Raw genomic sequence first — 56,944 nt, forward strand, 5'->3', positions numbered from 1 at the left:
CCGGTCTTCCCCACCCCAACCCCCAACGCCACCGGCCGGGGGGCCCCCGCGCCAACCCGCCGCCCACCGGCCGTGTGCGTCCGGTGTTGTCAAGGGCGCCTCGACAGCACGGGTTCGGCGTCCGGAGGCACCGGCGCACGGTCCGCCGGCTCCTCGATCGGCGTGTCGGCGAGCAGGCCTCCACGGCCCCAGTGATCCTGCTCGACATCCCGTACGAGCACGGTCACGACGTCTCTCGGGCATCCCGCGATCCGGGCCACCGTCGTGGTCAACTCGTCCACGAGATCGGCTCGTTTCTGTCGGTCGTTGCCCTTCCACCAGTCCACGGTCACCACAGGCACGGTCTTCTCCTCGTTCGTCGGGTGTGTCGAAGGATTGATCGGGAGTTTTCTCAGGGGTGCTGGAGCCCCTCGGCCACCGGGAACTGGTCGAATCTGCGCGCCAGTTCCTCCAGCATCCCGGGGGTCGGTTCGGGCGAGGAGTTCAGCAGGTCGCCCAGTTCGCGGAAGTACCTCTCCCGGCCGCCGTCCGGGGTGAACATCACCAGCAGGGTGGCGGGATCGGCGCCGGGGTTGCCGAACGCGTGGCCGGTGCCGGGCGGCACCATCATGAACGTGCCGGGACCGGCCACGCGCCGCTCCGCGCCCAGGGTGAGCAGGACGTCGCCGCTCGCCACGTAGAACATCTCGGTGAGTTCGTTGTGGAAGTGCAGGGGGGCTCCGGGTGCGCGGGGCGGGAGCCGGTGTTCGGTGAGACCGAAGCGGCCGGCCGTGTCGTCCCCGGTGACGAGGAAGGAGACGGGGGTGCCGCCGACGACGGTGGTGGGACCGGCTCCGGGCTCGATCACTCGGGGGAGCGTCACCGCTCGCCCCCGGCATCCGCCCGGACGGCCGCCGTACGGGGCGACAGGGTCCGCAGTGCCACCGCGGCGGCCACCAGGGCGAGGACGGCGGTCAGCGCGTACGCCCGGCCGAACGCCTCGCCCGCGGGCGCGTCACCCAGTACGAGGACCAGTACGGCCAGTCCCATGGCGCCGCCCGTGTACTGCGTCGTCGTCAGGACGGCGGACGCCGTGCCCTGTTCGCTGTCGGGCACGTCCTTGGTGCCCGCGATGTACATCCCCGCGAAGGCCATGCCCTGGCCCAGCCCGCTGACCAGCAGTCCCGGCAGTACGGCGGTCCAGTAGTGCGAGCCGCCCGTCCCGAGGCCCAGCAGGGCGAGGCCCGCCGCGCCGACCGTGAATCCGGTGGCGAGGGTGCGTCGGATGCCCCAGGACCCGGCGAGCTGCCCGGTGACGAGGTTGCCCGCCACCACGCTCAGCGCCAGCGGCAGGAAGGCGATACCGGCACCGAGCGGACCGTAGCCCCACACGTCCTGGAGGAAGAGGGTGATCAGGAAGAACTCGGCGCCGACGCTCGCCATGTAGAGCGCCGACATCGTGCTCGCACCGGCCAGCGAGCGGACCCGCAGCAGGGCCGGCGGGATGAGCGGGGTGGCGGCCGGACGCCGGTCGTACGCCGACCAGGCCGTGCCCAGGGCGACGGCCGCGGCCAGGCAGCCCAGGCAGGACGCGGAGGCCCAGCCGTCGACCGCGGCCTGGGTGAGCGCCGCCACCAGGAAGAGCACGGCGCCGGTGAACAGGGCGGCGCCGGGGATGTTGAGGTGCCTGACCGAGGCCTTGGTCCGCGCCCCGGCCGGCAGGACCCGCAGCGCGAGGACGACGGTGAGCGCGATGAGCGGCACGTTCACGAAGAACACCCACCGCCAGGAGAGCGCGGCGGTCAGCACCCCGCCGATCAGCACACCGGCCGCGAGTCCCACCGCGCCGATCGCGCCCCAGATCGCGAGCGCCCGGGAACGGACGGGACCTGCCGGGAACGCGGCACCGATCAGGGCCAGCATGGCCGGGGTCAGGGCGGCGGCACCGATGCCCTGCGCGGCACGCGAGGTGACCAGCAGCCACTGATCGCCGGCCAGTCCGGCCGCGAGCGAGCCGAGACCGAACAGGGCCAGCGCGCCGAGGAAGAGCCGGCGCGGCCCGGTCAGGTCGGCGGCCCGGCCCCCGACCACGAGGAAACTGGCGAAGAAGACGGCGTACGCCGACACGACCCACTGGAGTCGTTCCGGGGCGAGGCCCAGGCCCGATCCGATGCTGGGCAGTGCCACGTAGATGATCGAGTAGTCGAGTGCCACCAGGAACTGGGCGATGGACAGGGCGAGCAGCGCGGCCACCATACGGCCGGTGAACCGGGTGGACGCGGGAGGGGGAGCGGGGGAGGCGGGGGAAGGAGAAGGGGCGGACGGTTGGGGGGAGGTCCGGGGGGTCTGGGCGGTGGTCATGACAGGGCTCCGGTCGGTTCCGGGCTGGTCCCGGTGAGGGCTCGGTCGGCGACGCGGGTCGTCGCCGGGGTCGTGACACGGGCGGTGAGCGGTGTTCCGTGCAGGAGCACGTCGATCACCGAGGGGAAGTCGGCGACGACGTGGTCGGCGCCGGCGGCCTGAAGCGCCTCGGCGGTGTCGACGCCGTGGGAGACGGCCACGGTCCGCAGGTCCGCGGCGCGGGCCATCGCCATGTCGGTGACGGTGTCGCCGACGTACCAGGACCGCGAGGCCCGTGCGCGGAGGTCGGCCAGGGCGCGCAGCGCCATGTCGGGGTGGGGCTTGCCGCGTTCGACCATGTTGTGGCAGATGACGGTGTCGAACCGGTTGAGGATGCCGGTGGCGTCCAGCAGCGCGTGGGCACTGGCGTAGATCTTGGAGGTGGCGATGCCGAGCGGAATCCGCGCCGACCGCAGCCGGTCCAGCCCTTCGACGACTCCCGGCAGCAGGAGTTCCGGCCCCCGGCTGAGGACGTCCGTGGTGAAGCGGCGGCGGTAGCGGGCGGCGGCCTCGGCGGTCACGGTGTCGTGGACGCACGTGCCCAACAGCCCCGCGAGAGAGGCCTCCAGGGGTTTTCCGACCGTGGCCAGCACGTCCGCGTGCGAGGGATCGGCGCCGAGACCGCGCACCACGTCGCCGATCAGTTCCGCGATGGCGGACGGGGTGTCGGCGAGAGTGCCGTCGATGTCGAAGACGAACGCGGTGGTCATGCCGCGGCCACCTGTCCGACGGGCTCGGCGGTGGCGGCGTACGCGACCGCGAGGTGCCCGGCGAGCCGGGCGGTACTGATCAGGACCTCGCGGTTGGCGGCGGCCGAACGGCCCTCCGTGGCCCGCGAGACGGCCTTCATCAGGTACGGGGTCGCGGCGGGACCGCGCACCCCGTCGTCCTCGGCGGCGCGCAGTGCCTCCTGGATGACCCCTTCCATGAGGTCGCTGTCCAGGGCGTGTTCCTCGTCGATGGGCGCGGTGATCAGGGCGCCGCCGGGCAGTCCGGCCGCCCAGTGCATCCGTACCGCGCGGGCGATGTCGCCCGGGTCGTCGATCCGCTGGGGGACGCGCAGTCCGCTGGAACGGCAGTAGAAGGCGGGGAAGTGGTCGAAGCGGTAGCCGATCACCGGCACCCCGAGCGTCTCCAGGTACTCCAGGGTCAGGCCCAGGTCCAGGATGCTCTTCGCGCCGGCACAGACCACGGCCACCTTGCTCCGCGTGAACTGCACGAGGTCGGCGGAGACGTCGAAGCTCTCGCCCGCACCGCGGTGGACTCCGCCGATGCCCGCCGTGGAGAAGAACGGGATGCCCGCGAGATCCGCGGCGACGATCGACGAGGCCACCGTGGTGGCACCCAGGCCGCCACCGGCCAGTACGACACCGACATCCCTGCTGGACACCTTGGGCACATCGGTACCGACCGCGAAGCGTTCCATGTCGTCGGGGGACATGCCCACGGTGAACCGGCCGCCGTCCAGCCCGACGGTCGCCGGGACGGCACCCGACTCCCGGACCGCCTTCTCGATGGCGAGCGCGGTCTCCACGTTGCCCGGATAGGGCAGTCCATGGGCGATCACCGTTGATTCCAGGGCGACAACGGGCCGGTTCTCGGCCAGCGCGTCACCTACTTCCTCACTTGTACGCAGCAATGGGTGCACGAGGGGTCTCCTGAACGATTCGTCGTACGAGGTCGGGGAGCGGAGGCGGTGCGTGCGACTCGGTCGGCGCGGGAGTGTGCTGCTCTCCGGGTCACCAGGACTGTCCCGAACCCCGTTCCCGTTCCGTTCCCACCCCGCGCTCGCCCGGCTCCCGCGTTGTCAGTGCCGGGCGCTTGAATGGCCCCATGAACCTCCACGACGTCGCGCTGCGGCTGCCGGACACCGCTGAAGTCCTCGACCGCTGCGCCTCGTTGGCGGTCCTGCACGCGATCCTCGAACCGGACCCCGTCCGCCGGGGCTGCATCCTCACCGCTGCCCAGGAGGGGTCGCAGACCGCACGACTGCGGCATCCGGACGGCAGATGGCTGAGCGTCGGCTTCTCCGGGGCCGGGGCCGGGGCCTGGGCCGAGGGCGGCGGGGCGCTGCTGCACTGGCACCAGGAGCCGGGGCAGGGGCGGCCGGGAGCGCTGGACGACGTCCCCAAGTCGCTGTGGCGGATCCTGGAGGACGTCTCGTGCGACTGCCTGGACGATCCGCGGCTGATGGCCGCCGCGATCTGGCGGGAGCCGGGCGACGACAACTGGCGCGCGACCGACGACTCGGCCCCGGGGGCCGCTCCGTCCCTGCTGCGCTGCCTGACGGGCCGTTCCCCCGAGCGTGCGCGCCGGTTCGCGTTCAAGCACTACGGCACGCGCGCGGGTCGCGAGGCGGTCCACCACCTGATGGCCCCGCGGACGGATCGCGGGCGAGACCGCGCCACGGATGTCGCACCGGGCCTCGGCGCGTCGGCCGATACGCCGAGCGCGGCGCCGACCGCAGCGCCTGCCGCAGGATTTGTGGGGCGGGCGCTGTCGTCGGTCGAGCGTCTGCCGTCGGCGGCCACGTACCGGCGGAGCAGCGAGCTGTTCCGCCGCCGTGACGCCTCCGGGCTGATCACCACCGCGGCCTTCCGGCACCGGGCCGGCCGCGACCAGCAGCACTTCACGGACCTCGCCGCCGAGGTCGACGGCGACATGGTGGCGATCGGCGGCGGCGCGACCGCCGTGGAATCACCGCAGGGCGCGCTGCTGACCGCCTCGTACCCGGCGGACGACGGATCGGCCTGGCTGGCGTCGTCCAAGGACCACAACGTCCCGCAGCCGCACCGGCTGACCGCCTTCGCGATCGGCATGCGGATCGACGGAGTCAGCCGTGAGCGGCTGGCCGGGGAACTGCTGACCGTCGTCAGGACCCGGAGCGAGCGCGCGGCGCACCCGTTCGCCTCCGCCCGGGTCCCGGCGGGCCACACGCTGATCGGCGGGGGTTTCCGCGTCAACTGGCGCGATCCCAGGGGCGGTCACACCGAGGGGAACCTCGCCACCGCTTCCTACCCGCGGGCGGGAGGCGCCTGGACCGCGCGCTCCAAGGACCACCGGGTCTCCAGCCCGTGCACCATCGACGCGTACGCGGTCTGCCTGAAGTCCTCTTTCGTGGTCGACGGCGTCCGGTACACCGTCGATGCCTGGACGGACTTCGCCGAGAACGACGGCGGTCCGGTGCCGCATCCGTCCGCCGCGCTGTCGCTCCGCGCGACCGGACACGTGCTGACCGGCATCGGCGCCGAAGCGCTCCCCACCGAACCGGGCTCGCTGCTGTGGCAGTTGGAACCCACGGCGGACGGTACGAGCCCGGGTGTCAGGTCAGGATCGAAGGATCACGTGGAATGGTCCCCGGACACGCTCTGCGCGTGGGTGCTGGCCGTCCGCCTGATACGAAGCTGATGTCGGAGTTGCTGTCGGAGCTGACGGGCAGGGAGTGCGCGGGCTGAGCCGTCACTTGCCGAACAGGCCGGACACGATGTCCGTGATGCCGTCGAGGAGACCGCCGGAGGACGTCTCGGTCGGCGAGGGCTCGGCCGGGGTGTCCGGGGGAGTGGAGTCGGCCGTACCGGGAGCCGTGGTCGGCTCCTGGGCCGAGTCGGGCGACGCCGTCCGGCTGGGCTGCACGGCGACCGCTTCCTCCTCGTCGGCGGGCACCGCCCCGGTGTTGCCCGCCTTCGAGGTCGCGCCGGCCGCGGACGGCTCGTCGGCAGAGGTGGTCGAGCCCTTCTCGGCCGACGGAGAACCGCCCATCGCCTCCGGGGCCGTGTCCTTCGACGGCTGCCGGATCGGTGACCCCGCGGCGGTGGAGGAGGGACTGTCGGCGGTCGGTGCGCCGGACTTCGGCGACTTCGACTGCTCGACCTCGTCCACGCTCTGGTTCTGGCTGCTGCCGCCGAGCACGCCGGGTATCTGGAGCCAGGGAGCGGTGGAGTTGCCGTCGGCGATCGCGACGCCCAGGGTGGCGGCGGAGCACACGCACCCGGCTGCCACGAGCCAGCCCATCCGGCGCATCCGGCTGGCCCGCCGGCCGCTGGGATCGACGAATATCGGCGCGGACTCCAAGGAGTCGGACCGGCTTTCCGCGCCGCGGTCCACGACGTCCGTACTCTGCTCCGGGCGTATGTGCCCTTCCCCGCCCGCCTTGCTTGTCATGCAACTGCCCTTTCACCGTGCTGTGGTTCGTGTGTGAGCCGAGTGTTGCCGGCCTGCGGGGGTGATCCGTTGCCACTGCGGTGCACGGATTGGTCCAAAGAGGAAAAGTTTTGTCCGACTCGATCGTCACGACGGGACGGCCACGCATCCGTCGACGACCGCCGCTTCGGCCGGTTGCCCGGCTCCGGCGGGATCGCCGCGCTGGTGACACGGACACGGACACGGACACGGGCACAGACGCAGACGCCCCCCGGTGCCTCGGCGGTAGCGCGCATCAGCCACTGAGCCACCGCGGGCCGCAGGGAACGCGGAACACCCAGACCGAAGAGCCCGAAGACCTCGCCGCCCGCCGCCGCGGAGCCACCCGCGTCCGCCGCGCTCCGGGCGAAACGCTCGGCTGCGCTGCGCTGCGCTGTCCGGTCCACCGCCCGGCCCGCGCACGCACGCACCAGCCCGCCGCAGACGCTTCAGGCAGGGTGCACCGACCCCACGACGGCCCCGATTCCACGGCGCCCCCCCCGCTCCTCGGCGACCGTACCCGCCGCCGCACCGCCACTCCTCCGCCCCCTCCCGCGATTCCTCGCCGAATCCCCCATTGACACGTTCGGCTAATCGCATTAGCTTTTGGCTAACAACCTTAGCCAAGCGGTCGGCGGCAACAGTCGGCCCATACGATCCGGGAGATGTCATGACCGAGTACCTCACCGTCGACGGCGGCACCATCGCTTACGAGGCGGCCGGATCCGGCCCGCTGATCGTCCTCGCGCACGGCATGGGCGACAGCCGCGCCGCCTACCGCGCGCTGATCCCGCCGCTGGTGGCGGCGGGCCACCGCGTCGCCGCCGTCGACCTGCGCGGCTGCGGCGAATCCAGTACCGACTGGCCCGCCTGGAGCCGTACCGCGATCGCCGGCGACCTGCTGGCCCTGATCCGCCACCTCGGCGGCCCGGCCGTGCTCGTCGGCCACTCGATCTCCGGCGGCGCCGCCACCATCGCCGCGGCGCAGGAGCCCTCGCTGGTCACCGCGGTCGTCGAGCTGGCGCCGTTCACCCGCAAGCAGTCGATCAGCCTCGGCGGCATACGCCTCAAGCGCTACCGGCAGGGCATGTTCCGGCTGCTCGGCACCGGCGTGTTCGGCAGCGTCGGCCAGTGGCGCGCCTACCTCGACGTGGCCTACCCCGGCACGAAGCCCGCCCATTGGGCCGAGCGGCTCGGCCGTATCGACTCCCTGATGCGTGAGCCGGGCCGGATGAAGGCCATGCAGGCCATGGGCCGCAGCGCCCCGACCGACGCGGGCGCGCAGCTCGGCAACGTCCGCTGCCCGGTCCTGGTCGTGATGGGCACCCTCGACCCCGACTGGGTCGACCCGCACGCCGAGGGTTCGGCGATCATCGGTGACCTGCCGGCCGGCCTCGGTCGCCTTGAGATGATCGAGGGCGCCGGACACTACCCCCACGACCAGTTCCCCGACGAGGTCCTCTCGCTCGTGCTCGGCTTCCTCCGGTCGGACGCCGCCCGTGCCTAGGGCGGGCCTGGACCCGGCGGCCGTGGTCGCGGCGGGGGCCGCCCTCGCCGACGAGGTGGGCTTCACCCGGCTGACGATGGGACTGCTGGCGGAGCGGCTCGGCGTGCGTACGCCGTCCCTGTACAAGCACGTGGGCGGCCAGGACGACCTCAACCGGCGCATCGCGGCCCTCGCGGTGAGCGAGGCCGCCGACGCCGTCGGCGGGGCGGTCCAGGGGTACGCGGGCCGCGACGCCCTGGGAGCCGCGGCCCGTGCCTTCCGCGCCTTCGTCCTGGAGCACCCCGGCCGGTACGCGGCGACGATCGGCGTGGAACCGACCGGCCGGGACGATCCGATGGCCGTCGCGGGCCGACGGCTGCTCGCCGCGTTCAAGGCGGTCCTGCGCGGCTACGAGATCGCGGAGCCCGACATGGACCACGCCCTGCGCATGCTCCGCAGCCTCTGCCACGGGTTCGCCACACTGCAGGCGGGGGGCGGTTTCCAGTGGAGCGCCGACATCGACGAGAGCTTCGAGTGGCTGATCGACTTCGCCGACCGGGGTCTGCGCGCGGTCTGAGAGCGCCCGGTCCGGACGCGCGCGGTCCGAACACGCGCCGTCAGTTCTTCCGGCCCGTCCCGCTGAGCGAGGCCCGCTGCCGTGCGGCGCGCACCGCCGAGGACAGCGCGGCGATGTCGTAGGCGCCGTGGTGACGGCGGCCGTTGACGAAGAACGTGGGGGTGCCCGACACCCCGCTGAGGTCGGCGGACTCCACGTCCGCGGCGACCCTGGCGGCCCCCGTACCGGCCCGGAGGTCGGCACGGAAGCGGTCCGTGTCGAGGCCGATCTCCCCGGCGTAGCGCAGCAGGTCCTTCGGCAGCAGATCCCCTTGATGCCGCATCAGCTGCTCGTGCATCTCCCAGTAGCTGCCCTGCCGGTGGGCGGCCTCGGCGGCCTCCGCCGCGAGCTGCGCACCCGGGTGCACGTCCGGCAGCGGCAGATGCCGCCACACGTACCGTACGTCGCCGAAGTCGGCGAGCAGCTCGCGCACCACGGGCTCGGCCAGCCCGCAGTAGGGGCACTCGAAGTCCCCGTACTCCAGGAGTGTCACGGGTGCGTCCCGGGGGCCTCGCACGTGGTCGCGGTCCATGTCGACGGGGTCGCTGAGGTCGACGATGGTCTGCCCGGTGCCCAGCAGGGCGCGGGCCCTGGACTGCGCGGACAGGGCGCCGGTCACCGCGGTGACCAGCCAGGCGAGGAGGAACGAGCAGAGCACGGCGCCCAGGATGCCGATCTTCGCCTGCTCCAGCCGGTCGCCGTCGAAGGCGAGGGTGGCGATCAGCAGGGACACCGTGAAGCCCACCCCGGCCAGCGTGCCGCCCGCGGAGATGGCGCCCCAGCCGACCGGCGGATGCAGGCGCCCCTTGCTGAGCCGCGTGGTGAGCCAGGTCGCGCCGATGATGCCGACCGGCTTGCCGAGCACATAACCGAGGAGGATGCCGAGGGTGACCGGTGAGGTGAACGCTCCGGTCAGCTGGTCGGCGTTAAGGGTGATCCCGGCGTTGGCGAGGGCGAACAGCGGCACGATCACATAGCTCGTCCAGGGGTGGAGCATGCGCTGGAGCCGGTCGTTGGGGGAGAGCGTCGAGGCGATCTGGCGCCGTACGGTGCGTTCGAGTTCGGGGGTCGGCTGCTCGCGGAAGCGCCGGAACTGCCTGCTGGCCTGTTCCAGGTCGCCGCGTTCCGCCGGGCGGGCGTACGTCAGCAGTCCCATCGCGAGGCCGGTCACCACCGGGTCCACCCCCGACTTCAGCAGCGCCACCCAGATGGCGACGCCCAGGACCGCGTACAGGGAGGGGACGCGCATGCCGAGGGTGCGGCGCACCACCAGCACGACGGCGAACAGGCCCAGCGCGGTCAGCAGCGCGGGCAGGGCGATGGCTCCGCTGTACGCGAAGGCGATGACGGCCAGGGCCAGGAAGTCGTCGACGACGGCGACGGTGAGGATGAAGACCCGCAGGCTGCCGGGCAGCCGGTTCCCGAAGACGGCGAGCATGCCGAGCGCGAAGGCCGTGTCCGTGGACATGGCCGCGCCCCAGCCGTGCACGGAGTCCTCGCCCGCGTTGACCGCCAGATAGATCGCGACGGGTACGAGCATGCCGCTGAGCCCCGCGAGCAGCGGCAGGGTGATCCGCCGCCGCTCCCGCAGCTCGCCCATGTCGAACTCGCGGCGCGCCTCCAGCCCGACCACGAAGAAGAACAACGTCATCAGCCCGCTGTTCAGCCACTCGCGCAGCTCCAGGGAGACACCGCCCGAGCCGACGCGGACCGACAACTCGGTCTCCCACAGGGAGTCGTACGAACCGGCGCCGACGTTGGCCCAGACGAGGGCGGCGAGCGCGCCGGCCAGCAGGACCGCGGCACTGCCGGTCTCCGTCCGCAGGAAGGCGCGCAGGGGGCTGCGGGGGGCGGTGCCGCACAGGGTCTGCAGCGGCGGCGGTGAGGTCTCGGATGGCACGGTCACCCTCTGATTCTGACCCCACTCATGATCCGGCACCCGACGGGGGCGCGGACGGTGACGTCAGCGGCGTGCGGTCGACGACACCAGCATCGGCAGCGAGACGAAGTCGGCGAGCGCCCGCTGGCCCGCGATGTTGGCGTGCACCCCGTCGCCGGTGTCGTACGCGGGGTTGATGCTGTTGGGCTTCAGCGGGTCCTTGAGGACCTGGTCGAAGTCCATGACGCCGTCGCACGTCCCGTCGCAGAGGTTCCCCCTCTTGACGTGGGTGCCGACGGCGTGGCGGTCGAGGTTGTTCCGGTCGGTGTAGCCGGGACGCGAGGTGATCGGCGTGACGTAGACCTTGATGCCGGCGGCCCGCAGGCGCTGGAACACCTCGTCGTAGCTGCGCAGGATCAGGTCGGCGTCACAGCCGTTGGCGAGGTCGTTCGTGCCGTAGTAGTAGAGGACCCCGGTCACCCCGTGCAGGGCGAGCACATCCCGGTCCAGCCGGGCCGCCGCGTCGAGACCCCGTATGCCGGCGGGGTTGCGCGGGCAGTCGGCGGAACTGGTCGTGCCGCCGATGCCCGCGTTGGCGATCGTGAGCTGCCGGGTGCGGGGGAGTTCGGCGGTGATGCGGCGGGCGAGGTCGTCCGTCCAGCGGTGATCGGTTCCCTCGGGCGTGCAGCCGGGTCCGCAGTCGGTGCTGCCGGTCCCGTCGACCACCGAGCTGCCGTACGCGACGATCGTGCCCCTGAGCTTCGGGTTGTGCACGTCGACGGCGCTCACCAGATACGTGGAGCCGACGGTCTGCGTGTACGCGGAGCCGCTCGCCTCGGCCGTGTGGTCGCCGGAGCCGGGCGCGGTCAGGTAGTTGGAGCGGAAGGCGCCGGTGTGCCGCCCCGGCGTGACCGTGCCGGACACGGACAGGGAGACCGCGACGTCGTCCTGCGCATCGGTCCTCAGCGCCGCCGCGTCGCTCCACACCTCGCCGCCGGCCGGTACGACGACCTCGCGCCGCCCGTCGAAGGTGACGGCGAGGACATCGCCCTCGACGGACGCGTCCTGTCCGCCGCTGTGGCCGACGGTGGCGGCGTCCACGGTGAGCGGGGTCGTGCCGAAGGCGTTCTGGATCCGGACCCGCAGCGCCCCGCCGCCCTGGCCGAGATGCGTGATCATGCGAACGGACTGGTCACGCAGGGGAGTCGGGGCGAGTTCCTGCTGCGACTGCGCCCAGGAGGTGAACCAGGAGCGTCCGGCCGCCGTGGTGTCGGCGGTCACGGTGGTGTCCGGTGTGGCGGCCGTGGTCGCGGAGACCGCCGACCCCGACGCCAGGAGCGTCAGGGTCAGGGCCAGTGCGGCGCGGCGCAGGGAGGGCGTACGGAAAGGGGGCATGGGGGTCCCTTCGGTGACGTACGGTCCCGGCGCGCAGGCGGAACCGCCGGGACCACGGCGGCTCATTCCCGTACGGCCTGCCCGTGGGGTCCCTGCGTCAGACGTGACAGCCGGTACCAATTACCTTTTCAGGTAGGGGAGTTGCCCACTCGCCCGGTCCGTACCGACCGCCCGTGCCGAAGGCCCCGCGGTCACGAAACGCGGGCCACACCCGTGTAGATGCCGCTGCCGTCGGCGCCCTGCACCTTGCCCGACGCGTCCCACTCCGTCGCCGTCACCAGGCCCGGCGCCACGAGTTCGAGACCGTCGAAGAAGCGCTCCACCTCCGTGCGGGTGCGGAAACCGAGCTGGATGCCGCCCTTGGCGTACTCGGCGGTGACCTGCGCGGCCAGTTCCGGATACAGGTCGGAGGCGGCGTGCGACAGCACCAGATAGCTGCCCGGAGGCAGCGTGGCGACCAGGTCGCGGACGATGGAGTGGGCGTCCTGCTCGTCGGGGATGAAGTGCATCAGCGCGATCAGCGACAGCGCGATGGGACGGCTGAAGTCCAGGACGCGCCGGGCGTGTTCGACGATCGCCTCCGGCTGCCGCACATCGGCCTCGATGTAGTCGGTGACCCCGCCGGGACGGCTGACCAGCAGTGCCTCGGCGTGACGCAGCACGATCGGGTCGTTGTCCGTGTAGACGACCTTCGCCGTCGGCACGATGTCCTGGACGATCTGGTGGAGGTTGGGCTCGGTGGGGATGCCCGTGCCGATGTCCAGGAACTGGTCGACGCCCTGGGCGGCGAGCCAGGCCGCCGCCCGGTGCATGAACTGCCGGTTCTGACGGGCCGCGTCCTTCGCCTCGGGCGGCAGCTTCTCGCCCACCGCCTCGTCGACCGGATAGTTGTCCTTGCCGCCCAGCAGCCAGTCATAGACCCGCGCGGGGTGCGCCTTGTCGGTAACGATCTGCGAGAACCGCTGTGGGCCGGTCGACATGACAAGCAACTCCATCGCGCCAAGAACGGGTTGGATCAACTATTCGATCACGCAGGTGGAGTACATCATGTGCTCCGCGCGGGAGGGAAGCGCCGGGCGTACGAGACCACCGCCAGGGCCACCACCAACGCGCCCAGGAGCCAGCCGCCGAGCACGTCCGTCGACCAGTGCACGCCCAGCCAGATCCGGGTGAACCCCACACCGGCGACGGACACCACCGCCACGGCCACCGCGACACGCCACAGGACGCGCCCGGCGCCGTACAGGCGCAGGACCCACAGCAGCAGGCCGCACGCCACCGTGGCCGTTATGGCGTGCCCGGAGGGGAAGGCGGCGAAGTGGGCGGAGTCCACCGGGTCGGGCCAGACGGGCCGGTCGCGGTCGACCGCCGCCTTGATCCCCTGCGAGAGGAGCGCGGCGAGGAGGCTGGTGGCCGTCAGCCACAGGGCGAGCCACCAGGCGCCGTGGTGCAGCACCAGCCAGAGCACGGTGACGGCGATCAGGGCCCGCATCGTCCAGGGGTCCCACACCCAGTCGGTGAGGATGCGGAACGCCTGGGTCAGGCCGGGGTCGTCGACCGCCCAGCGGTGGGTGGTGCGGGCGATGTCGCCGTCGAGGGCCATGAGCGGGTCCCAGGAGGCCGTGACCAGGACGATCAGCAGCACGACGGGCGGAGCGAGAGCCGTGGCAACGCGCAGGGCGATCCCGGGGCCGGTCGCGTGGGGCGGCGAGTCGACGGGAGAGTGCATGCGTCGATCCTCGCCGACGGGTGGGGCGCGAGGCGAACCCGGGGGTTTCCCGCGCGTGCTGCCTGCGGCTACCCGAGCGCCCGCAGCCCCGGCCCGAAGGCCACCAGGACCGGGATCACCGGCACCAGCGCCGCCGCCGCGGTGAGCTTCAGCCGGCGGGTGGGCGGGAGACGGTCCGGGGGAGTGAGCAGCCGGTGAACCCGCTGCGGAACATGCGCGTGAGGGGTGGGGCAGGGCCCGAACACCCCTCGGTCCTCGTTGAGTTCGACCAGCGCGAGGGCGGTCGTCAGTCGGCCGAACCGCCGTGACGCCATGTCGTCGGCGGCGAGTTCCACCAGCCGGTGCATCTCGTCGCGGAACGCCGCGAACACCGGGACCTGCGGAAAGCCGCCCGCCAGCGCCGCCGAGGAGTGCAGCAGCCAGTTGTGCCGGGCGCGCGCGTGGCCCTGCTCATGGGCGAGCACGGCGTCCAGCTGCTGCCCCTTGAGGCGGCGCAACGCGGCGGTGGTGATGACGAGTTGGGGCGCGGCGCCGGGCAGCCACCAGGCATCGGGACGCTCCCCCTCCAGGACGACCAGCCGCTCACCGCCCGGCTCCTCACCGGGCAACAGCGGTGCGCGTACGAGGAGTTCGGCGCGGCGGCGCCGGCGGCGGGCCGCGGCCCGGCCGATCTCGCGGGCCAGCATGGCCGCGGTCCACACCCCGCCGAGCGCCAGCGTCACCGCCGTGGCAGCGGCCCAGGGTCCTCCGGCGAGCGCGTAGGCCTCCACGACGGCGTGCGGGGCGGGGGCGAAGAGCCGGCCGCGGACCGCCTGCCAGGCGGCGGCAGCGCTGAGCGCCATCGACAGCGCGCAGCAGAGGAGGACGGCCACCACCACGCACTGCCACGCCCACAGGGCGACCACCGGTTCGCGGTCCTGCCATTCGGCCCGCGCGAGCAGGCGCGGAGCGAGAACGGCGGCCAGGGCGCCGAGCAGCAACAGTGCTGCGGGGACCATCATGGACGCAGCCTATGAGTGCGGCGGCGCCGCCGGATACGACTGATCGAGGCAAGTGACGCAGACCACGGTTCCGTACAGCCGCGAATCCCCTCAGAGGGTGACCCGAGGGGGTGCCCGGCCGGTCGCCTCGGAGAGTGCCCTCAGAGGGGGAGGAGCATTGCCAGCATCCCGATGCCCATGGCGAGCCGGCACGCCCGCGCCAGCTCCAGCCGGTCGCCCCAGCCGGGCGCGCGGAGGTCTCCCGCCGGGCCGCCGAACGTGACGGGTACGAGCCGGGTCCCGGTCCACAGCACGTACGCCGTGAAGTACACGAGCAGCACGCCGGTCAGGACGGGAATCCCGGCATGGGTCCCGCTCGCCGTCATCGCGGCCATGTAGACCATGGCGAAGGCACCCACCAGGTGGTGCAGATGGTGGGCACTGCTCCGCGCCGCCCACAGGGCCCGCAACCCGGCCGCCCCGAACACGGCCGCGTAGACCGCCCAGGCCCAGCGCGGTGGCGCCACCACCGCCGCGGGCACGGCCATCGCGGCCATGCCGAATCCCATCAGCGCCTCGCCGCCCGCGGTGCGGCGCTGCTCCTCGACCCTGCTGCGCATCCGCAGCAGGCAGTAGGCCCCGGTCGCCGTGCACAGCGCGACGAGCAGCCAGCCGGACGACCCTGCCCCCGGTCCGTGCACCGCGCACCTCCCCGCTCGACGGTGTCGGACAGTCCGGTCGAAGTGATGCCCCGGCCGGACGGGGCGCAAGCGGCGGCAGGCGGGCGCAAGCGAGCGCAACGGCGTACATGGGGAGCGTGCGGGGGGTGCGCGCCGGGCCGGAGCTTCGACGGCCGTATATCTTTTACGAGTAAAATATCTGCTAACCTTACGGGTATGAGCAGTGTCCGACGCCGCCACCGCGCCACCCCCGTCCGCCGACTGCCCCTCGCGGGCGTCCTGCGCCTCAACCGCCCCTCCGACATCTGGTTCAAGCCCGCGCTGAGCGTGGTCGTCGCCGTCGGCGTGCCGAACCTGACACTGCTGGCGCTCGGCCGCCTGGACCTCGCCCTGTACTCCATGGCCGGCTCGCTCTGCGCGCTCTACGCCCACAACCTCCCGTACGCGGCCCGCGGCCGTGCCCTGGCCCGGGTCGTCCTCGGCATGCTCGCCTCGGTCGCGATCGCCCTGGTCACGGCGTCGCTCACGTCCTCCGCGGTCGTCCTGGTCGCGGTCGGCGCGCTGCTCGCCGCCGCGCACAAGGCGGTGAGCGATCTGACGCGGATCGGCCCGCCCGGACCGGTGATCTTCACCTTCATCAGCTCCGCCTCCCTCTTCGCGCCCCAGACGCTCGGCCAGGTCCCCGGCCACCTCGCCCTCGCCGCCGGGGCGGGCGCCTGGGCCTGGCTCGTCGGAATGGCACCGGGTCTCGTGCGCCCGCACGGCCCGGAGCGCCGGGCCACGGCCCGCGCGCTGAACGCGGCCGCCGAATATGTGGACGCGTACGGGCCGGTGTCCACGTCCGGCGTACCCGGCGAGGCCGGCCATGAGCGGGCCCGCGCCGCCGCTGCCGCCGCCGTGCACGCGGCCTGGCAGTCGCTGCTCGCCACCGGCGCGCGCCCGGAGCCCCGCCGGGCCCTCGAACAACTGGTCGTACGGGCCGAGGTCGCGCTCGCGGCCCCCGCAGACACGGACCCCGCCCGGCTGCGCTCCTGGGCGCGCGACCTGCGCGGCACGAACCCCGTACCCCGTGTGGCGTCCGGGCGGGACGCCGACGAACTGCTCGGCGTGGAGGTGGAGCTGCGGGAGGCCGGACCGGCTTCCGGAAAGGGCGGGCGGAACAGGTGGAGCGGGCTGAGGTGGTGGAGCGGCAGGCTGGGCCCCCTCCTCCCGCTCGCCCTGCGCACCGCGCTCGGGTGCGCCCTCGCCGGTTACGTGTCGCTGGCGCTCGGCGTCGGCCGCCCCTACTGGGCCCTGGTCACCGCGGCCTCGCTCTATCAGGCGAACCTCACGCTCACCTGGAGCCGGGGCGTCCAGCGCGTCGTCGGCAACCTCGTCGGCGTCCTGCTCTTCGCCGCCGTCGCCCCGCTCGCCCACCTCGGCCCCACCGCCCTGGTCCTGTGCTGCCTCGCCTTCAACTTCGGCGCGGAGGCCCTGATCACCCGCAACTACTGGCTCGGCAGCATCTGCGTGACCCCGATGGCCCTGCTGATCACCGAGTTCACGGGCTTCCAGGAGCCCGGCGGGCTGATGACGGACCGGGTCGTGGACACGCTGGTCGGCGCGGTCGTCGGTTTCGTGGCCGCGGTCGCCGTCACCAACCGGCGCGCCGGGGACCGGATCGAGGACGCTCTCGACACGCTGGAGCAGGCACGTGAGCACGCGGCACGGCTGACAGCCGCCGAGCGGTCCGCGTCCGGCCCCGGCGCCCTGGATGCCGCCCGCCGCCGTCTGGCCGCCGCGCTCGTCGAGCTGCGCGCCACGGTCGACGCGGCGGCCGGCGAATGGTGGCAGCGCGCCCTGCCGCAGGAGCGGGTGATGCTGGCGGAGCAGGCCGGACACCGTACGCTCGCGGCGACGGTACGACGGCAGGGACCGCACGTTCTGGAGGACGCAGAGGCATGACGGCAGCGAACGGTCGGAGGGCGGTCGGCGCCGGCGCCGCCGGTGGCGGGCCGCACGAGGGCGACACGGTCGCCGCGGTGGTCCGGCAGTGGCGGACGGTCCATCCCGACCTCGACACCGGGCCCATGGAGGTCATCGGCCGCATCAACCGGTGCGCCGCGCTCCTCCAGCAGGCCGAGGACGCGCCGCTGCGGCACGCCGGACTCACCCGCCCCGAGTTCGACCTCCTCGGCGCGCTGCGCCGCACGGGCCTCGAACTGACACCGGGCGAGCTGGCCAGGGAGACCTTCTCCTCCGGCGCGGCGGTCACCAAACGGCTCAAGCAGCTGACCGAGCGCGGTCTCGTCGAGCGACGCGGCGACGCCCGCGACCGCCGCGTCGCCCACGTCCGCCTCACGGACACCGGCCGCGCCCTGGTGGACGGCATCCTCCCCGAACAGCTCGCATACGAGACAACGATCCTGTCCGGCCTACCCCCCACAGCCCAACAAACCCTGGCAACAACCCTGGGCACCCTCCTGTCCCAACTGGAGGGCCACCTGGGCACCCCACGGGCTTAGGGGCGCGGGGAACGGCGCGACAAGCCCCCACGGCCCCGCACTGTGAATCGTGCCGGCTGTCGGCTAGGCCCGGTGGACCTGTGCTGGTTCCCACCGCGGAGGGCCAGGCGCCGCTGAGGGGCGCGGGGAACGGCGCGACCGGCCCCCACCGGCCCGCACTGTGATTCGTGCCCACTGTCGGCAAGGGCCGCGGACCTGCGTTGGTTCCCACCGCGGCCGGGCAGGCGCCACAAAGGGGCGCGGGGAACTGCGCGACAAGCCCCCACCGGCCCGCACTCCAAAACGACGCCCACCCCCGAAGCCTGCGCAGTCAGCACCGCGCCACCGTGCTGGCCCGCACCACCAGCTCCGTGGCCAGCTCCACCCGGGGCGAGTCGAGAGTCTCCCCCCGGGTGAGCCGAAGGACCGTGCGGACCGCCAACTTGCCCATCTCCGCGAGCGGCTGACGGACAGTCGTGAGCGGCGGAGCCGACCAGCGGACTTCCGGAAGGTCGTCGAAACCCACCACACTCATGTCCTCCGGCACCCGCAACCCCCGCCGCCGCAACGCCTCGACGGCCCCCATCGCCATCTGGTCGCTCGCCGCGAAGAGCGCCGTGGGCGGCCGGTCGAGGTCCAGCAGGGCCGCGCACCCGGTGAACCCGGACTCGGGATAGAAGTCGCCGGGCACGATCAGCGACTCGTCGACGGCGATCCCCGCCCGGTCCAGCGCCGCACGGTAGCCGTCCAGCCGGGCCCGCGAGCAGAGCAGCCGCGGCGGCCCCGCGACGAACCCGATCCTGCGATGGCCGAGCCGCACCAGATGCTCGGTGGCGGCCATCCCGCCGGCCCAGTTGGTGACCCCCACCGTGGGCGCGTTGAGCGCGGGGGACCCCGCCGGATCGACCACCACGAGCGGCACCCCGAGCCGCCGCAACTCGTCGTGCAGGACGGGTTCCAGGACGGACGTCACCAGGATCACGCCGTCCGAGGCACGCGCCCGCAGGTTCGTCATCCACCGGCGCGCGTCCCCCGAACGCCCGTGGATCGCGGAGACGACCGTCCCGACGCCCGCGGCGTGCGCCACCTCCTCCACGCCCCGGATGATCTCCACCGCCCAGGGACTGTCGAGGTCGTCGAAGACCAGGTCGATCAGCGCGGCCCGCACCCGCGCCCCGGGCGGCCGTCGGCGGTAGCCGTGCAGATGCAGCAGGTCCTCCACCCGCGCACGCGTGCCCGGCGCCACGTCCGACCGGCCGTTGACCACCCGCGACACGGTCGGTACGGAGACCCCGGCCTCCCGGGCGATCTCCGTGATCGTGACCTTGCCCCGCCCCTCCCGAGCCCCGCCGTCCCCGGCGCCCCCGGTGTCCTCCTCGGTCAACTGCCCCACCTCCGTTGACGGTCACCCCGTACGCCTCTACCGTTCCGGACGCACTCTCGAAACTTTGCAGAGGTCTTCCGGAAATTCCGGAAGCGACGTGAAGCCATCATGAGAGGGACGTCCATGAAGCCCCAGAGCTTACGGAGAGCCGCGTCCGCGTTCCTGGCCGCGGCCTCGCTCGTGATCGGGGGAGCCACCTCCGGTCACGCCGCCGGCCCGGAACCGGCCGCCACGGAACGGCGGGCCGCCGCCGAGCCCGTACTGCGGGACCTCGCCGCCGCACAGGGCATCTACTACGGGACGGCCGTCACGGCCTCCAAGCTCAATGGCACCTACGGCACGATCACCGGCGAACAGTTCGACTCCATCACGCCGGGCAACGAGATGAAGTGGGGCTCGGTCGAGGCGACCCGGGGCAGCTTCACCTGGTCCGGCGCCGACGCCGTGGTCGCCTTCGCGGAGGCGCACGCCCAGAAGGTCCGCGGCCACACCCTGGTCTGGCACAGCCAACTGCCCGGCTGGGTCAGCAACGGCACCTGGACCGCCGACACCCTGCGGACCGTGATGACCGACCACATCGCCACCGAGGCCGGCCGCTACAAGGGCCGTATCGACCACTGGGACGTCGTCAACGAGCCGTTCAACGAGGACGGTACGCGCAGGCAGTCGGTCTTCCAGACGGCGATCGGCGACTCGTACATCGCCGACGCGCTGCGGGCGGCCCGCACCGCCGACCCGGCCGCGAAGCTGTATCTCAACGACTACAACGTCGAGGGCGTCAACGCGAAGAGCACCGCCCTCTACAACCTGGTCAAGTCCCTCAAGGAGCAGGGCGTCCCGATCGACGGCGTGGGACTGCAGGCCCACCTGATCCTCGGCCAGGTGCCGTCCACGCTCCAGGCCAACATCCAGCGCTTCGCCGACCTCGGCGTGGACGTCGCGATCACCGAACTCGACATCCGGATGACCGTCCCGCCCACGACCGCCCAACTCGCCCAGCAGAAGGCCGAGTACAAGGCGGTCACCGCCGCCTGTGTCGCCGTGGCGCGCTGCGAGGGCGTCACCGTCTGGGGCTTCACCGACTCCGACTCGTGGATCCCGGACGTGTTCACCGGATACGGCGCGGCGACCCCGTACGACGAGAACTTCCAGCCCAAGCCCGCCTATTACGGCATCGCCGAGGCGCTCGGCTGGGTCGACGACGGCACGCCCGAGCCGGTGGGCGCCTGCGCGGTCACCTACGCCGTGCAGAGCCAGTGGAACACCGGCTTCACCGCGCAGGTGACGGTCAGGAACACGAGTACCACCGCCGTCAACGGCTGGCAGCTGGCGTGGACCTGGCCCGCCGGGCAGAGCGTGACGCAGGCGTGGAACGCGACCGTCACCCAGTCCGGCCCGGCCGTCACCGCCGCCAACGCGAGCTACAACGCGGCCATCGCGCCGGGCGCGGCCGTCACGTTCGGCTTCAACGGCTCCTGGTCCGGCGGCAACACCGCACCCACGGCCTTCACCCTGAACGGGACGGCCTGCACCACGTAAGGGGCTCCGCGCCAGGATCGCCGGTTGTCAGCCGGGGCGCCGGACCGAGGACGGGGGCCTGCACCAAGGGCAGGGGGGCCTACGCGGACGTCGGCTCCGTCCCGCGCAGGGGGCGGAGCACCAGCGGCGTCGCGTTCGGCGCCGCGCTCGCCTGGGCCTCCAGGCCGTACGAGTCCCACCACTCGGAGTTGCCGTCCTCGATACAGCGCAGCAGCACCCCTTCGCGCAGCGCCCAGGGGCAGATGGTCACCTCGTCGATGCCCATCAGCTTCATCGTGGTGTGCGCGACGATCGCCCCGGCCAGGGACTGCCCCGAGCGCGCGAGGGAGATACCGGGCAGGAGCGCGCGCTCCGCGGTCGGCAGCGCCGCCAGCTGCTCCACGGCCCTGCCCAGGTCGGAGCGGGTCATGGTCCGGGTGGTGAAGGGCCCGGACCGGCCCGGGGCCGCGCCGCACAGCCGGCCCAGCTGCTGGAACGTCCGCGAGGTGACGACCGCCGTCCGCGGTGCCTCCCACCGGATACGGGCCGCGACATCGCGCAGCTGATGGCGTACGTGCCGGCGCAGCAGCTTGATCCGGTGCGGCGACGGCGGGTCCTGGCCGCGGAAGAACTCACGGGTCAGCCGGTTGGCGCCCAGTGGCAGCGCGATGGCGAAGTCGGGCAGCCTGCTCCGCCCGAAGGCCACCTCGAACGAACCGCCCCCGATGTCCAGCAGGGCCAGCGGCCCGGCGCGCCAGCCCATCCAGCGCCGGGCGGCCAGGAAGGTCAGCTCGGCCTCCACCTCGCCGGGCAGCACATGCAGCGGCACCCCCGCCTCCGCGGCGATCCGGCCGAGGATCTCGTCGCGGTTCGGGGCGTCCCGCACGATCGCGGTGGCGAACGCGAACGGCTGGCCCACCCCCCACCGCCTGCCCTCCGCGCGGGTCTCCTTCACCGCTTCCACCAGCCGGTCCACCTGTTCCGCGGGCAGATGGCCGCCCCGTTCCACATGGGCGGAGAGGCGCAGCTGACGCTTGGCGGTGTGCACGGGAAGCGGAACTGCGCCATCCGTTTCCGCGATGACAAGCCGCACCGTGTTCGAGCCGACGTCGAGTACACCCATTCGCATCCCTTCCCCGTACCCCCGGCGGCCTCCGGCACACCGCGACACGCGCACTGATCACGCCCTGTCCGGGTTGTTCTGCGCAGGTACTCGTACCTTCATGGAGGGCTTCGGCAGGGTCGCGGCGATCCCGCACGAGGTCGTGGCCGGTACGGCGCCCTTCGTCATGGGACCCCTTGTGGTGGTCGCCGCCGTGGCGCGGGCGCACGAGCAGTTCCGCTGGTCGCCGGGCGGCCGGCCGGTCAACTCCGAACTTCCGGGCCCGGCGGCCTTCGACACGGCGACCCGGTTCGTGACGCCCGAGGACGTGGCGCGGAACGTTCCCTGCGGCGACGACGTGGACGCCTTCGCCGAGGCGGGCTTCACCGAGGTCGCCCTCGTCCAGATCGGGGGAGACCACCGGTTCCCCTTCCTGGGCTGGGCCGAGGAGAAGCTGCTGCCCGCGCTGAAGGACCTGCGAGCGTCGAAGCGGAGGGAACCCCATGGCCATCGCCACGTACGGCCTCGTAGCACTCGACTGCCCGGATCCGCCCGCGCCGGCGGAGCTCTACGCGGGCGTCCGCCGTCGGCCGCCGTCGGCCGCCGTCGGCCGTGCCCGCCGTGCCCGCCGGGTCACCGTGCCCGGTCCCTCACGGCCGGTACCGCAGCGGATGGTCCGACGGCACCTCCACCACCGCGATCCGCGTGCCGTCCGGGTCCCTGAGCCACATCTCGACCAGCCCCCACGGCTCCTTCACCGGCGGCCGGTCCACCTCGACCCCCGCGGCCACGAGTTCCTCGTACGCCGCCGTCACGTCGGCCACCTGCAGCCACAGCCTGACGGCGGGGGAGGGCGGTTCGGCGGAGCGGCCCGAGACTTCGAGGAAGCCGCCGCCGAGGAAGTAGACGGTGCCGCGCTCGGGGCCCGTGCCGAACTCGCGGTAGACGGGCAGCCCCAGCTGCTCGCCGTAGAAGGCACGGGAGCGCTCGGGATCGGCGGGGCGGAGCAGGGTCCGGCTGCTCAGTACATGCACCATGCGTCCCGAGCGTAATGGGGGTGAACGGGAGCGTTACCCTCGTCCATGGCCGCGCCGCGCCCGAGATCGGAGAACCGCTCCATGCCCACCGCTCCCGACGGACTTACCTTCCGCGACGCCGTCGACACCGACGTGGACGCCCTGGTCGCACTGATCGAGTCCGCCTACCGGGGGGACTCCAGCCGGACCGGCTGGACCACCGAGGCGGACATCCTGGAAGGGCAGCGGACGGACCCGGAGGGCGTCCTCGCGGTCATCAAGTCGCCCGACAGCCGGCTGCTGACCGTCGAGCGCGACGACACGGTGGTCGCGTGCTGCCAGCTCGAACACCGGGGTGCGCACGCCTACTTCGGCATGTTCGCGGTCAGCCCCGCACTCCAGGGGGCGGGCCTGGGCAAGGTGATCATCGCCGAGGCGGAGCGGCTGGCACGCGAGACCTGGGACGCGAAGGAGATGCACATGACCGTGATCTCCGTACGCGAGGACCTCATCGCCTGGTACGAGCGACGCGGCTACCGCCGTACGGGAGAGATGACTCCCTTCCCGTACGGCGACGAGCGGTTCGGCCTGCCGCAGCGCGACGACCTGCAGTTCGAGCTCCTGACGAAGCCGCTCGCATAATCGTTACGCCGCCGATCGGCCCGTCGGCGGCGGCTATGCCGTGAAGCGGCCGGTGCGCTTGATCTCCGGGTAGTCGGTGGTCGCGCCGTCCAGCTCCAGGGCGCGCACCAGCCGCAGATGGTCCTGGGTGTTCACGACCCAGCCGATGATCCGCAGGTCCGCCTTGCGCGCCCGCTCGACGACCTCCAGGGTCAGCCGCCGGATGTTGAGCACCAGGGTCGTGGCGCCGACCGCGGTCGCGCGCTCGACGACGTCGATGCCGTAGCGGCTGGCGACCAGCGCCGTACGGACGCCCGGCACGAGCCGTGCGATCTCGGCGACCGCCTCGTCGTGGAAGGACAGCACCTCGACCCGGCCGACCAGGTCGCGCCGGTTCATCACCTCGGCGAGGGCGCGGGCCGCGGCCACGTCCTTGATCTCGGCCTGGAGCGGGGCCGTGACGGCGTCCAGGACCTCCTCGAACACCGGCACGCGCTCCCCGCGTCCCGCGTCCAGCACCCGCAGCTCGGCGAGGGTCTTCTCGGCGATCGGACCCGAACCGTCGGTCGTACGGTCCACGTCGGCGTCGTGCATGACGACGAGCGCGCCGTCCTTGCTCAGATGCAGATCCAGCTCGATCAGGTCGAGGCCCGCCTGCTGGGCGGCGGTGAAGGAACGAAGGGTGTTCTCCGGTTCGACACCCATGATCCCGCGATGACCGATGGTGAGGAAGTTCAAGGGTTGACTCCGCTTCCGTCGACGGCGGCTCGGCTGCCGCGCGCGGCGCTCCCGTGCCCACGCGGCAAGGCCGCAGCCTAATGGCCCCGGCGGGCCTTGTACCCGCTCCGGTGGCCGGGAATGAGGCCTGTCGGCCGGGGGAGCGGGCCCTGCCGTGGCCTTTGCGGCTCACCCCCGGGTGGGCGCGTCCCCAGCGGGTTGACCGGGCCCCGTCGGGGGTGTCCGCGGCGGACCGCCTGAACTCCGGCCACTACCCGGCCGACGGCGGAAGTATTCGCCCTCACGGTTTCCCGCAGGAAAAATAGCGGTGAAGATGCGAGACGGCAGGATAATCTCCCGAGACTCCACTTGTCCCGGAGAGTCCCGCACGCATACGGTGTCCATACGCGAGGTTCTCCCGTGGAAGGTGGGTCATGACGGAAATTCTTGTGCAGGTGGGTGCGGAGGAACAGATTCCTCCCCGGAGCGGGGTAGTGAGCCACCCGGCATGGCCCGTGCTCAAGGATGCCGTGGAGCGGATCCGGCCATGGCAGTCCAAGGACGGGTCGATCGACTTCGACGCCGAGAGCGCCCCCGGTCCGGCGGAGGCCGGCCAGGCCGTGCGCCGGGTCATGGACGCCGTCCAGGAGCTGTCGCCGCTCGTTCCGCACGACGCCGAGTACCACACGGCGCTCGTCAAGGATCTGAGCCGCTGGGCCGACGACGGCTTCGGGGTGCCCGACTTCCTCGACTCGCTGCTGGCCTTCCAGCCCGCGGCGCACCGCGTGGACGGCCTCGAACACCTGGTCCTCTTCCCCATGTACACGCAGAACGGCAATCCGGACCGCAACTTCGAAGCGGTCGTCCTGCGCATGGTCTGGCCCGACTGGCTGGCCGACCTCGAGCGCACCCGCTACGACAACCCACTGTTCTGCGGCATCAAGTTCGAGGACTTCACGGCCGGGTACGACACCAACTCGGCCGTCCTCTTCCCCGAGACCATCGCCGTGCGCGAGGCCCCGGAGCGGTTCAGCTGGGGCGGTATCTTCTGCGATCGCGAGGCCGCCCGCTTCCGCAAGGTCACCGAGGCCGCCGTCGACACGCTCGGCCTCGACCTGCCCGACGACATCAGCGAGATGGTCGGCGACCAGGCGCGCTGCGAGCAGGCCTTCGTCCTGTGGGACATGGTCCACGACCGCACCCACAGCCATGGCGACCTGCCCTTCGACCCCTTCATGATCAAGCAGCGCCAGCCGTTCTGGATGTACGGCCTGGAGGAGCTGCGCTGCGACCTCACCGCCTTCCGCGAGGCCGTCGAGCTGGAGGCCGACGGCTTCCCGCAGGGCCGCGACGTGCAGTACACGGTGCTCTTCGACCGGATGTTCCGCTTCCCCGTGACCGGCGACCGCGTCCGTAACTACGACGGCCTCGGCGGACAGCTGCTCTTCGCCTACCTGCACAAGCACGACGTCGTCCGCTGGACCGACAACAAGCTGTTCATCGACTGGCAGCGGGCCCCGCAGGTCACCAACGAGCTGTGCGCCGAGATCGAGAAGCTGTACCGCGACGGCATCGACCGTCCGAAACTGGTCCACTGGTTCGCCGCGTACGACCTGGTCTCCCAGTACCTCTCCCCGCACCCGGGATCCCGCTGGGCCAAGGGCCCCGACGCCCTCGATCTGACGCTGCCGCCGCGAAAACTGGTGGACGACGTGCTTCCGGACGAGTTTCCCCTGAGCATGTTCTATGAGGCACTCTCCAAGAAGCTGAAGAACGTGATCGCGCAGACCAAGGGCATCACCGCTGCGAGTGCCGAGCGGGTGGCCGCGTGAGCGACCGCGTCCGGAACACTGCTCAGGAGGCGAAGACCATGGGGAACGGTAGCGGCGGGGCACTGAGCGGCGCGGTGATCGCGGTGGCCGGCGCGGGCGGTCCGGTCGGCCGGGCGACCCTGTTGCGGCTCGCCGAGGCCGGGGCCGTGGTCGTCGGGTCCGACAACGACCCGGAGCGACTGGCCGAGGCCGTGGACGCGGCCCGCTACGCCCACGGCGGCGCCACCGTCGTCGGCGACACGGTCGACCTCCTCGACCGGGACTCGGCGAAGGACTGGGCCGCGCGCACCGAGAAGGAGTTCGGGCGCGTCGACGGGCTGGTCCACCTCGTCGGCGGCTGGCGCGGCAGCGAGACCTTCACCAAGACCAGCCTCGACGACTGGGACCTGCTGGAACTGCTGCTCATCCGTACCGTGCAGCACACCTCCCTCGCCTTCCACGAGGCACTGCAGCGCAGCGACCGCGGCCGGTACGTCCTGATCAGCGCCGCGGGCGCAGGCAAGCCCACCGCGGGCAACGCCGCGTACGCGGCCGCCAAGGCCGCAGCCGAGGCGTGGACGCTGGCCATGGCCGACTACTTCCGCAAGGCCGGGATCTCCGAGGGCGCCGAGGGGCCGACGTCCGCCGCCGCCATCCTGGTGGTCAAGGCACTGGTGCACGACGCGATGCGCGCGGAGCGCCCGAACGCGAAGTTCGCGGGCTTCACGGACGTCAAGGACCTCGCCGAGTCCATCACCGGTGTCTGGGAGCAGTCCGCCCCCGAAGTGAACGGAAAGCGTCTGTGGCTGACCGAGAAGCCGTGAACTCCGGCAGAGACGCCGTGAACCCGCCGAGGACGGATGCCCGGCGGCGCCACGACCCGCAGGTGCGCGGCTTCGCCAGCGACAACTACGCGGGCGCCCACCCCGAGGTGCTCGCCGCCCTGGCCCTCGCCAACGGCGGGCACCAGATCGCGTACGGCGAGGACGACTACACCGGCCACCTCCAGCAGGTGATCCGCGGCCACTTCGGCGCGGGCGCCGAGGCGTTCCCCGTCTTCAACGGCACGGGCGCCAACGTCGTGGCCCTGCAGGCGCTCACCGACCGCTGGGGCGCGGTGATCTGCGCGGAGAGCGCGCACATCAACGTCGACGAGGGAGGCGCTCCCGAGCGGATGGGCGGGCTGAAGCTGCTCACGGTGGCCACGCCCGACGGCAAGCTCACACCCGAGCTGATCGACCGGCAGGCGTACGGCTGGGACGACGAGCACCGGGCGATGCCGCAGGTGGTGTCGATCACGCAGAACACCGAACTGGGCACGGTCTACACGCCCGACGAGGTCCGCGCGATCTGCGAGCACGCCCACGGCCACGGGATGAAGGTGCACCTCGACGGCGCCCGGATAGCCAACGCGGCCGCTTCCCTGGACGTACCGATGCGGGCGTTCACCAACGCGGTCGGCGTGGACGTGCTGTCCTTCGGCGGCACCAAGAACGGCGCGCTGTTCGGCGAGGCCGTCGTCGTCCTGAACCGGGACGCCGTCAGCCACATGAAGCATCTGCGCAAGCTGTCCATGCAGCTCGCCTCCAAGATGCGCTTCGTGTCGGTGCAGTTGGAGGCCCTGCTCGCCAAGGACCTGTGGCTGCGCAACGCCCGCCACGCCAACGAGATGGCCCAGCGCCTCGCCGAGGGCGTGCGCGCGGTGCACGGCGTCGAGATCCTCTACCCGGTACAGGCCAACGCGGTCTTCGCCAGGCTGCCCCACGACGTGAGCGAACGCCTGCAGAAGCGCTACCGCTTCTACTTCTGGGACGAGACCGCGGGAGACGTCCGCTGGATGTGCGCCTTCGACACCACCGAGGACGACGTCGACGGCTTCGTGGCGGCGCTCAAGGAGGAGATGGCGGGCTGACAGCCTCGGGGAGTGGTGCATAGATATACGGTCGCCTGGAAAAGTAGTTGACTCCCGGGTGATCGTGTTCTTATGCTCCGCAGGTATGGAGCTGATCCAGAACAACCCCGACCTGTCCGCCTACCTGGCCGCCGACGAGGCGATCGACCACGGTCATCCGATCGTGCGCGAGGTGTCCGCACGGCTGGCTGGTCAGGTCGCCGACTCGTATGCCTATGCGCAGGCAGCCTTCGAGTTCGTGCGCGACACCATCCCGCACTCACAGGACTCCGGCGACCTCCGAGTCACCTGGCGCGCCTCCGACGTCCTGGAACAGGGCACGGGCATCTGCTACGCCAAGGCCCACGCCCTGGCCGCCCTGCTGAGAGCCGAGGACATCCCGACGGCGTTCTGCTACCAGAAGTTCGACGTGGTGCACGGCCTCGTCGCGGTCCGCTTCAACGGTGCCTGGCACCGGCAGGACCCCCGGGGCAACAAACCGGGTGTGGACGCCCGGTTCTCCCTCGCCGGCGAGCGCCTGGCCTTCACGCCCGACCCGCGGGCGCACGAGCTGGACTATCCGAAGCTGTACGCCGCACCGCACCCGGCCGTCCTGGCCGCGCTCAAGGCCGCCCGGGACCGCCCGCACCTGTGGGAGTCGCTTCCCGCCGCGCTCTGAGCCCGCGGACCCGCAGGCCGACGGGCCTGCGGACGGTCCTGCTGCCCCTCCGTGGAGCGCCGTGCGCTCAACGGGCCTCGGAGGCCTTCACTTCTTCGGGGGTCGGTGCCGTGCCGCCGAGGTGCGCCGGCATCCACCAGGTGTCGTCCGGGCCCTTGGGGCGTACGGGATAGGCGCGCTGCGCGGCTTCCAGGAGCTCCTGCACGCGCTCGCGCACCTGGCGGGTGATCGCGCCCGCGTACTTGTCGCGGGAAGCCTCGATCGCCTCGCCGACCCGGATGGTGATCGGGGTGTGGCTGCGCTTGAAGTTGCGCGGGTGGCCCTTGGTCCACAGCCGCTGCGTGCCCCACACGGCCATCGGGATCAGCGGGACGCCCGCCTCCTGGGCCATGCGCGCGGCGCCCGACTTGAAGCTCTTCAGGGTGAAGGACTGGGAGATCGTGGCCTCGGGGAAGACGCCGACGATTTCACCGGAGCGCAGCGAGGCCAGCGCGTGGGCGTACGCCGTCTCTCCCTGCTTGCGGTCCACCGGGATGTGCTTCATGTTGCGCATCAGCGGGCCGGAGATCTTGTGCCGGAACACCGACTCCTTGGCCATGAAACGGACAAGGCGCTTCTGGGGCAGGGCGGCGAGACCGTCGAAGATGAAGTCGAGATAGCTGATGTGGTTGCTCACCAGCACCGCACCGCCCGTGCGCGGGATGTTCTCCGTCCCCTTGAGATCGATCTTCAGGTCCCAGGCCTTGAACAACGTCTGGGCGAGACCGATGGCGGGACGGTAGACAAGCTCAGCCATGAACGGAGTGGACCCTTCTCTCTGTTCTGCCTGGGAAGGGGTGCTCCCGGCGGGAAACTTACGCTGCCGTAGGTTTACGGCATTGCGCAGATCGTGCCCGAAGAACGGACGAGTGACCAGTCCTGGTGCCTGAGATTGGCGAGATCCTCGTCACGTCACCCCTTGATCCACCTCGGCGTTTTACGTTGCCTTTACTCCGCGCGAACCGCCACTCGCCGTACGAGCAGGTACATCTCGCACCCGAGGCAATACCCGAACGCCGCGTTGAGAAACGCCGCCGCGAGCGCCGCCCCGGTCGCGGCGAGTCCCAGCCACTCGGGGCCCACCGTGTAGCCGAGGAGACCGATCGCGGCGAACGCGAATCCGACCGCCTGCGCGAACCGCGGCGGCTCGGGCGCCTCGAACTCCGTCGGCGGCGCGATCCGCGGACGGACGGCGTACCGGAACAGCAGGCCGTACGGGGAACGGCCCACGCCGCCCGCCGCGCCGAGCGCGAACGCCAGCGTCTGCCAGGCCAGCAGCCAGGCGCTGCCGGTGATCAGTACGACCGCCAGGACCACGGTGGTCACGACCGCTCCGAAACGCGGCCCACGTGCATCGATGTTCATGAATCAAGTATTCCGCAGAGATCACGCCCCCGGGCACGGGAATCTTTGCAGCCTCGTGAACGCTGAAGCCGGGGATGACCGGACTTGCGGTGTGTGTGGTGGTGCTCGCCCTGGCGAGCGCCTACGGAGTGCTGAACCGACGTCGGAGCGGGAGAGTCAGAGTGCGTGGGCGGGACGGCGGAAAACGGCTGGGCGCGGCCGAGTTGGGCGAGGACCTCGGCGAGCGGGCCACCCTCGTCCAGTTCTCCAGTGCCTTCTGCGCACCCTGCAGGGCGACCCGCAGAGTACTCGGTGAGGTCGCCGAACTGGTTCCGGGCATACGGCACATCGAGATCGACGCCGAGAGTCGTCTCGGACTCGTCCGCGAACTGGAGATCCTCAAGACGCCGACCGTGCTCGTCCTCGACGCGGAGGGCAGCATCGTGCGCCGCGCCACCGGACAGCCGCGCAAGGCGGACGTGATCGCCGCGCTCGGTGAGGCGGTCGGCACCACCTGATCGTCCGCAACCATCCGGCCGTCCGCGACGACCTGATCGACCGGAACACCCTGATCATCCAAAAGCCCCTGAACATGAGGCTGGAGGCCCTCGGTGACGCATCTCCCACCTGCCGGGACGTACTTGACTGCATCGGCCACCTATCGTCAGTCTGACCGTATGCCCACGGAACTCCTTCCTTGCGAGCGCCTCGCGCGCTTCGAGCGTGCACGCCTTCGGACCGCGGCCCTCGTCCGCGATGCGGGCGGGCGCTGTCCGGGCTGCTGAGCAGCCCAGGACCCCCGCCGCCGGCCTCGCGCAGAAGGACAACTCTATGACGGCCACGCCCGATCTCCGTACCTCCCGACTCGCCTCCCCGGACCTGCTCCGCTCCGTCTTCCGGCAGCACGCGGCCGGTGTCGCCGTGATCACCGCAAGCGGCGACGAGGGCCCCGTCGGCTTCACCGCGACCTCGCTCGCCTCCGTGTCCGCCGAGCCCCCGCTGATCTCCTTCGGCATCGGCACCGGCGCCTCCAGCTGGCCGGCCATCTCCCGGACGGACCACGTGGGTGTCCATGTGCTCGGCGAGCACCAGCAGGAACTGGCCGCCACCTTCGCCCGCAGCGGCGCCGACCGCTTCGGCGGGCCCACGGCCTGGCGGGAGGGGCCCGAGGGCGTTCCCGTGCTCGACGACGTCCTCGCCTGGCTCGTGTGCCGGGTCGTCACCCGCGTACCCGCGGGGGACCACCGCGTCGTCCTGGCCGAGGTGGTGCTCGGAGACCCCTCCGGTGCCGGCCGCCCCCTGCTGTACCACCAGGGGCGCTTCAACGCGCTGCGGGAATAGCGCGCTCGGGGGCGGGTGAGCCGGGCCGCCACGGCCCACCCCGTCCGCCCCCCGTCTGCGAGCACGTCGAGTTCCGATTACGCTGCGTTGCAAAGGTCACAGTTCAAAGCGCTTGCTTAGAGGGAACCAGCTACGGGAGCGTAGAAGCGCGTACTGGCGAGTAATATTTCGCTCGGAGCGCGGGTCGCCCCCACCGGGAACGGCCGCTTCAGGCGCCTATGCTGCCCGTAGGCAGGCAGCCCAGAAAAGACGATGCAGTAGGAGAGCCGGCGTGAGCTTGAGGATCGTTGTCACTGTTAAGTACGTGCCCGACGCCACTGGCGACCGGCACTTCGCCGAGGACCTGACCGTCGACCGTGACGACGTGGACGGCCTGCTGTCGGAGCTCGACGAGTACGCGGTCGAGCAGGCCCTGCAGATCGCCGACGAAGCGGACGACGCGGAGATCACCGTGCTGACCGTGGGCCCCGAGGACGCGAAGGACGCGCTGCGCAAGGCGCTGTCCATGGGCGCGGACAAGGCCATCCACGTCGAGGACGACGATCTGCACGGCACCGACGCGATCGGCACCTCGCTGGTGCTGGCCAAGGCGATCGAGAAGGCCGGCTACGACCTGGTCATCTCCGGCATGGCCTCCACCGACGGCACCATGGGCGTGCTCCCGGCGCTGGTCGCCGAGCGCCTGGGTGTCCCGCAGGTCACGCTGCTGTCCGAGGTCACGGTCGCGGACGGCGTCGTCAAGGGCCGCCGGGACGGCGACACCGCCTCCGAGCAGCTCGAGGCCTCCCTGCCCGCCGTCGTGTCGGTCACCGACCAGTCGGGCGAGGCGCGTTACCCGTCCTTCAAGGGCATCATGGCCGCCAAGAAGAAGCCCGTTCAGTCCTGGGACCTCGAAGACCTGGAGATCGAGGCCGACGAGGTCGGTCTCGACGGCTCCTGGACCTCGGTCGACTCGGCCACCGAGCGCCCCGCGCGCACCGCGGGCACGATCGTCAAGGACGAGGGCGAGGGCGGCAAGCAGCTCGCCGAGTTCCTCGTGGGCCAGAAGTTCATTTAACGGCTGGGGGTCCGGGGGCCGTCCCCCGGGCCGACGCAGCATCTGAGCCCCGTCGTTGCCGCCCGCCCCTCATCTTTCGCAAGCAGGAGAGAAGAAGTCCCATGGCTGAAGTTCTCGTCTACGTCGACCACGTGGACGGCGCCGTCCGCAAGCCCACCCTGGAACTGCTGACGCTGGCCCGCCGCATCGGTGACCCGGTCGCCGTCGCGCTCGGCGCCGGCGCCGCGAACACCGCCGCCACGCTCGCCGAGCACGGCGCCGTCAAGGTGCTCACCGACGAGGCCGCCGAGTACGCCGACTACCTCGTCGTCCCGAAGGTGGACGCGCTGCAGGCCGCCGTCGAGGCCGTCTCCCCGGCCGCCGTGCTGGTCCCCTCGTCCGCCGAGGCCAAGGAGATCGCCGCCCGTCTCGCGCTGCGCATCGGCGCCGGTGTCATCACCGACGCCGTCGACGTCGAGGCCGACGACAAGGGCCCGGTCGCCACCCAGTCGGTGTTCGCCGCCTCGTACTCCACGAAGACCCGGGTCTCCAAGGGCACCCCGGTCATCACCGTCAAGCCCAACTCGGCCCCCGTCGAGGCCGCCCCGGCCGCCGGCACCGTCGAGGCGCTGTCGGTGACCTTCTCCGCGCAGGCCACCGGCACCAAGGTGACCGGCCGCACCCCGCGCGAGTCGACCGGCCGCCCGGAGCTGACCGAGGCTGCGATCGTGGTCTCCGGCGGCCGTGGCGTCAACGGCAGCGAGAACTTCTCGATCATCGAGGCGCTCGCCGACTCCCTCGGCGCGGCCGTGGGCGCCTCGCGCGCCGCCGTGGACGCCGGCTGGTACCCGCACACCAACCAGGTCGGCCAGACCGGCAAGTCCGTGTCCCCGCAGCTGTACATCGCCAACGGCATCTCCGGCGCCATCCAGCACCGCGCCGGCATGCAGACGTCGAAGACGATCGTGGCGGTCAACAAGGACGCCGAGGCCCCGATCTTCGACCTGGTCGACTACGGCGTGGTCGGCGACCTCTTCGAGGTCGTCCCGCAGCTCACCGAGGAGATCAAGTCCCGCAAGGGCTGATCGCTCTCCTCGCGTGATCCTCGTGTGAGGCCCCCTCGACCGACACGGTCGAGGGGGCCTCACGGCGTTCGGGGCCCTGCTCAGCCCAGGGTCAGGGACGCCTGGACGGGCAGATGGTCGCTCGGGAACTGCCCGTCCAGGGAGAAGGTGTTGATCGACGCCCGGTGCGCGCCGATCCCGGGCGAGGCGAGGATCCAGTCGATGCGGTCGCCGTTTGGGGTCAGCGGGCGGTAGCCGTGGAACGTGGCGTACAGGTCACTCCGCTCGGCCGCCGACTCCCAGGTGTCGACGAGGCCGGCACCCAGCATCGTGTCGTAGACCGGGTTCTTGTGGGCGGCCACATTGAAGTCGCCGGTCACCACCAGCGGCAGGGAACGGTCGAGCCCCGTGATCCGTTCGGTGATCAGGGCCGCGGCACGCGCGCGTGCGTTCTGACTCGCGTTGTCCAGGTGGGTGTCGAGGAAGTAGAACTCCCGCTGCCCGTCCCGCAGGTCACGGAAGCGGACCCAGGTCACCATGCGGATGGAGCCGCCGCCCCAGGTGTTCGAGCCGATCACGGCGGGCGTGTCCGAGAGCCAGAAGTGGTCGTACTCCACCGGGGCGAGTCTGCGGGTGTCGTAGAAGACCGTCATGAACTCGTCCCGGCTGCCGCCCGCGCGGCCCGTGCCGATCCACTCGTAGTGCCCGTCGAGATCCGTGGCGATGTCGCGCACCTGCTGGTACAGGCCCTCCTGGGTGCCGATGACGTGCGGCCGCTCCCGGCGCAGCAGTTCACGGGTGACGGGACGGCGGACGGCCCAGCTGTGGGGTTCGGCGGTGCTCGCGTAGCGCAGGTTGAAGGACATGACCTCCAGGTGGCCGTGGCGGTCCGCCGCCGAGGCGGACGACCTGGAGAGCACCGCACTGGACAGGGGCAGGGCGACCGCGGCGGCGAGCGCGGTCTTGAGTCCCAGGCGGCGCGTGACTCGGCTGTGACGGGGCACGGGATGCTCCTTCTGTGGCCAGTGCCGGTCTGTGGTGCGGACCGTTCTGCGACGGATGCCGGTCGGGTCGTGCGCCTTGCAGTCTCGAAGTTGGGCGTGAACATGTCGAGATGTCGGGATGGACCCCGGGGGAAGTCCGCAGGTGTTCCGGGAGGGGCCCGGGGGAGGATCACCGGACAAGGGGGGTGCCATGAGGGTGTTGACCAGCCGGAAGGTCGCGGATAACTTCGCTCTACGGATTGTTGATTCCGCTGAGCGGAAAACAGGAGGGTGTGGAATGGGTCAGGGTCAGCAGGAGAAGGTGACGACGAGCCTCGCCGGCGCCGTCAGCGAGGAGATCAGCGCCTCCCTCGCCCCGGTCGACGCCGAGTTGGAGCGCCGCTACCCCGGAGACCCCGGCACCCGCCAGCCCGTCCACACCGTGTACGTCCCGGGCGACGCCTTCGCCGCGGACACCGTCCGCTCCTGGGGCGACCAGGCCCTCGCCGCCCTCGACCGGCACGCACCCGACGCGGACTCCCTCGCCGCCGTCCTCGGCCTCTCCGACGACCTCGCGGAGCCCGTGCACGACCGCGTACGCGCCAAACTGGAGCGCGAGCCGATCGAAGACCTGCGCGTCGACTTCGAGGACGGCTACGGGCCGCGTCCCGACGCCGAGGAGGACGAGGCCGCCGCCCGCGCCGCCCGGCTGATCTCCCAGGCCTACCAGGACGGCACGGCTGCCCCCTACATGGGCATCCGGATGAAGTGCATGGAGGCGCCGGTCCGCGACCGGGGCATCCGCACGCTCGACATCTTCCTCACCGGCCTGATGGAGGCCGGCGGACTGCCCGCCGGACTGGTGCTCACCCTCCCGAAGGTCACGTACGCGGAGCAGGTCACCGCGATGGTGCGGCTCCTGGAGGAGTTCGAGAAGGCCCACGGGCTTGAGCGGGGCCGGATCGGGTTCGAGATCCAGATCGAGACCAGCCAGTCCATCCTCGCCACCGACGGCACCGCGACCGTCGCCCGGATGATCCAGGCCGCCGAGGGCCGCGCCACCGGACTGCACTACGGCACCTTCGACTACAGCGCCTGCCTCGGCGTCTCCGCCGCGTACCAGGCCAGCGACCACCCGGCCGCCGACCACGCCAAGGCGATCATGCAGGTCGCGGCGGCCGGTACCGGCGTACGGGTCTCGGACGGCTCCACCAACGTGCTGCCGGTCGGGCCGACGGCGAAGGTCCACGACGCCTGGCGCCTGCACTTCGGCCTCACCCGCCGCGCCCTCGCCCGCGCCTACTACCAGGGCTGGGACATGCACCCCGGACACCTGCCGACCCGGTACGCGGCCGTGTTCGCCTTCTACCGCGAGGGGTTCGAGCAGGCCGCCGCCCGCCTCGTCGCGTACGCCAACCGCGCCGGCGGAGACGTCATGGACGAGCCCGCCACCGCCAAGGCCCTCAGCGGCTATCTGCTGCGCGGCCTGGACTGCGGCGCCCTCGACATCGCGGAGGTGGCACGAGCCACCGGGCTCACGCGCACGGACCTGGAGGGCTTCGCGGTACCGAGGCGGGCGGACCTGACTGTCTCGGCCAAGTAGCGGCCCTGTCACAGCCGCTGCCCCGGGCCCGCACGCTCTCCTTCGCCCCGTACGCTGGGCGGCACTTCATTGACGTGTCACAGGCAGGAACGGGGCAGCGGTGTCGGCGGGGGAGAACCAGCAGCCGGGGGAGCGGGCCAGGCCCGGGGAGAGCGGACAGCCCGACGGGACCGGGCGGCTCCTGGCCGGCCGCTACCGCGTCGTGGCCCCACTGGGCCGCGGCGGAATGGGCGTGGTCTGGCGGGCCCGCGACGAGGTGCTCGGCCGTGAGGTGGCCGTCAAGGAACTGCGCACCTACACGGACGCCGACGGACCCGAACTCGCCGACCTGGGTCTGCGGATGCAGCGCGAGGCCCGCGCGGCGGCCCGGGTGCGCCACCCCGGAGTGATCGCCGTCCACGACGTGGCGGAGATCGACGGCCGCCCGCTGATCGTCATGGAACTGGTGGACGGGCCGTCCCTGGACGACGTCCTGCGCGAGCGCGGCACGATCGACGCCCGCGAGGCCGCCGGGATCGGCGCGAAGGTCATGGACGCGCTCGCCGCCGCCCACCGGGCGGGAGTCCTGCACCGCGACGTGAAACCGGGCAACATCCTGCTCGACCGCTCGGGACGGGTCGTCCTCACGGACTTCGGCATCGCCACGATGGAGGACCCCGGCGACGGCTCCACCACGCATCTCACGCGCAGCGGCGAACTGGTCGGCTCCCTGGACTACCTGGCACCCGAACGGGCCCAGGGGTACGAGCCGGGCCCCGCCTCCGACATCTGGGCGCTCGGCGCCACGCTCTACGCGGCCGTCGAGGGCTCCTCGCCCTTCCGCCGCACGTCCACGTGGTCCACGCTCACGGCGATCGTCGTCGAACCACTGCCCGCACCGCGACGGGCCGGACCGCTCGGGCCCGTCCTGCAGCAGCTGATGCACAAGCAGCCCGAGTCCCGCCCGGAGGCCGGCCGCGCGAGCGAGCTCCTTGACGCGGTGGCGGCGGCGACCGACCAGGACTCGGCGACACGCGGGCTGAGGGCGCCCGCGCCCCCGGCACGGGAGGCGACCGAGCGGAGCGTGCCGGTGATACCGCCGGGGTTCGGACCGCCCCTGCCGATGCCGCAGCCGGCGCCGCAGTCGGCCACCCCGGCAGCCCCGGCTGCGCAGGTCACCCCAGTCGCTCCAGCCACTCCAGTCACCCCGGTGACGCCCGAGCCGGCCGGGCCGGCCGCTCCCCGGCGCCGTGGAGGCCGCGTCCTGCTCGTCGGCGCGGCCGTCGCCGTCGTGCTGGCCTCGACCGGTGTCATCGTCGCCCACCTGACGGACTCCGACGAGGGCGGGTCGGCAGCCAGGACCGGGGCCGCCCGGGACGCGGACGGCACCGCCTCTCCGGGTGCCACCCGCGGCTCGGTCGACCTGACCGACGACAAGAAGAAGCCCACGGGACAGGGCGACAAGAAGGAGTCGTCGACCCCGGGCGACAAGCAGGACCCCACCGGGGACACCGACCGCACCGACGACACCGGACCGGCGGACAGGACACCCGCTCCCTCCTCCGGAGCCACCAAGGGCGGTACCACGGGCGGGAGTTCGGGCGGCGGGGAGACCGAGAGCGCCGCACCGGTCTGCCATGCCGTCGGAGGCGGCAAGTACAACTGCCAGGTCTGGAAGACCGCGGCGTCGTACACCGCCGCGGGCGCGCGGGCGGGCACCCTCAACGCCGGCACCAACTACTTCTACTGCCAGCAGGACCTCGGCCGCCGCGAGACCTCCGGGAGGTGGACCAACACCTGGTGGGCGAAGACCGACGACGACAGCGGCAACACCGGCGTCTGGGTCAGCGACGTCTACGTCCAGGGCGGCGACAACGACGCACCGGTGCCCGGACTGCCCGTCTGCTGACCGCGTGCGTACTTCTCCAGGCCGGAAGCCGTCGTGCGCCCCTCCCGGGCGAAGAGCCGGGTCCCCTCGGCGCACAGTCGCAGGTCGCCGCGCGCCCGGGAGCAGAACTCCTCGGGCGTGGACCCGAACAGCTTCCTCAACCCCGGTGACTCCGCCAGGAGTTCGGTGAGCAGCCGGTGCTCGCCGGGGTGTGCGCGCGGAGTGCCGGTGCCGTCCTGGAGGACACCGTGACGGTTCACATAGAGGTGGACGCCGTCGAGCGCTTCCCCCGGCTCACCCGCCCCGCCCGGCTCCGGCTCGACGCGGAAACCGGCCGAGGGCAGCAGCACGCGATCGTACGCACCCGACGGCCTCGTGACTCCCTCGCTCGCGTCGATCGCGGCCAGCTGCGCCGGGTCCAGCCAGGTGAGGAACAGCTCCCGGGTGTGCCCGGGGGCGCGAAAGGGCGAGGCCGACACGTATCCCAGGGCGCTGACGTGCGCCGACACACCGACCTCCAGCCCGGTGACCCGCGCCTTCACCAGGGGGATCGGGGACGACAGCTCGTACTGGCGCATCTTGTGCCGGAGCTGGGCGGGGGAGGCGTTCGAGCCGACCGCGAGGACGGGCACCCGGCCCGGGAACGTGCGCCGGGTCAGGGGCAGCAGCCGGTCCCCGTCGAGGAGCCCCGACTCCGCGGGCCAGACGCCGGGATAGACCAGCGGGTCCTCGCGCGGTGCCACGGCCAGGCCGAGTGCTTCGAGCGTGCGGTCGGCGGAGCGGTGCCGGGGCTCTCCCATGTGTCAGGCGGCGGGCGGCAGTTCACCCGAGCCGCGGGTGATCAGCCGCGTCGGGAGTTCGATGCGCTCGGGCAGCACGAGCGAGCCGTCGAGCTGGCGGAAGAGACGGTCGGCGGCGGTACGGCCGAGCTGGGCGGCGTCCTGGGCGACCACGGTGACCCCGGGCTGGAGGAGGTCGGCGAGCTCGATGTCGTCGAAACCGACCAGGGCGACCGGGCGGGCGCGCTCGGCGATGACGCGTACGACCGTGACCGTCACGCGGTTGTTGCCCGCGAAGACCGCGGTCACGGGGGAGGAGCCCGAGAGCATCGTCTCGGCCGCCAGACGGACCCGCTCCGGACCGGTGACGCCCAGGGACATCCAGTCGGGCTCCACCGGGATGCCGGCGTCCTCCATCGCGGCGCGATAGCCGCGCAGGCGCTCGGCGGCGGTGTGGATGCGGGGCATGTCCCCGATGAACCCGATCCGGCGATGGCCGTGCGCGATGAGGTGCGCGACGCCGTCGCGCGCGCCGCCGAAGCTGTCGGAGAGCACCACGTCCGCGTCGATCTGCCCGGCGGGGCGGTCCACGAACACCGTGGCGACGCCCGCCTTTATCTCGGGCTCCAGATAGCGGTGGTCGTCCCCGGCCGGGATGACGACGAGCCCGTCCACGCGGCGCGCGCAGAGCGCGAGGACCAGTTCCTGCTCGCGGTCCGGGTCCTCGGCGCTGGAACCGTTGATCAGCAGGGCGCCGTGGGCGCGGGCCACCTCCTCGACCGCGCGGCTCAACGGGCCGTAGAACGGGTCCGCCAGGTCCTCCAGGACCAGGCCGATGCTGGCGGTGCGGCCCTTGCGGAGCACGCGTGCGCTGTCGTTGCGGCGGAAGCCCAGCGCGTCGATGGCCTCCTGCACCCGGCGCTCGGTGTCGGGGGTGACTCCGGGCTCACCGTTGACTACACGCGATACCGTCTTCAGGCCGACCCCGGCACGCGCGGCGACGTCCTTCATCGTCGGGCGGTTGCCGTAGCGGCTCTCGGTTCGGCGGGCGGTCTCGGCCACGATGCGCTGTCCTGTCCTGTAGTCCTGTGGGGCCGCGTCGGTCCTGACGGGCTCGTTGGGCACCCGGATCGGGATGTGGCGTCGAGCATAGAGCCTGGACAACGTTGTCAGATGCGAGAGAGACTGTCCATCGCTTTTCCGGCCCGCTCTCCCCACCGCGCGACCGGCCTGCCCTTTCCTCATGGTCCATCGGGATCCGATCGGGAGAACTGACACTGATGCACACCGACCTCGTGGCCGCGCTCGACATCGGCGGCACCAAGATCGCCGGAGCGCTGGTGGACGGCCACGGCCGGATCCTGCTCCGCGCCCAGCGGCCGACGCCCGCGCAGGAGCACGGCGACATCGTCATCCGGGCCGTCGAGGCCGTGCTCGGCGAGCTGACCGCCTCGCCGCTGTGGAGCAGTGTCACGGCGGTCGGGATCGGCAGCGCCGGGCCCGTGGACGCCTCGGCGGGCACGGTGAGTCCGGTGAACGTGCCCGGCTGGCGCGACTTCCCTCTCGTCGAGCGGGTGCGTGCCGTGACGGACGGGCTGCCCGTCGAGCTGATCGGTGACGGGGTGGCGATCACGGCGGCCGAGCACTGGCAGGGGGCGGCCCGGGGCCACGACAACGCGCTGTGCATGGTCGTCTCGACCGGTGTCGGTGGCGGGCTGGTCCTCGGGGGGAAGCTGCACCCCGGGCCCACGGGCAACTCCGGCCACATCGGCCACATCAGCGTGGACCTGGACGGCGACCTGTGTCCGTGCGGGTCGCGGGGGTGCGTCGAGCGCATCGCCAGCGGGCCGAACATCGCGCGCCGCGCCATCGAGGGCGGCTGGCAGCCGGGTCCCGAGGGCGACGCGTCCGCGGCGGCCGTGGCCGCCGCGGCCCGTGCGGGCGACCCCGTCGCGACGGCCTCCTTCGAACGGGCCGCGCAGGCGCTGGCCGCAGGCATCGCGGCGACCGCGACCCTTGTGGAGATCGACATCGCGGTGATCGGCGGGGGAGTGGGCAAGGCGGGCGAGGTGCTGTTCGCACCGCTGCGGGCCGCACTGCGCGACTACGCGACGCTGTCGTTCGTACAGCGGCTCACGGTGACGCCGGCACAGATGGGCACGGACGCGGGTCTGGTGGGCGCGGCATCGGCGGCACTGAGCCTCCGGCCGACCGGCACGGTCGTTGTCGGCTGAGCCGCCCGCTGTTCTTGGTGGCGGGGGCCTCCGGCCGGGGGTTGTGTGTGACGTGACGGCCGGTGGGGGCTTGTCGCGCAGTTCCTCGCGCCCCTAGGGGGTTGGGGGCGGGGTGCTCCGATTGGTGGGCCTGGGCGACGAAGCGAGCCGTGGGCCCCGCAGGGGCGCGGGGAACGGCGCGCTCAGTCACGACGGGCTGGCACCCGGACGACTGCCGCGTCCGTCCGGGCCCGCACTCGTGAGGGGTGCAGCACCTGGGCCCCGTAGGGGGCGCGGGGAACGGCGCGACGAGCCACGATGGTCCGGCACCCGGAGGACTGCGGCATCCGTTCAGGCCGCGCCTTGGAAGGGCCGGCTGTTGAGGCGGGCCCTCACCCCCGTGGGGCCCAGGGGCGCGGGGAACTGCGCGCTCAGCCACGACGGGCTGGCACCTGGAGGACTGCGGCATCCGTCCGGGCCCGCACTCGTGAGGGGTGCAGCACCTGGGCCCCGTAGGGGGCGCGGGGAACTGCGCGGCCAACCACGACGGGTCCGCACCCGGACGACTGCCGCATCCGTTCAGGCCGCGCCTCGGAAGGGCTGGCTGTTGAGGCAGGCCCTCACCCCCGTGGGGCCCAGGGCGAGGGCCAGGCCGCGCCGGACCCCTCAAGGGAGCAGCGTCAGCAAGCGAGCCGCGCCGCCCCCCAGTCCCCATGGTCCGACGTGATCCCGTCACCCCCGTCCGTGACGACCAGACGCACCACCTTCGCCCCGCTGACGTCCGCGGCAAGCGCCCGCGCAGCGTCCGCGTTCGTGAGGACCCCGGTGGACGCCACCTTCGTACCGTCGGCCCAGATCTCGAACGCGACGGACCCGTCGGCGCCCTCCTCGTCGTCGACGCCGACCTCCGCGCTCACGGTCTCGCACGCCCCGCCCGCGTAGAACTCGACGGCGCTCTCCGCATGGACGCCGAGCCCGGTGGCGTACACGGCACCGTTGACCGTGAGGGGACCGCCGTCGCCCGCCGCGCTCTCACCGTTGCTGGTGTCGCGCTCGGCGGGCCCCCAGCCGTTGGTCGCCGACAGCCAGGGGAGAGCGCCGAGATTCGACGTGCCGGACGGCGGCGCCACCGCGACGGTCGCCGTCAGCGGGAGCACGCTCTCGGCCCGCACCCCGCCGGGCGAGCGGTACACGGCTTTCAGCGTCACGTCGTACGACCCCGGGGGCGTGCCGACGGGCGCGGTCACCGTCCACTTCGTACGCAACGCCCTCCCTGTCGTCAGGGACGCCGCCGTGGTCGGCGAGCCGGCCTTCACCCGCCACCCCTCGGGCCCGGTCACGGTAACGGAGACGCGCTGCGCGGGCGTGCGGCCCAGATCGGTGACCGACGTCGTCAGGGCGGTCGCCCTGCCCGCCTCGGTCAGCGTGCTGCCGTCCACGCCGAGTTCCACGGCGGGCGGGTTGACGGCCCACCGTCCGTCGGCCGAGACGCGGACGAGGACCGTGCCGTGGGCGGGGACGGTCGCCGCGATCGTGCCCGCCGTGTTGTAGCTCTTGTGCTGCCACAGATCGCGCAGTGTGTAGGCGTCCGCCTCGGGCAGTCCGACGGCCTGTGCGCTGGTGGCGACGCGCTGCGGGCTGCCGGTCTCGTTGAAGAGGGCGACCGCGCGGCTGCCGTCCTTCATCTCCTTGGCGACGACCCAGCGACCGCTCTCGGAGGACAGCACCGCGCCCTGCTTGCCGAGCGGGTCCTGGTCGACCGCGATGACCTCCTTGTTGCCGATGATGCCGAAGGTCTCCTCGGACGCGGATCGCAGGTCGGAGCCGATGAGCAGCGGCGCGGCCATGACGGACCACATCGAGAAGTGCGTGCGGTACTCCGTGGCCGTCATCCCGCCGTTGCCGACCTCCAGCATGTCGGGGTCGTTCCACCGCCCGGGACCGGCGTACTGCGCGAGCGGCAGGTTCTGCTTCATGATCGAGAGCATCGAACCCCAGTTGTCACTGATGTCCCCGGTCGTACGCCACAGCTGGCCGACGTCGGCCGCCCACTCCCAGGGCTTGTTCTCGCCCCACTCGCAGATGCTGTAGACGATGGGGCGGCCGGTCGTCTCCGAGGCGGCCTTCAGGGCGTCCCGCATCGTCGTGTAGCGCTGTTTGGCGTCCACGCCCTGGTTGTTGCAGTTGTCGTACTTCAGGTAGTCGACACCCCAGTCCGCGAACTGCCGTGCGTCGCTGTATTCGTGGCCCAGCGCGCCGGGAAATCCCGCGTCGTTGCAGGTCTTGGTACCCGCGCTGGTGTAGATGCCGAGCTTGAGCCCCTTGGCGTGCACGTAGTCCGCGACCGCCTTGATCCCGCCGGGGAAGCGGACGGGGTCCGGCACCAGTTCGCCGTCGGCGTCGCGGGCGGGCAGTGCCCAGCAGTCGTCGAGGTTGACGTACTCGTACCCGGCGTCCTTGAGCCCCTTGTCGACGAAGAGGTCCGCGATCCCCTTGACCATCGCCTCGTCGAACTCCGCCCGGCAGTGCGTGGAGTTCCAGTTGTTGAAGCCCATGGGCGGGGTGAGGGCGAGCCCGTCGTCCGGGGCCGGTGCGGCCGACACCGGCGAAGTCGCTACAGGCGAGGCCGACACCGGCGCGGCCGATGCCGGCGCGGCCGGTGCTGTCGCGGCGCCGGCGGTCGTGACCGGCCCGGCGGTCCCCCAGGTACCGGTCAGGCCCAAGGCGCCGACCAGTCCGGCGGTCAGTGCTCCGACCACTCTTCGGCGAGGTGTGCGGGTGGGAAGGTGACGCATCGTTACGTTCCTCCGTACTCGCGAAAGGTTGGATGTCCGCATGTCCGCGTCATCCGTGCGCGTTTACGGTAGGACCTGTTGCACTGTGGTGGAAGGGATGCGGTCATGGTTGTTCGATATCCCGTCAAATCCCTTGACCACGCGTCTTGGAGCATGCGCCCTGAGCCGTACGTGCGGTTGTGTTGAATTGCGCCAACGGGATTTTCCCGCGCGGTCCACGCCAACCCGGTGCACGGCACCCGACGACGAGAACAGGACATCGGATGTCAGCGGACTCGGCGACGAGCCGACCGTGGGTTTCGGGAAGCCCGACCGTGACCCCTGGGCGGGTCGGCAGTTGAGTGGGGCATGAAGAAGCGCAGCATGCTCGCCATCGCGTCCCTCGCCACCGGCTTCGTGGTGGCGGCCGTCACCCCGTCCCACTCCCTCGACGGTGACGCCCTCAACAGCCTCAGTACGCTCGATGTCCAGGACACCCTCAGCACGGTCGACCAGACGATCAGCGACGGCAGCCTTGCGACGGAGGGCAACTCCCCGGCGCAGGACGGCTGACCGGGCGCTTCCCGCCCGTACGGCCCTGTCGCGACCCCGAAGCCCGGCCCACCGAGGGCCGGGCTTCCGTGCGTGTTCGATCCCTCAAACACGCACTCATCGGGACCTGGCTTCCGTGGCAGGGCGGAGCGGGCAAGCGTCAGGGGCCAACAGCAGAGGGGGGAACCGTGATTGTCGGGATCACGGTTGCGGTGCCCCAGGGTCCGGTCGGCGTTCCTATTTGCTTTGCTTCTATTCGGTCCCGCTACCTGGCCTTACTTAGCTTTCACTCGCTCTAGCCAGCCTTGGGGGGTCCTCTCTACGGCGGGTCCTCGCTGATGGCCTCGCGGTGCTGCCCCGGCGGCGGGGTCGCGGCTACGAAGTCGGCGCTCAGTACGTCGGCGTACGTGGCCAGATCTTCGTGTGTGGCCACCACGGCGCGCACGATCCGGTTGATCGTGTCCGAGCGGGCCAGGCGTGCGCCCCGGGCGCGGTTGGCCGACCCCGTCAGCAGGGCCCCTCGGGAAGTGAAGGTGCCGTAGGCGGCGTTGGTGATGCGGCCGGTCGTCGGGTCGGGTTCGAAGGTTCCGGCGGGGGTGCGCCCGGTGTAGGCGTCGAGCGCGCGGGCGGCGTCGTCGCTGATGGTGACCCTGGTGGTCGCGGTCTCTTCCGCGTTCTTGGGCCGGACCCTCCAGGTGGTGCGGAAGCCCTCGTTGACGCGGCCCTCCAGGTCCAGGGCGCGGATCATGCCGGGGCGCAGCTTCTCGTACCCGAAGTAGCCGTTGAGCAGCAGGTAGATCAGGGCCCGGTCGCGCAGCGCGTCGCGGCCGGTCAGCCGGTCGGCGGCCTGCAGCATCCACCTCGGGCCGTCCCCCCTGAGTCCGGTGCGCTTGGGGTCGGCGGGTACGGGGGCCCCGACGAGGCGGGCCCGGGTGAGCTCCGCGTCGACGCCGTCGGCGATGCCCAGGTTCAGCAGGTGCTGGTAGAAGCTCGTGACGGCGGAGGCCATCGCGGCGCGGGTGGCCAGCGAGTCGTTCCCGTGCATGTCGGAGATCCACACGCCGATGTGGGCGCGGGCGCAGGTGTAGGGGTCCAGTGCGCTGTCGAGGTCGCACCAGTTGAGCCAGGCGGTCACGTAGGCGCGGTAGTGGCGGCGGGCCTCGGAGGAGAACGCGCCGGAGGCCAGCTTGTACGCGCCGCCCTCGGCGGTCCAGTCGGCGAGCTGTCGGTAGGCGTCGTGGACGTCGTCGCAGGGAGCCAGGCGCTCGGGAGAGCAGTCGATCGAGTGGCGGTGCAGGGCGTTCGGCACCCGCGGCACTCTACACGCTAAGTGTGGTAACGGACCTGGTCTCGCCGATGAGCCGCGCGACTCCCGGACCCACCACACGGTACAAACCAGCACTTGGAGGCCGCCACTTGCTGCCCCCACCTCCGCACACGATTCGGACCGGCACCCCCGTACGTTCTTGGAGATCCGGTCGAACTCCGGCCTCTGGGCCGGGACGAGGGGGAGTGGAGTGGGAGGTTCCCCGTCTCCCGCTCCAGTACGAGCGGGCCGTCCTCGCCGGTGCGCTGGTCCGCGGTGGCGGTGAGCTGGTCTGCGAACTGACGGGCGTCGGTGGGGGAGAGCTCAGTCGTCTTCCCGACGTACCGCAGCCGTTTCTCGGTGTCGTAGCGTCTCAAGGCGAGGAGCCCTGGCCGACGGAGGCGGCCGGTGATCGTGCCGGCCACGGCTTCCGTCGGCTGCCGCGCGCACCGTCAACCACCGTCTAGCTCCCGGTGGGTATGGCTGCGTGAGTCCTTAACCACCCTCCTTCGATCTCGGGCGTTAGGACTATGGGCCCCAGCTTTCCCGCAGCTTCAAAGCCTTCGAAGTTTGGAGTGCGCTGCAGACCTACGGCGTCGACGCCTTCCGAGAAGCGGCCGACCGCAGCCTCGACCTCGCCCGACGGCTGTAGGTCGGCGGCTCTCGGTCGTTTGGTCAGCGATGGACGACAGGCGATCCCGATATCCGTGCGAACGGCTGTGACGCTAAACGCGACTCCTCCGCACGGCAGTTGACTGAAGGAGAGAGTCAAACGGGATTCCCGGGACGCTGGTTCGTTAGGGGAGCGGCGACATCCGCTGCGTACCGATGACGCGCAGTACGTCGAGTGCCGATGCTTCGCGTGTATTGGCTGCGGCGGAGAAGACGATCATTGTCTGGTCGGTGTCCGGGAGCAACAGCGTGTCGCAGTCGAGGACGAGGCTTCCCACCTCGGGGTGATCGATGGTCTTGTGCATCGATTGGTGCACTGTCGAGCGTCCGGTGTCCCAGATGGTCCGGAAACGGTCACTGCCAGAGGTCAGTTCTTTGATGAGTCTGCCGAGGCTCAGGTCGTCGGGGTAGCGCGAGTGCGCGGTACGCAGGAGGCTCACCGACTGCTGCGTCCATGCCGTCTCTTCTTCCGGAGTGAATGCCATGCGCGCGTAGCCGGTGCCGAGGATTCGCTGCCAGATGATGTTGCGGCGTTCTTCGGGCCATTGGCTGAGGTCGCCGAGAAGCGCGCACGCCATCGGATTCTGTGCCAGGACGTCGCCTTTGGCTGACAGGACCAAGGTGGGAAGGTCCGTGAGCCGATGGAGCAGCCGTAGCACGCTCGGCCGTATCGACATCTCTATCCCCCCGAGGGGTGGCGGTGCGCTGCCGGCGAGGCGGAAGACTTGATCGCGTTCGTCAGGTTCCAATCGCAGGGCGTGGCTGAGTGCGTTGAGGACCTGAGTGGAGGGCCGCGACCCTCGGCCTTGCTCAAGGCGGACGACGTACTCGACGCTCACTCCTGCGAGCAGGGCCACTTCCTCGCGGCGTAGTCCGGTGACCCGCCGCCTGGGGCCAGCGGTGAGACCGACCTCTGCAGGTGCTATGCGTGCCCGGGCGGCTTTGAGGACACGGGCGAGTTCGAGACGATCCATGGGCCCATCATGCCGCTGACGGCGCCCGACATCCTGGTACAGACGCTCCTACCCTCGGGCGTACCTGTATAGCCATTTGCTGGTGGCCCACCATGGAGTCATGAGCAAGACGCAGGGCCGGTAATGGGGCTGGTCACCAGAGTCATCGGTATTGCCGGCCTCGGTCCGCACCTGCCTCGGTATCCGTTTTCCGAAGGTCCACTTCACTCTGGTGGACGTAGCAGCCGCTTCTCGCTTATTTAATCCGCGTCGGCCCGCCAGTTTGAGACGGAGATCCCTGATGTCCCATTGTTCCGCACCGCTATAGATGAGGCGACGTCTCAGGACCCGCCTGTTTGGCCCACCCGAAGTGACCAGGGAGCAATTTAAATGACGACTGTTTTGATCACCGGCGGCCACTCGGGAATCGGCCTCGCTGCTGCACGTACACTCGCTGCGCAGCGTATCGACATCGTACTGGCGGGACGCAGCTTGGAGCGCATGCAACAGGTCGCAGACGAGCTGCGCGCGGCGCACGGTGTGACCGTGACCCTGCTGACGCTCGACGTGTCATCACTGGCGTCGGTCCGAGCGGGCGCTGTGCAGATCAGGGCGGCAGTCGAGGTCGGCGAGTTGGACTTGCTGGATGCGATCCTCTGTAACGCAGGCGGCCGATTCGACGGCAAGGCCTCTTATAGCCCTGACGGATATGAGACGACCTTCGCAACGAACTGCCTCGGGCATTTCCTGTTTGTCGAGCTTCTGCTTCCCAGTATGACCGAGGACGGCCGGGTCGTGTACACCGTCAGCGGTACCCACGACCCCGATTCGATGGATGGAAAAGCGGTCGGTGCCGCCGTAGAACCGGACGCCACCGCGCTGGCGAATGACGGCAAGAATGGGAAAAAATCACTTTCTGCCGGTAAGCGTTACTCCACCTCGAAATTGTGCACGGTGATGTACGCCTATGAGCTGGACCGCCGTCTTCGCAAGGCCCACAGCTCGATTTCTTCAATCGCCTACGATCCTGGAGCCGTGCCCGGGACCGGGTTCCTTCGCGGAATGCCGAAGCCGATCCAATGGATGTCCACAACGTCCGCCATGCAATGGGCATCTAAGCGCATGGGCATCACGACATCCGATGTTGAATTCTCTGGCGCGTCCCTCGCCGCGCTCGCGACAGCCCCTGAGTTCGTAGGTCAATCCGGCATCTACTTCCAGGCGAAAGAGGGAAAGCTGTCGGCCGTTAGGTCGGCGCGAATTTCCTATGATGGAAAGCGCGCGGAAAGGCTGTGGGACGACTCCAAGCGACTCGTCAATCTGACCTCCGAGGAGGAAGCCCTCCAGTTGCGGTAAGCGCAACCGAGCGGGATTCCTCGGCGCGACGGGACGAAGCGGCCAGAAAGCGGTGAGGGGTGGAGCCGGATCAGATGGCGGCGGGCCGCGCGGTCGGAGCCGGCAGGAGCACCAGTTCGACGACGTGTTCCATCAGCTCTCGGGTCGCCGGCGTCCCGCAAAGGATGCGCTGTGCGAGCCACGGGCCGAGCAGGATCTGGTCGGCCAGGACGATCCCTTCACGTCCAAGACAGCCAGCGCGGACGGCACCACCGCGTACGCCCAGGTCACCTACATCTCCAATGAGGCCGACCTGACCGACGGCGACCACACCGGCCTGGACGAGGCCCTCGAATCGGGCCGTGACCAGGGGCTGACGGTCGAGGCCTCCGGCAACGCGCTGGCCGAGCCCGAGGAGAGCCACACGGCCGAGGCCATCGGCTTCGCCCTGGCAGCCGTCATCCTCCTCATCACCTTCGGCTCCCTTGTCGCCGCCGGACAGCTTCTGATCACCGCGCTGTTGGGAGCGGGGGTGAGCATGGCCGCCATCACCGCGCTCAGCGGCCCGCTCGACCTCAACAGCAACGCCTCCGCTCTCGCCACGATGCTGGGCATCGCGGTCGGCATCGACTACGCCCTGTTCATCGTGTCCTGCTACCGCTCAGAACGCGCCGACGGCTACGACGCCCGCGAGGCCGCCGCCCGCGCCACCGGCACCGCCGGGTCCGCCGTCGTCTTCGCAGGCTTGACCGAGCAGGTGTCCAAGCAGGTGGTCTGCGCGGTGTGGTGCGCATCGACCGGGCTCTCTGCACGCGCGAGGCCACGAACCGGCGCATGCCGCCGCATCGGAACGTGGTGTTACGAGGCGGATGGCGCCGGATGTTCGGCGGATGTGATGCGGCGTCGGTCGAGGAGGTCTCGGTGCATCTCCTCACTGCTGCGCAGGGCGAGTGCGGCCATGGTCAGTGAGGGGTTGGACGTGGCCACCGTGGGCATGCTGCCGCATCCGACGGCATAGAGGTAAGGGTGGTCCCAGCAGCGTTGCCATTCGTCGACCACGGATGTGCGAGGTGAGTCGCCCATGATGTGGGTTCCGGCTCCGTGACCGGCCGCCCTGTAGGCGTAGGGGCGGCCTTCGAACTCGAAGTAGCCGGGCCAGCCGGGCCCCTGTTCGAAACGTGTATGGTCCTCCGCGCCCAGCAGGTCGAAGAGCTGGTCCGAAACCGTCTTCGCGGCGACGATGCCGCGTTTGACGTAGTCGGACAAGTCGTAGTGGATGACCGGCCGCGGAGTGCCCAGCGCGTCGCGGTGACGAGAATCGATGGTCACGCGGTTCGCCGGGTCGGCCTCCTGTTCAATCTCGAACTGGAAGGCGAACTCGCGTCCGATCTGGTCGCCGAGCGCCCGCCGCAGTTCCGTACCGAGGATGCCGCGGCCGTCGGACCCTCCGGTGCCGAGGAATTCGGCGACCCGTTGCTCGGGCGGTCCCAGGGACCAGGTCCAGCCCCAGTTGCCGATCTCCACGCGAAACGGAGCACGCCGGGTACGCGCGGCGCCGAAGCGGAATCCCTCCAGTCCGGAAGTCGAGCCGGGGCCACGATAAGCACCGACCTGCTGGGGCATCAGGCCCCATGTCAGCAGGACCGGGTGGTCCATCAGGTTGCGGCCGACCTGGTCGCTGCTGTTGGCGGCCTCGGAGAGGAGGAGGAGCTTGGCGTTCTCGATCGCGTGCGCGGCCAGGACGACGAGGTCCGCGTCGACGCTGTGGGTCACTGCTTCGGCGGTGTCGTCACGGTAGGACCGGTATTCGACACCTGCGGCCCGCCCGTCGGCTCCGATCCGGACCCGTGTGACGACCGCCCGGGTGACAAGGGTGACGGACGAGCCCCAGCGGGCCTGGGTCTTGAGGGGCGTGTACTTCGCCTGGGACGGGCAGATCGGTACGCAACTGGCGTAGCCCTGGCACAGCGTTCCCTGATCTGGCTGCCCCAATCCCGCGGCGGGCCGGTAGTCGGCGCCGTCGTCGTAGGAGGGATGGGGCAGGCCGTTGCGGGCGTGTGGTGTCGTGACGACGCGCAGACGGACCGGATCGTCCGCCCCGGGATCCCGAATGGTCCCGCCGTCCAGGGACTTCGTCATCACCTGGTCCAGGTAGCTCTGCGGGATGGACCGCATGGGGAACTGGTAGCCGTCCGGGAACGGCAGGCCGACTTCCGCACGCTGCTCCTCGGCGTCGCCGGCCACCCCGATCTCCCGCTCGGCCGCGCGGTAGTACGGTTCCAGGTCGTCGTAGCCGAGAGGCCAGTTCCGCCCCTGCCCGAAGTCCCCGGCGCGGAAGTCCTCGGGGTGCATCCGGGGCGCGAGTCCGGTCCAGGCCAGTCCGGTGCCGCCGTTGGCCCGCAGGTATCCGCTGCCGTACGGAAGCGGACCGTTCTGCACGAAGTACTCGCCGACATCGGACATCGCCGGCGACGGTGCCGCTTTACTCGTCCGGTAGGGCGAGTTGGGCACCTTGAGCAGTGCTGTGCGGTACGTCTCGACCGCGTCCGCGTGTCCCCCGTCCGAGCTGGACGCGCCGTGTCCGGCCTCCAGCACCAGGACCCGCCAGCCCTGGTCGCCCAGGCGTTTGGCCACCAGGGAACCCGCGAAACCTCCACCGACCACGACCACGTCCCACCGAAGCTCCTGCGGACCGCTCATCGCACGACCACCGACTCGGTGTCACGTGCTCCCGTGGGCGCTGCCCCGGACGGGGCGTCGGCCCAGCTCCCGTGCGCCTGCGCCGTCGCGCCGGGCGCGTTCCCGCCGAACGCACGCCATACGAGACCCTGTTCATAGGCCCGCGACGAGACCACGTACGGCCCGGCCTCCGGTGTCCGCGCTCCGTTGTCCGGGGACGGCGGGTCCGGCAGGCCTGGCCACGTTCCGACGTACCAGAGGTGGGTGATCGCCCGCGCCAGCTCCCGGGTGGAATCGTCCTCGAAACGCGGCGGGCCGTCGGGGGTGCCCGCCACCGAGTCGGCGAGCTGGTCGAGCCGCTCAGCCCCTGCCTGATCCACGACGACCTGCCGGTACGTGTCCAACATGCCGGTCTCCTGCAACTCCCTGCAGTCGAAACCGGTCAGGTCCGCAGACAGGGCGGCGAACTGGTGGAGTTCCATGCTCTCGAAATCCTTTTTCCTATGAGGTCAGACAAGTTCTTGTCGTACGCGCGCGCCCTCGCGGGACGGTGAGCCCGCGCGGGTCGGACGCGCGCCGGGTCGCTGGGGGGGGGGCACGGCCGAAGCCCGGACCGGTACCGGCGCCCCCGCGTCAGCGGCGTACCGCCGTGGCGGTTGCACCGGATCGGGCACGGCGAACCACATTCCGCGCGATGAGAGGGTGTTCGCTCCCGGGTACGTCGTCGTCCTCGGGTGGGTCCGTGATGTAGAGCTTCGACCCCGGCGACGTCTCGGCGCCGGCACTGCCGTCGCTGTGCCGGCCGTTCCCGGCCACGGCCGCAGACGCGGAGTCGAGCGCCGCGTAGTCCAGCCGTACGTAGTCGTCGATGAGTGCAACGGCCCGCGGAGTGCCGCCGGTTCGACGACGTGTCCGCAGCGCCGGGCCCTCCGGTGAGCCGGGGTTCCCGGCACCGTGTGCCCCGGGAGTCCCGTCGCAGATCGCCATCACTGCTCCCGTGTGCCGGGGAGGAGCGGAGGCCGGGCCTCGGCCGGGCCGGTACCGCCTTCCGCGTCGGGGCCGAACCGGTTCAGTTCGGCCGTGATGACGGCGGCGACGCGCGGGAGTTCGTCGCTCTCCAGCATGTCCCAGTGGCCGCAGTCCACCGGTTCCACCACGAAGCCGCCGCCGGCGCGGCGCTGCCAGAACGCGCGCAGTCGGGCGGCTGCCTCACCGTCCTCGTCGTCCTCCACGGCCATGGCCTGCATGAGCACCGTGCGGGCCTGCGAGTCGGGCACCACGTAGGCGAGGCCGGTTGCCTGGTGGTGGTTGTACACCGTGAGGTACCGGGCGACCTGGTCGTCGTCGATGCCCGGGTACATGCCGTTGAAGCGGATCAGCTTCTGCCGGAACTCGTCCATGCCGGTCGGCGTGAACGGGGCGTGCCGTTCCGCGTCCTCGGCGCCGCGGGTGTCGAGCAGGACCGCGCTCACCCTTTCGTGCCCGGCCGCCGCCAACTGGCGGCCCATCTCGTGGGCGATCAGCCCCCCGTAGGACAGCCCGCACAGCACCAGTGCCTCGTCGGGGCGGGGACCGACGAGCCGCAGGTACTCCTGGGCGACGGCCTCCACGGTCGGCAGGGTCGACTCACCGGGATTGATCCCCGGGGCCTGCAGGCCCACCACGCCGACGTCCTCCGGGAGCGCGGTGGACAACGGCAGATAGCAGAAGGCGGTGCCGCCGGCGGGGTGGACGCACACGACGCGCTGCCGGCCGTTCCCGGCGCGGAACTCGACCAGGCTGCTGTGGTTCGCGGGTCCGGCGGTCCCGGAGAGGGCGCCGCGAACGAACTCCGAGAGCGCCTCGATCGTGGGACGCAGCATGACGTCCCGGACCGGCAACGCCACGCCGAGTTCCTCCTGCACGGCGTGTGCCATCTTGATCGCCGAGATCGAGGTGCCGCCGAGCTCGAAGAAGTTGTCCGCGACCCCGACGTCCGGGTGCAGCAGCACTTGCCGCCAGATCCGGTACAGGGCCATCTCGACGTGGTCACGGGGTGCGGCCGTGTTGACCCGCCCGGCGCGGGTGCCGGCGGTCGCGCTCAGCACCGCCTCCCGGTCCACCTTGCCGTTGCGGTTCAGCGGCAGCCGCGCGAACTCGGCGACGACCGCGGGGATCATGTAGTCCGGCAGCCGTTCCCCCAGCGCGAGACGCCATTCGTGGGGTGTCCGGTCGGGCCCGGGGTCGCGTCCCACGCCGGCCACCAGGTGCGGGTCGTCCGGCGTCCGGCGGTCGGCCAGGACGACCGCCTCCCGCACCCCGGGCACCGCCAGCAGAGCGGCCTCCACCTCGCCGGGCTCGATGCGGAAGCCGCGCAGCTTGAGCTGGTCGTCGTGGCGGCCGACGTACTGGGCGTTGCCGTCCGGCAGCCAGCGCGCCAGGTCGCCGGTGCGGTAGAGGCGTTCTCCGGGCACGAACGGGTCCGGTACGAAACGCTCGTCGGTGAGGTCGGGCCGGTGAAGGTACCCGTGCGCCAGGCTTGCGCCTCCCGCGTACACCTCGCCGGGAACTCCCACGGGCACCGGGCGCATGCGGTCGTCCAGCAGGTACAGACGCGTGCCGCGCAACGGCCGCCCGATGGGGCAGGACCGCGAGCGGGCCTGCGGATCGGTGTACGCGGTGGTGTAGAGCGTGGCTTCGGTCGGTCCGTAGCCGTAGCAGATACGAAGGCCCGGCAGTGCCTCGCGCATGCGGTGCAACGCGGCTTCCGGCAGGGACTCCACGCCGGTGAGGAGCTGGCGCAGGCTCAGCCCGGCCAGCCGCCGGGACGGGTCCTCGTCGATCCACATGATGTAGGAAGGGGGCAGGAAGGCCTGGGCCACCCGCCGCTCCCGCAGCCAGTCCATGAGCGCCCCGGGGTCGCCACGAAGCTCGTCGGGTACGAGGTGGAGCACCGCGCCCGTCGTCAGCGGTACGAGGAGTTCGTGGACCGAAGCGTCGAAGCCGATGCTCGACCAGGCCGACGCGGCTTCGCCCGCGGCGTCGCCCATGAGCTCGTGCCAGTGGTCGAGGAGGTTGACGACGCTGCCGTGGGTCACCGCCACCCCCTTGGGGCGGCCGGTCGACCCGGAGGTGTAGATGACGTAGGCCAACCGGGCAGGGTCCGGGGCGATCCGCGGCGCGGTCTCCCGCGTGCCCTCCGCCTCGACGGCGGCCAGGTCCTGCCAGAGTCCGCCGTCGGGCGCCGGGGCCGTGTGGTCGGTCAGCACCAGCGCCGGCTCGGCATCGGCCACCATGGCCGCGAGCCGTTCGGCGGGCTGCCCGGGGTCGAGCGGGAGGTAGGCGGCCCCGGCCTTGAGGACACCGAGGACCCCGACGACCAGTTCGAGCGTGCGCCCGGCGTGCAGGCCCACCACCTGGCCGGGGCGGACTCCGCGGGCGGTCAGGGCGCTCGCCAGCCGGTCGGCTCGCAGGTCCAGCGCCGCGTAGGTCACTTCCGCGTCCCCGGCGACCACCGCCGGCTGTTCGGGCCGGGTCCGCACCTGCTCCGCGAAACGCTCCAGCAGGGCGGCGGACGCCGGTGTCACCGGGTCGCCTCCCCAGCTGAACGTCGACAGGATCTCTCGCTGCTCGTCCTCGTCCAGCAGGGTGAGGTCGCCGACGTCCGCCGCGGGCCGCTCGGTCATCAGCCGGAACACCCGCAGCAGTTGGCGTGCGAACCGCTCGACGGTCGTCTGGTCGAAGAGCGCGGTGGCGTACTCGATCCCGCCGACCAGGCGCCGGCCCTCGTCGGCGACGACCGCCACCAGGTCGAATTTCGCGGCGACATGTGAGTCGTCCTCACGCACCTCGACGCTCACGCCGGGAAATTCGAGCTCCTGCCGCATGGAGGGAACCCAGGCGACCATCGTCTGGAACAGGGCCGTGTAGGCCGGACTCCGCGGCGGGTTGACCAGCTCCACGACCCGTTCGAAAGGCAGGTCCACATGGGCGAGGTCGTCACGCAGCCGCTGGTTCACGCGCTTCAGCGCCTCCCCGACGGTCGGTGAGCCGGACAGGTCGGCGCGCACGGCAAGGGTGTTGGCCAAGAAGCCGATGAGGCCTCCGACGTCGCCCTGCCGGCGGTTGGCCGTCGGGGTGCCGACAACGATGTCCTCCTGCCCGGAGAGCAGGGACAGCAGCAGCGACCAGCCGGTCAGGACCGTCGCGTACAAGGAGACCCCGTGCTCCTTCGCCAGGGCTCGCAGCGCCTGGGTGAGGTCCTCGTCGACGACCAGGGCCGCCCTGCCGCCCCGGAAATCCTGCTCGGGCGGACGGGTCCGGTCGGTGGGCAGGGGGAGCACGGCCGGGACCCCGCTCAGCGCACCGGTCCAGTACTCGGCGTACGCGGCGGACTCCTCTCCCGCCATCCAGTCCCACTGCCAGCGGGTGTAGTCGCTGTACTGCCACCGCAGTTCCGGCAGCGACACTTCCTGTCCTTCGTGCAGCGCGGCGTACATCGTGCTCAGTTCCCGCAGCAGCAGGGACTGGGACCAGCCGTCGAAAATGAGGTGGTGGGCCGTGAGCAGAAGGACGTGGTGGTCCTCACCGAGCACGACCAGACGGCCGCGCGTCATGGCCTCCTCCCCGAGGCGGAAGGGAGTGCTTCCCACCGCCCGCTGCGCCTGTGCGAGGCGCTCGTCCGCGTCCGGCATCCCTCTCAGATCCTCGACGGTGACGGGGAAGCCCGTCTCCGGGGGATCGACGACCTGAAGGGCCGAGCCCTCGGCCGGCACCAGCCGGGTGCGGAGCGCTTCGTGCCGGGCGGCGAGCAGGTGCAGCGCCTGGACGAGGAGGTCCGCGTCCAGCGGCCCCTTGAGGTCGAAGTTCATGAGCCCGTGGTACGCGGCGCTGGCCTCCCCACCCATCCGCGCCAGGACCCACAACCGCTCCTGTGCCAACGACAGGGGGGCAGGGTCGGACGAGGGGACGCCGGCGGGGCCTGATGCCGATGAGGCCGACAGGGTGGACGGGAGAATTCGGGGGGTGGCAATGCGAGGCACAAGGTCTCCTTCATGAGAAAGGAAGACGGCGAGACAGGCGCGGGACGCGGCGCAGGGACGGCCTGTGTCCGGTCGGCCGCACCGGCGACCGGGAGCATGGCGAGGGCGACAGCTGAATGCGTGGTGTCCGCGTCGCGCCTCGGCGTGCCGGGCAGGATTCCGAGGCGCCCGTCCGGCGGCGGGCTTTCGTCGTAACTCAGGAATGTTTATCGGCGCATCACTCGCGACGTGATGTCAGGGATATTGGTCGAAGCAGCTGGACTAGCAATAAATAACTAGCAATGCATATGGCTCATCACGAATTGATGGTTCGTCATGCAAAAGTACATCCCAGACTGCTTTAAAGGTCAACAGTGACGCAGGTCACACGCTTGCCTGGCGTCGAAGTGTTTGGGTCCGGCATGTCTAGAAAAAGGGTAAGGCGGCAATTCTGTCAAATATCACCACCCTTCCGTCATGGGGAACTGGGTGAGGGAAGTCCGATGCGCGCCGAAAAGGCGTGCGTTCCGGCGATGTCGAATCTCCCGCTCTTGCGGCGGGTCGTCGAAACCCGCGCGCCCTCCGGCCCGTCTAAACGTGATGGGCTGCACCGTTTCGCCGGACATGAAGCCTTGACGGGGCGTAGATCTTCATTACGCTGAAGCGGCTTGAGATGCACGGAGGAGCTTATGAGTAAGGCCCGAGCCGGTGCGGCGTTCACTCGGGCAGGTCCGGAGGGCGCACGCCCTCGATGTGCCCGCGGGTCGGCTGTTGGGCATCACCCCACGAGATCGGCAGCACCCCCTGGGGTTACCGGTTAAATCAATCCATCGTAGGGAAATGTCTGTATGTGTACTCT

At 71.3% G+C, this 56,944-nt stretch carries 49 protein-coding genes and 2 pseudogenes; 23 read left to right on the forward strand and 28 right to left on the reverse strand.

What is annotated here, in order from left to right:
* Positions 1–89: 89 nt before the first annotated feature.
* Genes ACFVH5_RS20075 through ACFVH5_RS20095 form a run of 5 tightly spaced genes read right to left on the reverse strand, consistent with a single transcriptional unit; the run spans position 90 to position 4,027 of the window.
* Entirely contained in the window at positions 90–341 is a 252-nt protein-coding gene (locus ACFVH5_RS20075) for a 4-oxalocrotonate tautomerase family protein (RefSeq protein ID WP_385834997.1), read from the reverse strand.
* A gap of 50 nt (positions 342–391) precedes the next feature.
* The gene (locus ACFVH5_RS20080) at positions 392–847 is read right to left on the reverse strand and encodes a cupin domain-containing protein (RefSeq protein ID WP_384799176.1); all 456 of its coding nucleotides are present in this window, start codon (positions 845–847) and stop codon (positions 392–394) included.
* Positions 848–858: 11 nt separating this feature from the next.
* Positions 859–2,340, reverse strand: a complete 1,482-nt coding sequence (locus ACFVH5_RS20085) for an MFS transporter (protein WP_385834998.1) — start codon at positions 2,338–2,340, stop codon at positions 859–861.
* The gene (locus ACFVH5_RS20090) at positions 2,337–3,089 is read right to left on the reverse strand and encodes an HAD family hydrolase (RefSeq protein WP_385834999.1); all 753 of its coding nucleotides are present in this window, start codon (positions 3,087–3,089) and stop codon (positions 2,337–2,339) included. Before ACFVH5_RS20090 ends, ACFVH5_RS20085 begins: the two co-directional genes overlap by 4 nt.
* Positions 3,086–4,027: a pseudouridine-5'-phosphate glycosidase gene (locus ACFVH5_RS20095; RefSeq protein ID WP_385835000.1), complete on the reverse strand. Its 942-nt coding sequence runs from the start codon at positions 4,025–4,027 to the stop codon at positions 3,086–3,088. The genes ACFVH5_RS20090 and ACFVH5_RS20095 overlap by 4 nt, the downstream gene beginning before the upstream one ends.
* Before the next feature lie 185 nt (positions 4,028–4,212).
* Here ACFVH5_RS20095 and ACFVH5_RS20100 point away from each other — a divergent pair, with 185 nt between their 5' ends.
* Positions 4,213–5,787, forward strand: coding sequence for a hypothetical protein (locus ACFVH5_RS20100; protein ID WP_385835001.1), 1,575 nt, complete (start codon positions 4,213–4,215; stop codon positions 5,785–5,787).
* A gap of 51 nt (positions 5,788–5,838) precedes the next feature.
* Here the strand turns inward: ACFVH5_RS20100 and ACFVH5_RS20105 are convergent, their stop codons facing one another.
* Positions 5,839–6,540 (reverse strand): hypothetical protein, encoded by a 702-nt coding sequence (locus ACFVH5_RS20105; RefSeq protein ID WP_385835002.1) that lies wholly within the window; start codon positions 6,538–6,540, stop codon positions 5,839–5,841.
* Between the two features lie 688 nt (positions 6,541–7,228).
* Between ACFVH5_RS20105 and ACFVH5_RS20110 the strand changes: the two genes are divergently transcribed.
* A complete protein-coding gene (locus ACFVH5_RS20110) occupies positions 7,229–8,065 on the forward strand; it encodes an alpha/beta fold hydrolase (protein ID WP_385835003.1) in 837 nt (278 codons plus the stop codon).
* 22 nt (positions 8,066–8,087) lie between these two features.
* Positions 8,088–8,621, forward strand: a complete 534-nt coding sequence (locus ACFVH5_RS20115; RefSeq protein ID WP_385835045.1) for a TetR/AcrR family transcriptional regulator — start codon at positions 8,088–8,090, stop codon at positions 8,619–8,621.
* A gap of 40 nt (positions 8,622–8,661) precedes the next feature.
* Here the strand turns inward: ACFVH5_RS20115 and nhaA are convergent, their stop codons facing one another.
* From nhaA to ACFVH5_RS20145, 6 genes are all read right to left on the reverse strand, one after another.
* Entirely contained in the window at positions 8,662–10,560 is a 1,899-nt protein-coding gene (gene nhaA, locus ACFVH5_RS20120) for a Na+/H+ antiporter NhaA (RefSeq protein WP_385835046.1), read from the reverse strand.
* A 63-nt stretch (positions 10,561–10,623) separates the two neighbouring features.
* Positions 10,624–11,934, reverse strand: coding sequence for an SGNH/GDSL hydrolase family protein (locus ACFVH5_RS20125; protein WP_385835004.1), 1,311 nt, complete (start codon positions 11,932–11,934; stop codon positions 10,624–10,626).
* A 191-nt stretch (positions 11,935–12,125) separates the two neighbouring features.
* Complete coding sequence (locus ACFVH5_RS20130) at positions 12,126–12,914, reverse strand: SAM-dependent methyltransferase (protein ID WP_385835005.1); 789 nt, start codon at positions 12,912–12,914, stop codon at positions 12,126–12,128.
* Positions 12,915–12,979: 65 nt separating this feature from the next.
* A complete protein-coding gene (locus tag ACFVH5_RS20135) occupies positions 12,980–13,663 on the reverse strand; it encodes a phosphatase PAP2 family protein (protein ID WP_385835007.1) in 684 nt (227 codons plus the stop codon).
* A gap of 68 nt (positions 13,664–13,731) precedes the next feature.
* Positions 13,732–14,664 carry a M56 family metallopeptidase gene (locus ACFVH5_RS20140; protein WP_385835008.1) on the reverse strand — a complete coding sequence of 311 codons (933 nt, stop codon included), beginning with the start codon at positions 14,662–14,664 and terminating at the stop codon, positions 13,732–13,734.
* 140 nt (positions 14,665–14,804) lie between these two features.
* Positions 14,805–15,344 carry a DUF5134 domain-containing protein gene (locus ACFVH5_RS20145; RefSeq protein ID WP_385835009.1) on the reverse strand — a complete coding sequence of 180 codons (540 nt, stop codon included), beginning with the start codon at positions 15,342–15,344 and terminating at the stop codon, positions 14,805–14,807.
* A gap of 195 nt (positions 15,345–15,539) precedes the next feature.
* Here ACFVH5_RS20145 and ACFVH5_RS20150 point away from each other — a divergent pair, with 195 nt between their 5' ends.
* Together ACFVH5_RS20150 and ACFVH5_RS20155 are read left to right on the forward strand one after the other, a co-directional pair.
* Positions 15,540–17,267, forward strand: a complete 1,728-nt coding sequence (locus tag ACFVH5_RS20150) for an FUSC family protein (protein ID WP_385835010.1) — start codon at positions 15,540–15,542, stop codon at positions 17,265–17,267.
* Positions 17,264–17,827, forward strand: coding sequence for a MarR family winged helix-turn-helix transcriptional regulator (locus tag ACFVH5_RS20155; protein WP_385835011.1), 564 nt, complete (start codon positions 17,264–17,266; stop codon positions 17,825–17,827). The genes ACFVH5_RS20150 and ACFVH5_RS20155 overlap by 4 nt, the downstream gene beginning before the upstream one ends.
* Positions 17,828–18,137: 310 nt before the next feature.
* Here ACFVH5_RS20155 and ACFVH5_RS20160 read toward each other — a convergent pair whose 3' ends face one another.
* On the reverse strand, positions 18,138–19,190 hold the full coding sequence (locus ACFVH5_RS20160) for a LacI family DNA-binding transcriptional regulator (protein WP_385835012.1): 1,053 nt from the start codon (positions 19,188–19,190) through the stop codon (positions 18,138–18,140).
* Between the two features lie 123 nt (positions 19,191–19,313).
* Between ACFVH5_RS20160 and ACFVH5_RS20165 the strand changes: the two genes are divergently transcribed.
* The gene (locus ACFVH5_RS20165) at positions 19,314–20,729 is read left to right on the forward strand and encodes an endo-1,4-beta-xylanase (protein WP_385835014.1); all 1,416 of its coding nucleotides are present in this window, start codon (positions 19,314–19,316) and stop codon (positions 20,727–20,729) included.
* A gap of 79 nt (positions 20,730–20,808) precedes the next feature.
* On the opposite strand, the gene ACFVH5_RS20170 is transcribed toward ACFVH5_RS20165, so the two are convergent.
* The gene (locus ACFVH5_RS20170) at positions 20,809–21,837 is read right to left on the reverse strand and encodes a Ppx/GppA family phosphatase (RefSeq protein WP_385835015.1); all 1,029 of its coding nucleotides are present in this window, start codon (positions 21,835–21,837) and stop codon (positions 20,809–20,811) included.
* Between the two features lie 181 nt (positions 21,838–22,018).
* Between ACFVH5_RS20170 and ACFVH5_RS20175 the strand changes: the two are divergent.
* Positions 22,019–22,288, forward strand: a pseudogene (locus ACFVH5_RS20175) (LLM class F420-dependent oxidoreductase); the annotation flags it as partial.
* A gap of 172 nt (positions 22,289–22,460) precedes the next feature.
* Here ACFVH5_RS20175 and ACFVH5_RS20180 read toward each other — a convergent pair.
* The gene (locus ACFVH5_RS20180; protein WP_385835016.1) at positions 22,461–22,847 is read right to left on the reverse strand and encodes a VOC family protein; all 387 of its coding nucleotides are present in this window, start codon (positions 22,845–22,847) and stop codon (positions 22,461–22,463) included.
* Between the two features lie 81 nt (positions 22,848–22,928).
* On the opposite strand from ACFVH5_RS20180, the gene ACFVH5_RS20185 reads away from it, so the two are divergent.
* Entirely contained in the window at positions 22,929–23,468 is a 540-nt protein-coding gene (locus ACFVH5_RS20185; RefSeq protein WP_385835017.1) for a GNAT family N-acetyltransferase, read from the forward strand.
* A gap of 33 nt (positions 23,469–23,501) precedes the next feature.
* Here the strand turns inward: ACFVH5_RS20185 and ACFVH5_RS20190 are convergent, their stop codons facing one another.
* Complete coding sequence (locus tag ACFVH5_RS20190; protein WP_189773929.1) at positions 23,502–24,185, reverse strand: glycerophosphodiester phosphodiesterase family protein; 684 nt, start codon at positions 24,183–24,185, stop codon at positions 23,502–23,504.
* Between the two features lie 413 nt (positions 24,186–24,598).
* On the opposite strand from ACFVH5_RS20190, the gene ACFVH5_RS20195 reads away from it, so the two are divergent.
* The 4 genes from ACFVH5_RS20195 to ACFVH5_RS20210 all read left to right on the forward strand — a co-directional run bounded on the left by ACFVH5_RS20195 (position 24,599) and on the right by ACFVH5_RS20210 (position 28,545).
* A complete protein-coding gene (locus tag ACFVH5_RS20195) occupies positions 24,599–25,996 on the forward strand; it encodes a DUF6421 family protein (protein WP_385835018.1) in 1,398 nt (465 codons plus the stop codon).
* 38 nt (positions 25,997–26,034) lie between these two features.
* Complete coding sequence (locus ACFVH5_RS20200; protein ID WP_385835019.1) at positions 26,035–26,799, forward strand: SDR family NAD(P)-dependent oxidoreductase; 765 nt, start codon at positions 26,035–26,037, stop codon at positions 26,797–26,799.
* 17 nt (positions 26,800–26,816) lie between these two features.
* Positions 26,817–27,887 carry a threonine aldolase family protein gene (locus ACFVH5_RS20205; protein WP_384799422.1) on the forward strand — a complete coding sequence of 357 codons (1,071 nt, stop codon included), beginning with the start codon at positions 26,817–26,819 and terminating at the stop codon, positions 27,885–27,887.
* Between the two features lie 85 nt (positions 27,888–27,972).
* The gene (locus ACFVH5_RS20210; protein ID WP_385835021.1) at positions 27,973–28,545 is read left to right on the forward strand and encodes a transglutaminase domain-containing protein; all 573 of its coding nucleotides are present in this window, start codon (positions 27,973–27,975) and stop codon (positions 28,543–28,545) included.
* Positions 28,546–28,612: 67 nt separating this feature from the next.
* On the opposite strand, the gene ACFVH5_RS20215 is transcribed toward ACFVH5_RS20210, so the two are convergent.
* Complete coding sequence (locus ACFVH5_RS20215) at positions 28,613–29,341, reverse strand: lysophospholipid acyltransferase family protein (RefSeq protein WP_384799104.1); 729 nt, start codon at positions 29,339–29,341, stop codon at positions 28,613–28,615.
* Between the two features lie 191 nt (positions 29,342–29,532).
* Positions 29,533–29,949, reverse strand: a complete 417-nt coding sequence (locus ACFVH5_RS20220) for a DUF4395 domain-containing protein (protein ID WP_385835022.1) — start codon at positions 29,947–29,949, stop codon at positions 29,533–29,535.
* Positions 29,950–30,023: 74 nt separating this feature from the next.
* On the opposite strand from ACFVH5_RS20220, the gene ACFVH5_RS20225 reads away from it, so the two are divergent.
* The 4 genes from ACFVH5_RS20225 (at position 30,024) to ACFVH5_RS20240 (ending at position 33,390) form a co-directional block, all read left to right on the forward strand.
* A complete protein-coding gene (locus ACFVH5_RS20225) occupies positions 30,024–30,446 on the forward strand; it encodes a TlpA family protein disulfide reductase (protein ID WP_385835023.1) in 423 nt (140 codons plus the stop codon).
* A 313-nt stretch (positions 30,447–30,759) separates the two neighbouring features.
* Positions 30,760–31,269 (forward strand): flavin reductase family protein, encoded by a 510-nt coding sequence (locus tag ACFVH5_RS20230; protein ID WP_385835024.1) that lies wholly within the window; start codon positions 30,760–30,762, stop codon positions 31,267–31,269.
* Between the two features lie 271 nt (positions 31,270–31,540).
* Positions 31,541–32,326, forward strand: coding sequence for an electron transfer flavoprotein subunit beta/FixA family protein (locus ACFVH5_RS20235; protein ID WP_385835025.1), 786 nt, complete (start codon positions 31,541–31,543; stop codon positions 32,324–32,326).
* Between the two features lie 101 nt (positions 32,327–32,427).
* Entirely contained in the window at positions 32,428–33,390 is a 963-nt protein-coding gene (locus ACFVH5_RS20240) for an electron transfer flavoprotein subunit alpha/FixB family protein (protein WP_384799086.1), read from the forward strand.
* An 80-nt stretch (positions 33,391–33,470) separates the two neighbouring features.
* On the opposite strand, the gene ACFVH5_RS20245 is transcribed toward ACFVH5_RS20240, so the two are convergent.
* Positions 33,471–34,373: an endonuclease/exonuclease/phosphatase family protein gene (locus ACFVH5_RS20245; RefSeq protein WP_385835027.1), complete on the reverse strand. Its 903-nt coding sequence runs from the start codon at positions 34,371–34,373 to the stop codon at positions 33,471–33,473.
* A gap of 277 nt (positions 34,374–34,650) precedes the next feature.
* Between ACFVH5_RS20245 and ACFVH5_RS20250 the strand changes: the two genes are divergently transcribed.
* Positions 34,651–35,955 (forward strand): DUF6986 family protein, encoded by a 1,305-nt coding sequence (locus ACFVH5_RS20250; protein WP_385835028.1) that lies wholly within the window; start codon positions 34,651–34,653, stop codon positions 35,953–35,955.
* A gap of 100 nt (positions 35,956–36,055) precedes the next feature.
* Positions 36,056–37,843 (forward strand): protein kinase, encoded by a 1,788-nt coding sequence (locus tag ACFVH5_RS20255; protein WP_385835029.1) that lies wholly within the window; start codon positions 36,056–36,058, stop codon positions 37,841–37,843.
* Here ACFVH5_RS20255 and ACFVH5_RS20260 read toward each other — a convergent pair.
* Positions 37,789–38,622 carry a hypothetical protein gene (locus tag ACFVH5_RS20260; RefSeq protein ID WP_385835030.1) on the reverse strand — a complete coding sequence of 278 codons (834 nt, stop codon included), beginning with the start codon at positions 38,620–38,622 and terminating at the stop codon, positions 37,789–37,791. The genes ACFVH5_RS20255 and ACFVH5_RS20260 overlap by 55 nt on opposite strands.
* Positions 38,623–38,625: 3 nt before the next feature.
* Positions 38,626–39,663 carry a LacI family DNA-binding transcriptional regulator gene (locus ACFVH5_RS20265; protein WP_189773956.1) on the reverse strand — a complete coding sequence of 346 codons (1,038 nt, stop codon included), beginning with the start codon at positions 39,661–39,663 and terminating at the stop codon, positions 38,626–38,628.
* Between the two features lie 218 nt (positions 39,664–39,881).
* On the opposite strand from ACFVH5_RS20265, the gene ACFVH5_RS20270 reads away from it, so the two are divergent.
* Positions 39,882–40,835 carry an ROK family protein gene (locus ACFVH5_RS20270; protein ID WP_384799072.1) on the forward strand — a complete coding sequence of 318 codons (954 nt, stop codon included), beginning with the start codon at positions 39,882–39,884 and terminating at the stop codon, positions 40,833–40,835.
* Positions 40,836–41,494: 659 nt separating this feature from the next.
* Here ACFVH5_RS20270 and ACFVH5_RS20275 read toward each other — a convergent pair.
* Entirely contained in the window at positions 41,495–43,609 is a 2,115-nt protein-coding gene (locus ACFVH5_RS20275; protein ID WP_385835031.1) for an NPCBM/NEW2 domain-containing protein, read from the reverse strand.
* Between the two features lie 348 nt (positions 43,610–43,957).
* On the opposite strand from ACFVH5_RS20275, the gene ACFVH5_RS20280 reads away from it, so the two are divergent.
* On the forward strand, positions 43,958–44,161 hold the full coding sequence (locus ACFVH5_RS20280; RefSeq protein ID WP_384799066.1) for a hypothetical protein: 204 nt from the start codon (positions 43,958–43,960) through the stop codon (positions 44,159–44,161).
* Positions 44,162–44,459: 298 nt separating this feature from the next.
* Here ACFVH5_RS20280 and ACFVH5_RS20285 read toward each other — a convergent pair whose 3' ends face one another.
* Positions 44,460–45,449 (reverse strand): hypothetical protein, encoded by a 990-nt coding sequence (locus ACFVH5_RS20285; RefSeq protein WP_385835032.1) that lies wholly within the window; start codon positions 45,447–45,449, stop codon positions 44,460–44,462.
* Positions 45,450–45,652: 203 nt separating this feature from the next.
* On the opposite strand from ACFVH5_RS20285, the gene ACFVH5_RS20290 reads away from it, so the two are divergent.
* Positions 45,653–45,913, forward strand: coding sequence for a hypothetical protein (locus ACFVH5_RS20290; protein ID WP_385835033.1), 261 nt, complete (start codon positions 45,653–45,655; stop codon positions 45,911–45,913).
* A 330-nt stretch (positions 45,914–46,243) separates the two neighbouring features.
* Here ACFVH5_RS20290 and ACFVH5_RS20295 read toward each other — a convergent pair whose 3' ends face one another.
* On the reverse strand, positions 46,244–47,092 hold the full coding sequence (locus tag ACFVH5_RS20295; RefSeq protein WP_385835034.1) for a helix-turn-helix domain-containing protein: 849 nt from the start codon (positions 47,090–47,092) through the stop codon (positions 46,244–46,246).
* Positions 47,093–47,461: 369 nt separating this feature from the next.
* On the opposite strand from ACFVH5_RS20295, the gene ACFVH5_RS20300 reads away from it, so the two are divergent.
* Positions 47,462–48,427, forward strand: a complete 966-nt coding sequence (locus ACFVH5_RS20300; RefSeq protein ID WP_385835035.1) for an SDR family NAD(P)-dependent oxidoreductase — start codon at positions 47,462–47,464, stop codon at positions 48,425–48,427.
* A 124-nt stretch (positions 48,428–48,551) separates the two neighbouring features.
* A pseudogene (locus tag ACFVH5_RS20305) lies at positions 48,552–49,097 on the forward strand (MMPL family transporter); the annotation flags it as partial.
* Positions 49,098–49,264: 167 nt separating this feature from the next.
* Here the strand turns inward: ACFVH5_RS20305 and ACFVH5_RS20310 are convergent.
* The 4 genes from ACFVH5_RS20310 to ACFVH5_RS20325 form a co-directional block, all read right to left on the reverse strand.
* A complete protein-coding gene (locus ACFVH5_RS20310; protein WP_385835036.1) occupies positions 49,265–51,106 on the reverse strand; it encodes a GMC family oxidoreductase in 1,842 nt (613 codons plus the stop codon).
* A complete protein-coding gene (locus tag ACFVH5_RS20315; protein WP_385835037.1) occupies positions 51,103–51,567 on the reverse strand; it encodes a hypothetical protein in 465 nt (154 codons plus the stop codon). Before ACFVH5_RS20315 ends, ACFVH5_RS20310 begins: the two co-directional genes overlap by 4 nt.
* A 151-nt stretch (positions 51,568–51,718) precedes the next feature.
* Positions 51,719–52,072 carry a hypothetical protein gene (locus ACFVH5_RS20320; protein WP_385835038.1) on the reverse strand — a complete coding sequence of 118 codons (354 nt, stop codon included), beginning with the start codon at positions 52,070–52,072 and terminating at the stop codon, positions 51,719–51,721.
* Entirely contained in the window at positions 52,072–56,106 is a 4,035-nt protein-coding gene (locus tag ACFVH5_RS20325; protein WP_385835039.1) for an amino acid adenylation domain-containing protein, read from the reverse strand. Before ACFVH5_RS20325 ends, ACFVH5_RS20320 begins: the two co-directional genes overlap by 1 nt.
* Positions 56,107–56,944: the final 838 nt, after the last annotated feature.

Origin of the sequence: Streptomyces sp. NPDC127119 (genome assembly GCF_042677425.1) — a bacterium.
Lineage (GTDB): Bacteria > Actinomycetota > Actinomycetes > Streptomycetales > Streptomycetaceae > Streptomyces.

Coding starts and splice junctions, on each gene's coding strand:
- ACFVH5_RS20185 (WP_385835017.1), top strand. CDS start 22,929: ATGCCCACCGCTCCCGACGGACTTACCTTCCGCGACGCCGTCGACACC.
- ACFVH5_RS20105 (WP_385835002.1), bottom strand. CDS start 6,540: ATGACAAGCAAGGCGGGCGGGGAAGGGCACATACGCCCGGAGCAGAGT.
- ACFVH5_RS20130 (WP_385835005.1), bottom strand. CDS start 12,914: ATGTCGACCGGCCCACAGCGGTTCTCGCAGATCGTTACCGACAAGGCG.
- ACFVH5_RS20250 (WP_385835028.1), top strand. CDS start 34,651: ATGGGTCAGGGTCAGCAGGAGAAGGTGACGACGAGCCTCGCCGGCGCC.
- ACFVH5_RS20320 (WP_385835038.1), bottom strand. CDS start 52,072: ATGGCGATCTGCGACGGGACTCCCGGGGCACACGGTGCCGGGAACCCC.
- ACFVH5_RS20300 (WP_385835035.1), top strand. CDS start 47,462: ATGACGACTGTTTTGATCACCGGCGGCCACTCGGGAATCGGCCTCGCT.
- ACFVH5_RS20110 (WP_385835003.1), top strand. CDS start 7,229: ATGACCGAGTACCTCACCGTCGACGGCGGCACCATCGCTTACGAGGCG.
- ACFVH5_RS20170 (WP_385835015.1), bottom strand. CDS start 21,837: ATGCGAATGGGTGTACTCGACGTCGGCTCGAACACGGTGCGGCTTGTC.
- ACFVH5_RS20140 (WP_385835008.1), bottom strand. CDS start 14,664: ATGATGGTCCCCGCAGCACTGTTGCTGCTCGGCGCCCTGGCCGCCGTT.
- ACFVH5_RS20125 (WP_385835004.1), bottom strand. CDS start 11,934: ATGCCCCCTTTCCGTACGCCCTCCCTGCGCCGCGCCGCACTGGCCCTG.
- ACFVH5_RS20215 (WP_384799104.1), bottom strand. CDS start 29,341: ATGGCTGAGCTTGTCTACCGTCCCGCCATCGGTCTCGCCCAGACGTTG.
- ACFVH5_RS20150 (WP_385835010.1), top strand. CDS start 15,540: ATGAGCAGTGTCCGACGCCGCCACCGCGCCACCCCCGTCCGCCGACTG.
- ACFVH5_RS20200 (WP_385835019.1), top strand. CDS start 26,035: ATGGGGAACGGTAGCGGCGGGGCACTGAGCGGCGCGGTGATCGCGGTG.
- ACFVH5_RS20100 (WP_385835001.1), top strand. CDS start 4,213: ATGAACCTCCACGACGTCGCGCTGCGGCTGCCGGACACCGCTGAAGTC.
- ACFVH5_RS20230 (WP_385835024.1), top strand. CDS start 30,760: ATGACGGCCACGCCCGATCTCCGTACCTCCCGACTCGCCTCCCCGGAC.
- ACFVH5_RS20280 (WP_384799066.1), top strand. CDS start 43,958: ATGAAGAAGCGCAGCATGCTCGCCATCGCGTCCCTCGCCACCGGCTTC.
- ACFVH5_RS20310 (WP_385835036.1), bottom strand. CDS start 51,106: ATGAGCGGTCCGCAGGAGCTTCGGTGGGACGTGGTCGTGGTCGGTGGA.
- ACFVH5_RS20295 (WP_385835034.1), bottom strand. CDS start 47,092: ATGGATCGTCTCGAACTCGCCCGTGTCCTCAAAGCCGCCCGGGCACGC.
- ACFVH5_RS20260 (WP_385835030.1), bottom strand. CDS start 38,622: ATGGGAGAGCCCCGGCACCGCTCCGCCGACCGCACGCTCGAAGCACTC.
- ACFVH5_RS20270 (WP_384799072.1), top strand. CDS start 39,882: ATGCACACCGACCTCGTGGCCGCGCTCGACATCGGCGGCACCAAGATC.
- ACFVH5_RS20315 (WP_385835037.1), bottom strand. CDS start 51,567: ATGGAACTCCACCAGTTCGCCGCCCTGTCTGCGGACCTGACCGGTTTC.
- ACFVH5_RS20275 (WP_385835031.1), bottom strand. CDS start 43,609: ATGCGTCACCTTCCCACCCGCACACCTCGCCGAAGAGTGGTCGGAGCA.
- ACFVH5_RS20240 (WP_384799086.1), top strand. CDS start 32,428: ATGGCTGAAGTTCTCGTCTACGTCGACCACGTGGACGGCGCCGTCCGC.
- ACFVH5_RS20155 (WP_385835011.1), top strand. CDS start 17,264: ATGACGGCAGCGAACGGTCGGAGGGCGGTCGGCGCCGGCGCCGCCGGT.
- ACFVH5_RS20085 (WP_385834998.1), bottom strand. CDS start 2,340: ATGACCACCGCCCAGACCCCCCGGACCTCCCCCCAACCGTCCGCCCCT.
- ACFVH5_RS20135 (WP_385835007.1), bottom strand. CDS start 13,663: ATGCACTCTCCCGTCGACTCGCCGCCCCACGCGACCGGCCCCGGGATC.
- ACFVH5_RS20090 (WP_385834999.1), bottom strand. CDS start 3,089: ATGACCACCGCGTTCGTCTTCGACATCGACGGCACTCTCGCCGACACC.
- ACFVH5_RS20220 (WP_385835022.1), bottom strand. CDS start 29,949: ATGAACATCGATGCACGTGGGCCGCGTTTCGGAGCGGTCGTGACCACC.
- ACFVH5_RS20210 (WP_385835021.1), top strand. CDS start 27,973: ATGGAGCTGATCCAGAACAACCCCGACCTGTCCGCCTACCTGGCCGCC.
- ACFVH5_RS20195 (WP_385835018.1), top strand. CDS start 24,599: ATGACGGAAATTCTTGTGCAGGTGGGTGCGGAGGAACAGATTCCTCCC.
- ACFVH5_RS20225 (WP_385835023.1), top strand. CDS start 30,024: ATGACCGGACTTGCGGTGTGTGTGGTGGTGCTCGCCCTGGCGAGCGCC.
- ACFVH5_RS20165 (WP_385835014.1), top strand. CDS start 19,314: ATGAAGCCCCAGAGCTTACGGAGAGCCGCGTCCGCGTTCCTGGCCGCG.
- ACFVH5_RS20180 (WP_385835016.1), bottom strand. CDS start 22,847: ATGGTGCATGTACTGAGCAGCCGGACCCTGCTCCGCCCCGCCGATCCC.